This is a genomic window from Novosphingobium sediminicola, assembly GCF_014196525.1.
Taxonomy (GTDB): domain Bacteria; phylum Pseudomonadota; class Alphaproteobacteria; order Sphingomonadales; family Sphingomonadaceae; genus Novosphingobium; species Novosphingobium sediminicola.
In genome coordinates, this window is the sequence record NZ_JACIDX010000019.1 from 56977 (window position 1) to 104321 (window position 47345).

At 61.0% G+C, this 47345-nt stretch carries 41 protein-coding genes and 2 pseudogenes; 25 read left to right on the plus strand and 18 right to left on the minus strand.

Translation table 11 applies throughout. From position 1 onward, the window contains the following. Positions 1 to 108: 108 nt before the first annotated feature. The 3 genes from GGR38_RS20175 to GGR38_RS20185 all read left to right on the plus strand — a co-directional run bounded on the left by GGR38_RS20175 (position 109) and on the right by GGR38_RS20185 (position 1446). The gene (locus GGR38_RS20175) at positions 109 to 414 is read left to right on the plus strand and encodes a hypothetical protein (RefSeq protein ID WP_425497077.1); all 306 of its coding nucleotides are present in this window, start codon (positions 109 to 111) and stop codon (positions 412 to 414) included. Between the two features lie 118 nt (positions 415 to 532). Further along, positions 533 to 799, plus strand: a complete 267-nt coding sequence (locus tag GGR38_RS20180; RefSeq protein WP_168603471.1) for a type IV conjugative transfer system protein TraL — start codon at positions 533 to 535, stop codon at positions 797 to 799. 8 nt (positions 800 to 807) lie between these two features. Continuing rightward, on the plus strand, positions 808 to 1446 hold the full coding sequence (locus tag GGR38_RS20185; RefSeq protein WP_183628134.1) for a TraE/TraK family type IV conjugative transfer system protein: 639 nt from the start codon (positions 808 to 810) through the stop codon (positions 1444 to 1446). A gap of 58 nt (positions 1447 to 1504) precedes the next feature. Here GGR38_RS20185 and GGR38_RS24475 read toward each other — a convergent pair whose 3' ends face one another. After that, positions 1505 to 1633: a hypothetical protein gene (locus GGR38_RS24475; protein ID WP_281379474.1), complete on the minus strand. Its 129-nt coding sequence runs from the start codon at positions 1631 to 1633 to the stop codon at positions 1505 to 1507. Positions 1634 to 1645: 12 nt separating this feature from the next. Between GGR38_RS24475 and GGR38_RS20190 the strand changes: the two genes are divergently transcribed. The 13 genes from GGR38_RS20190 (at position 1646) to GGR38_RS20250 (ending at position 14947) form a co-directional block, all read left to right on the plus strand. Beyond that, positions 1646 to 2350, plus strand: a complete 705-nt coding sequence (locus GGR38_RS20190; protein ID WP_343059183.1) for a type-F conjugative transfer system secretin TraK — start codon at positions 1646 to 1648, stop codon at positions 2348 to 2350. Further along, positions 2347 to 3744 (plus strand): TraB/VirB10 family protein, encoded by a 1398-nt coding sequence (locus tag GGR38_RS20195; RefSeq protein ID WP_246405091.1) that lies wholly within the window; start codon positions 2347 to 2349, stop codon positions 3742 to 3744. Before GGR38_RS20190 ends, GGR38_RS20195 begins: the two co-directional genes overlap by 4 nt. A gap of 116 nt (positions 3745 to 3860) precedes the next feature. Then, positions 3861 to 4463: a TraV family lipoprotein gene (locus GGR38_RS20200; RefSeq protein WP_183628204.1), complete on the plus strand. Its 603-nt coding sequence runs from the start codon at positions 3861 to 3863 to the stop codon at positions 4461 to 4463. After that, positions 4460 to 6976 carry a TraC family protein gene (locus GGR38_RS20205; RefSeq protein WP_183628138.1) on the plus strand — a complete coding sequence of 839 codons (2517 nt, stop codon included), beginning with the start codon at positions 4460 to 4462 and terminating at the stop codon, positions 6974 to 6976. Before GGR38_RS20200 ends, GGR38_RS20205 begins: the two co-directional genes overlap by 4 nt. Further along, entirely contained in the window at positions 6973 to 7326 is a 354-nt protein-coding gene (locus GGR38_RS20210; RefSeq protein WP_183628140.1) for a hypothetical protein, read from the plus strand. The genes GGR38_RS20205 and GGR38_RS20210 overlap by 4 nt, the downstream gene beginning before the upstream one ends. Continuing rightward, on the plus strand, positions 7323 to 7610 hold the full coding sequence (locus GGR38_RS20215; RefSeq protein ID WP_183628142.1) for a hypothetical protein: 288 nt from the start codon (positions 7323 to 7325) through the stop codon (positions 7608 to 7610). Before GGR38_RS20210 ends, GGR38_RS20215 begins: the two co-directional genes overlap by 4 nt. Next, positions 7607 to 8266 carry a conjugal transfer protein TraW gene (locus GGR38_RS20220; protein ID WP_246405093.1) on the plus strand — a complete coding sequence of 220 codons (660 nt, stop codon included), beginning with the start codon at positions 7607 to 7609 and terminating at the stop codon, positions 8264 to 8266. The genes GGR38_RS20215 and GGR38_RS20220 overlap by 4 nt, the downstream gene beginning before the upstream one ends. Further along, a complete protein-coding gene (locus tag GGR38_RS20225; protein WP_183628144.1) occupies positions 8263 to 9273 on the plus strand; it encodes a TraU family protein in 1011 nt (336 codons plus the stop codon). Before GGR38_RS20220 ends, GGR38_RS20225 begins: the two co-directional genes overlap by 4 nt. 316 nt (positions 9274 to 9589) lie before the next feature. After that, complete coding sequence (locus GGR38_RS20230; protein ID WP_246405094.1) at positions 9590 to 11527, plus strand: hypothetical protein; 1938 nt, start codon at positions 9590 to 9592, stop codon at positions 11525 to 11527. Beyond that, positions 11527 to 12648, plus strand: coding sequence for a conjugal transfer protein TraN (traN, locus tag GGR38_RS20235; protein WP_425497075.1), 1122 nt, complete (start codon positions 11527 to 11529; stop codon positions 12646 to 12648). Before GGR38_RS20230 ends, traN begins: the two co-directional genes overlap by 1 nt. Before the next feature lie 313 nt (positions 12649 to 12961). Continuing rightward, on the plus strand, positions 12962 to 13492 hold the full coding sequence (locus GGR38_RS24580; protein ID WP_343059184.1) for a type-F conjugative transfer system pilin assembly protein TrbC: 531 nt from the start codon (positions 12962 to 12964) through the stop codon (positions 13490 to 13492). Further along, positions 13464 to 14063, plus strand: a complete 600-nt coding sequence (locus GGR38_RS20245) for a S26 family signal peptidase (protein WP_183628148.1) — start codon at positions 13464 to 13466, stop codon at positions 14061 to 14063. Before GGR38_RS24580 ends, GGR38_RS20245 begins: the two co-directional genes overlap by 29 nt. Positions 14064 to 14113: 50 nt before the next feature. After that, the gene (locus GGR38_RS20250; RefSeq protein WP_183628211.1) at positions 14114 to 14947 is read left to right on the plus strand and encodes a conjugal transfer protein TraF; all 834 of its coding nucleotides are present in this window, start codon (positions 14114 to 14116) and stop codon (positions 14945 to 14947) included. A gap of 26 nt (positions 14948 to 14973) precedes the next feature. On the opposite strand, the gene GGR38_RS20255 is transcribed toward GGR38_RS20250, so the two are convergent. Together GGR38_RS20255 and GGR38_RS20260 are read right to left on the minus strand one after the other, a co-directional pair. Beyond that, complete coding sequence (locus GGR38_RS20255; RefSeq protein WP_183628150.1) at positions 14974 to 15372, minus strand: PIN domain-containing protein; 399 nt, start codon at positions 15370 to 15372, stop codon at positions 14974 to 14976. Continuing rightward, a complete protein-coding gene (locus GGR38_RS20260) occupies positions 15369 to 15620 on the minus strand; it encodes an AbrB/MazE/SpoVT family DNA-binding domain-containing protein (protein WP_183628152.1) in 252 nt (83 codons plus the stop codon). Before GGR38_RS20260 ends, GGR38_RS20255 begins: the two co-directional genes overlap by 4 nt. Positions 15621 to 15651: 31 nt before the next feature. On the opposite strand from GGR38_RS20260, the gene GGR38_RS20265 reads away from it, so the two are divergent. Beyond that, positions 15652 to 16239 carry a hypothetical protein gene (locus GGR38_RS20265; RefSeq protein ID WP_183628213.1) on the plus strand — a complete coding sequence of 196 codons (588 nt, stop codon included), beginning with the start codon at positions 15652 to 15654 and terminating at the stop codon, positions 16237 to 16239. Between the two features lie 27 nt (positions 16240 to 16266). Here GGR38_RS20265 and GGR38_RS20270 read toward each other — a convergent pair whose 3' ends face one another. Continuing rightward, positions 16267 to 17436, minus strand: coding sequence for an ATP-binding protein (locus tag GGR38_RS20270; RefSeq protein ID WP_183628154.1), 1170 nt, complete (start codon positions 17434 to 17436; stop codon positions 16267 to 16269). Between the two features lie 122 nt (positions 17437 to 17558). Between GGR38_RS20270 and GGR38_RS20275 the strand changes: the two genes are divergently transcribed. Both GGR38_RS20275 and GGR38_RS20280 read left to right on the plus strand, forming a co-directional pair. After that, a complete protein-coding gene (locus GGR38_RS20275) occupies positions 17559 to 18980 on the plus strand; it encodes a conjugal transfer protein TraH (RefSeq protein WP_183628156.1) in 1422 nt (473 codons plus the stop codon). A 17-nt stretch (positions 18981 to 18997) separates the two neighbouring features. Further along, positions 18998 to 22777, plus strand: a complete 3780-nt coding sequence (locus tag GGR38_RS20280) for a conjugal transfer protein TraG N-terminal domain-containing protein (protein ID WP_183628158.1) — start codon at positions 18998 to 19000, stop codon at positions 22775 to 22777. Positions 22778 to 22779: 2 nt separating this feature from the next. Here the strand turns inward: GGR38_RS20280 and GGR38_RS20285 are convergent, their stop codons facing one another. Continuing rightward, complete coding sequence (locus GGR38_RS20285) at positions 22780 to 23193, minus strand: hypothetical protein (RefSeq protein WP_183628160.1); 414 nt, start codon at positions 23191 to 23193, stop codon at positions 22780 to 22782. A 324-nt stretch (positions 23194 to 23517) separates the two neighbouring features. On the opposite strand from GGR38_RS20285, the gene GGR38_RS20290 reads away from it, so the two are divergent. Then, positions 23518 to 23844 (plus strand): helix-turn-helix domain-containing protein, encoded by a 327-nt coding sequence (locus GGR38_RS20290; protein WP_183628162.1) that lies wholly within the window; start codon positions 23518 to 23520, stop codon positions 23842 to 23844. After that, on the plus strand, positions 23819 to 25075 hold the full coding sequence (locus GGR38_RS20295; protein WP_183628164.1) for a type II toxin-antitoxin system HipA family toxin: 1257 nt from the start codon (positions 23819 to 23821) through the stop codon (positions 25073 to 25075). The genes GGR38_RS20290 and GGR38_RS20295 overlap by 26 nt, the downstream gene beginning before the upstream one ends. Positions 25076 to 25149: 74 nt before the next feature. Here the strand turns inward: GGR38_RS20295 and GGR38_RS24290 are convergent, their stop codons facing one another. The 10 genes and pseudogenes from GGR38_RS24290 to GGR38_RS20335 all read right to left on the minus strand — a co-directional run bounded on the left by GGR38_RS24290 (position 25150) and on the right by GGR38_RS20335 (position 40259). Next, complete coding sequence (locus tag GGR38_RS24290; RefSeq protein ID WP_246405096.1) at positions 25150 to 25524, minus strand: tyrosine-type recombinase/integrase; 375 nt, start codon at positions 25522 to 25524, stop codon at positions 25150 to 25152. Then, positions 25521 to 26015, minus strand: a complete 495-nt coding sequence (locus GGR38_RS24295; RefSeq protein ID WP_246405105.1) for a phage integrase central domain-containing protein — start codon at positions 26013 to 26015, stop codon at positions 25521 to 25523. The genes GGR38_RS24290 and GGR38_RS24295 overlap by 4 nt, the downstream gene beginning before the upstream one ends. A 49-nt stretch (positions 26016 to 26064) precedes the next feature. Then, positions 26065 to 26304, minus strand: a pseudogene (locus GGR38_RS24300) (Arm DNA-binding domain-containing protein); the annotation flags it as partial. Positions 26305 to 26590: 286 nt separating this feature from the next. Continuing rightward, the gene (locus GGR38_RS20305) at positions 26591 to 27697 is read right to left on the minus strand and encodes a Fic family protein (RefSeq protein WP_183628166.1); all 1107 of its coding nucleotides are present in this window, start codon (positions 27695 to 27697) and stop codon (positions 26591 to 26593) included. A gap of 576 nt (positions 27698 to 28273) precedes the next feature. After that, positions 28274 to 33841: an autotransporter outer membrane beta-barrel domain-containing protein gene (locus tag GGR38_RS20310; protein WP_183628169.1), complete on the minus strand. Its 5568-nt coding sequence runs from the start codon at positions 33839 to 33841 to the stop codon at positions 28274 to 28276. 585 nt (positions 33842 to 34426) lie between these two features. Further along, a pseudogene (locus GGR38_RS24675) lies at positions 34427 to 34777 on the minus strand (IS5 family transposase); the annotation flags it as partial. A gap of 68 nt (positions 34778 to 34845) precedes the next feature. Further along, positions 34846 to 35475: a PilZ domain-containing protein gene (locus tag GGR38_RS20320; RefSeq protein ID WP_183628173.1), complete on the minus strand. Its 630-nt coding sequence runs from the start codon at positions 35473 to 35475 to the stop codon at positions 34846 to 34848. Positions 35476 to 36004: 529 nt separating this feature from the next. Then, positions 36005 to 36208 carry a hypothetical protein gene (locus tag GGR38_RS20325; protein ID WP_183628175.1) on the minus strand — a complete coding sequence of 68 codons (204 nt, stop codon included), beginning with the start codon at positions 36206 to 36208 and terminating at the stop codon, positions 36005 to 36007. A gap of 1270 nt (positions 36209 to 37478) precedes the next feature. Further along, a complete protein-coding gene (locus GGR38_RS20330; RefSeq protein ID WP_183628177.1) occupies positions 37479 to 39698 on the minus strand; it encodes an EAL domain-containing protein in 2220 nt (739 codons plus the stop codon). A 255-nt stretch (positions 39699 to 39953) separates the two neighbouring features. Further along, entirely contained in the window at positions 39954 to 40259 is a 306-nt protein-coding gene (locus GGR38_RS20335) for a cytochrome c oxidase subunit 3 family protein (RefSeq protein ID WP_183628179.1), read from the minus strand. Positions 40260 to 40390: 131 nt separating this feature from the next. Here GGR38_RS20335 and GGR38_RS20340 point away from each other — a divergent pair, with 131 nt between their 5' ends. Together GGR38_RS20340 and hisC are read left to right on the plus strand one after the other, a co-directional pair. Beyond that, positions 40391 to 40600 carry a hypothetical protein gene (locus tag GGR38_RS20340; protein ID WP_183628181.1) on the plus strand — a complete coding sequence of 70 codons (210 nt, stop codon included), beginning with the start codon at positions 40391 to 40393 and terminating at the stop codon, positions 40598 to 40600. Positions 40601 to 40606: 6 nt separating this feature from the next. Continuing rightward, positions 40607 to 41680, plus strand: a complete 1074-nt coding sequence (hisC, locus tag GGR38_RS20345; RefSeq protein ID WP_183628183.1) for a histidinol-phosphate transaminase — start codon at positions 40607 to 40609, stop codon at positions 41678 to 41680. Here hisC and GGR38_RS20350 read toward each other — a convergent pair. Beyond that, on the minus strand, positions 41677 to 42597 hold the full coding sequence (locus GGR38_RS20350; protein WP_183628185.1) for a LysR substrate-binding domain-containing protein: 921 nt from the start codon (positions 42595 to 42597) through the stop codon (positions 41677 to 41679). The genes hisC and GGR38_RS20350 overlap by 4 nt on opposite strands. Before the next feature lie 68 nt (positions 42598 to 42665). On the opposite strand from GGR38_RS20350, the gene GGR38_RS20355 reads away from it, so the two are divergent. Further along, the gene (locus tag GGR38_RS20355) at positions 42666 to 43589 is read left to right on the plus strand and encodes a carbon-nitrogen hydrolase family protein (RefSeq protein ID WP_183628187.1); all 924 of its coding nucleotides are present in this window, start codon (positions 42666 to 42668) and stop codon (positions 43587 to 43589) included. Between the two features lie 298 nt (positions 43590 to 43887). On the opposite strand, the gene GGR38_RS20365 is transcribed toward GGR38_RS20355, so the two are convergent. Continuing rightward, the gene (locus tag GGR38_RS20365) at positions 43888 to 44136 is read right to left on the minus strand and encodes an antitoxin (protein ID WP_183628189.1); all 249 of its coding nucleotides are present in this window, start codon (positions 44134 to 44136) and stop codon (positions 43888 to 43890) included. Between the two features lie 785 nt (positions 44137 to 44921). Then, positions 44922 to 45065, minus strand: coding sequence for a hypothetical protein (locus tag GGR38_RS20370; RefSeq protein WP_183628191.1), 144 nt, complete (start codon positions 45063 to 45065; stop codon positions 44922 to 44924). Positions 45066 to 45692: 627 nt separating this feature from the next. Here GGR38_RS20370 and GGR38_RS20375 point away from each other — a divergent pair. Further along, the gene (locus GGR38_RS20375) at positions 45693 to 46796 is read left to right on the plus strand and encodes an acyltransferase family protein (RefSeq protein WP_183628193.1); all 1104 of its coding nucleotides are present in this window, start codon (positions 45693 to 45695) and stop codon (positions 46794 to 46796) included. The last annotated feature ends 549 nt before the right edge of the window (positions 46797 to 47345 follow it).

Here is a 47345-nt window from a genome sequence, read left to right on the forward strand (position 1 = left end):
ACGGAATTCCCGGCGGCACAGGTTCACGGACGGCTTCCTTGCAGAGGAAATACCACCATGATCAGACTGTTTAACAAATACCCATTCGGCGGCCGGACGATGACACAGATGCTGGCCCAAACCCTGTCACGCTCCGATGTCGCGCTGACCGCCCTTATCGCTCTGGCTGCCACGACCGGCGTGGCCCATGCCTTTGCAGCGCCTGCACAAGGCGATCTGGGTTACGACATTTACGACATCGTCGTGAACAAGGGCGTCAAGGGACCGCTGGGCTTTGTCGGCGGGGTCGCCGCCTTCCTGTTCGGCGTCTCGCGCCTGTTTTCCAACATCATGATCGGCATCCCCACGATCGTGGCGGCGGTCTGTCTGATCAAGTCGGATTCGATCCTCCAGACCTTCGGCATGCTGATCTGAACCATCGGTCCGGCCGGCATGGCGTCGCATGGGCACGAACCTCAACCGCCCCTGCAAACACAGGGTCGGAAAAGCCCCCAGGCCTTTGCCTGAGGTGTAAGCGGGAAGGAGAAGAGACGTGGACGAACGCCTGCCCCAATACCTCCATCGCCCGGTGCAGATCCTGTGGTTTGCCGCGGACGAGTTCGTGCTGGCGCTCTCGGGCATCTTTGTCGCCACCATCGTCGGCGGACTGCCCGGCTGGGGTCTGGTCGCGGCTCTTCTCCTTTTCATCCCATGGAAGCGCTCCAAGCCGCGCGGCTTCCTGCCGCATCTGGCCTGGCGCTGGGGCCTCGTCTCCTTCCCCCACTATCCGGGCCCGACCCAGACCCGCTTTTTCGAGTGAGGTGCACGATGATCTTCCCCAAGCGCCATCGACAGGACGACGTGGATCCCCTGCTCGGCAAGCCTGCCAGCTTTGGCATCCATCGCTACCTGCAGGGCTCGGCCAATCTGTTTGAAGAGAACCGCCTGCTCAAATTCGCCATTGTCGGCCTTTTCGCGATCACCGCCGTGCTGGGCGCCGAGATCTATTCCTCCGACCGGAACCGGCGCACGGTGATCGTGCCCTTCGGCGCGGGCGGCGATCTCTATGTCACCGGCAGCGTGCCTTCGAGCGACTATCTGCGCGCGATGACCCGCAATGTCGTGGCACTGGCCGGGACCTATTCGGCCTATTCGGCGAGCCAACAGTTTCAGGCGCTGCTCGGCATCGCGCACCCTTCGGCCTACAATGCGATGCGCGACAGTCTCAACGCCATTCTCGACGAATTGTCGGGCAATCCGACGCTCTCGATCGCCACCTATATCCGCGCCGATCAGCCTGTCACCTGGACCTCCAACGAAATCACCGTGCCGGTCGAGAAGGTGAGGGTGATCGGCGGCACGATCCGCAAATTCCGGGGCAACCTGCGCATTGGCTACGCCATCGAGAACGGTCGCTTCTGGCTCACCCATCTCATCGAGGACAAGTTCGATGCCGAAACCCGCTGATCATGCACGGGTCACGCACCCGCTCGCGCTCGCCCTTGCCGTCCCGCTCCTCTCCCTTTCAGGCGTCACGGGTGGCGGTGCCCTGCACGCCCAGAATGCCGTGGTCCAGCATTTTGCGGTGCAGAATGTCGGGAATGGGAATCTCCAGCAGCCAAATGCAGCGCCGCACAACATCGAACCGCAGCATATAGCCGATCCGGTGACCTCAGGCCGCACCATTGCCGCGCTGCCCGATCAGACCAGCACCATCCGTCTGTCCAACCGCGATGTGAACCATGTCGTGTGCCTTGGCGGCGAGATCGAGGACGTCAAATTCTCAGCCGAGAAAGCGATCGCCGTTGAGAAGGCCGGGTCGGATGCCTGGATCAAGTTTCTGGTCAAGGAAATCGACGATGCAGGCCAGGTTACCCGCAGCTATGTCACCCAGCCTTCGGAATTCTTCGTCTCGTGCAACGGGGCGATCTATGCCCTCTATGCCGAGCCTTCGCAGATCCCTGCTCAGACCGTGACTCTCGCGCCGGGCAAGGCACAGCGCGCGCGGGCCAATGACGATCTGCTCGGCCCGCTGGTCGAGGAAGAACGCGCGGTCTCGATCACGCTTGCCATGCTCCAGGACCGCATCCCCGCCAGCTTTTCGAGCGTGGCGCCGCGCGCAGGCGCGCTTGCCCTTGCCGCCCTGCCCGGTGCGCGCATCATCGAGAGCCGCCGTGTCGAGATCGAGGGCGCAGGTCTTTCGGCTTCGGAATACCGGGTCGAGGTTGCGGCAGACACTACGCTCGATGAACGCGCCTTCCTCGACCACATTTTTGGCGCGCGGATTTTCGCGGTGAGCGCCGATCATCTGGCGCTCAAGGCTGGAGAGCCGGGGCGCGTGATCGTCGTGCGCCGGGAGGCAGGCCAATGAGTAACCCTCCCCCTCCCGATCCGATGAGCGATAACGGACAGACCGAGGCGCAAACGCCTAGCGATGCGAGCTCCTATCAGGCCCAGCTCAATCGCGCCGCGCACGAAGATGGGCAAGGCACGTCACCTGACAGGGCTTCATCGGCAAATCCGTTTCCCGATTTCAGAGGACGCTGGCAGGCGCTGTCGGCCCGGCAACAGCTGCGCCTCAAGCAGGGCCTTGTCGGCCTTGCGACATTGATGCTGGCTTACGGCCTCTACACCGCCTCCTCACCCTCAAAGAACGAGGCTGCCACCAAGGTCAGCGCAACCAAGCTGGAAATGGGAACAGGCCTGCGCGGCGACAGTCTGGAAACCAAGCTGCACGGCGACTTTCAGCAGATCCGGGAAGGCCAGCAGCAGCTTGCCGAGCGCATCACCGCCATCGAGGAAGGCAAGATCAGTCCTGCCGCCAAACCCGTCAGCGGCGCCCATGATACCGGCGAGTTGCCCCCCGCGCTTCCCGATCTCGACATTCCCGCCAGCCCGCCTGTCGCCGGGCGCAGCCGGCCAGGGGAGCGCAGCGAACTCGACAGCCTGCCTCCGCCGCCCACGAACCTGTCGGTGCAGAACACACCGCCCGCTCCTCCTGCGCCCCCGCAGGAAAAGAGCGTCGGTGCCATCGGTTCTGCCACCAGCAGCCTTCTGCCCGCCGCCGCCGATGGTTCGAGCGCGAAGGATCGGTCCCCGAATGGCGCTAAAAAAAAGACCAGGACGATCTTTTTACCGCCTGGTTTCATGAAGGCGCGGCTGCTCACCGGGATCGACGCGATGGCGAGCCGTGATGCGACGCAAAACCCCGAACCGTTGATTGCAAGGGTTCAGGCCCCTGCCGTGCTGCCCAATGACGTCAAGGCGAACCTCTCGGGCTGCTTTGTCATCGGCAATGCCACCGGCAGCCTCGCCAAGGAGAGGGTCGAGGTCCAGCTCGTCTCGCTTTCCTGTATTGATTTTGACGAGCATTCGGTGGTCGATCAGCCGGTCAAAGGCTTCTTCGTCGATACCGACGGCAAGAAGGGCCTGTCGGGCAAGGTCATCACCCGCGCGGGCGCCGCCCTCGCCCGCACTTTCCTCGCCGGCGCCGCCTCGGGCTTTGCGAGTGCCGTCGAAGGCAGTTTCGGCTCGACCTCGACCTCGGCGCTGGGTTCGATCCGCACGCTCAATGCAGGCGATGCTGCCAAGAGCAGCCTTGCGGGGGGCATTTCCAAATCCTCGGACAAACTCAGTGATTTCTACCTCGATCTCGCCCGTCAGGCCGGTCCCATCGTCGAGGTCGGCGCCGCCAAGGAAGTCGTGGTTGTGATCCAGGAGGGTGTGACCCTCGAGATCAAGCCTGCCGCCGGGGAGAAATTCTGATGCCCCGCCCCCTTTCAGGAGATCAACCCATGCCCACGTCGATGTCCCGTGCAGACGTGCGCCGCAGAAACCGTGGCGCCGCCCGGTTCGCCGCCCGCCGTTTTCCATGCCCGGCTATGGCGATCGCCGCGCTGTCCTTGCTGAACGGCTGCGCGTCCATCGGCTCGATGATGTCGCCCTATAGCGAGAAGTTCTCCTGCAGGAACCGCGATCATGGGCAGTGCATTCATCCCGACCGGGCCTATGCCGATGCGGTCGCAGGCATTCCCTCGCATTCCGATCCCGCCGTCACCCATGACAAGGCGATGCTCAGGGATCGTGCCGGCACCGGCGATGCCACCGCGCCCGCTGCGCCGCAGGCAAAGACGCAGGGCAAAAAACCCGCGCCCTACCTGTCCTATCGCGACAGTCTCTACCGCGAGATGCAGGGCCTGATCGAGGCGCCGGAAACGCCGATGCTGCGCGCCGGACGCACCGTGCGCACACTCATCATGCCCTATTCTGATCGCGAGAGGCCCGACCGGCTCTATATGCCGCGCTACGTCTATTCGATCCTTGAGCGCCCGCAATGGGTGGTCGGCGACTATCTGGCAGGCTCGGCCGCGCCCGCCGCGCGCCTGCCCGTGCTGGGACAGGTGAAGGAAAAGCCTGCGGGCGATCCTGCCGCGCAGGGCGATCCCGCCCCCGTTCCTGCGCCGCCCGAAGGACAGGGCCAATGAGCGCGCCTGCTCATGAGGGCGCGGGCGGCCTGACCTTCGCCCGGCTCCGGCGCTCGGTCGCGCGCGAAGCCTATAGCGACTTCCTGCCGCTCGTCGCCTGGGACAACGAAGAGCAGGCGTTCATCTGCATCGACGATGGCTGGGCCTATGGCTGGGAGCTGACTCCCTCGGCCTATATGTTCGCCCATGTCCAGCAGGCGCTTACCGGCCTCTTCAACATCCATTTCCCCGAAGGCACGGTGCTGCAGCTCCACAGCCTGGCCGATCCGGTGATCGATGACGCGCTCGACGCTTTCCTCGATCTCAAGACCAGGCCCGATCCGCTGATCCAGGCCTCGGCGCGGCGGATGGCCGACTATCTGCGCGCAGGAACCGATGGGCTTGATGCGCTCCACGGCATTCCCCTGCGCGACTTCCGCCTGTTTCTCTCGGTCAAGACAAGGCAGAAGCTGGGACAGGATCTGCGCCGGCAGGTGGAGGAACAGCTCGCCAAACTCGCGATCCGTGCGATGGAGCCGCAGGAGACGGTCAGTCTCTATCGCCGCATTTTCAATGGCCTCACTGCCCATGCTCCGGGCCATTTTGATGATGGCGGGGGTGGAGCGCTCCGCCGCCCGATCCGCAAGCAGATCATCGATGCCGGACCCGACCTTGTCTTTGATGGGCCCGAAGTCTTTCTCGGCAACCAGGTCGCGCGCTGTCTCACCCCGCGCAGCCCGGCCCGCCGCATCACCGCCGAACGCGCCAATCGGCTGCTGGGCGGCATGCGCGGCGCGGCCGAAGACAGCGACCAGATCGGCGGTCCCTTCCTCTTCACTCTCAACGTGCTTTTCGACCATTCGCAATTCGAGATCCACAAGCGCGCCCAGGTCCTTTCCGCGCAAAAGGCCGCCGGCTCCTTTGCCGTCGAGGTCGGCAAGCAGATCGAGGAGATCGGCTGGGTGCTCGACGAGGCCGGAAGCAGCCGCTTCCTTACCATTATCCCCGTCGTCTGGGTCTTTGGCAAAACCCGCGCTGAAGCCCGCGAGCTGGCCGCGCGCGCCAAGCGCCTGTGGGAGGCTGAACCCCTGCCCTGGATGATGCAGGAGGAAAGCTACCTCAATCCCGTGCTGCTGCCGATGAGCCTGCCCTTCGGGCTCTATCCGGAAAAGCGTACGATGCGCCTGCTCGAACGGGATTTTAAGATGCCGGTGAAGGCTGCTGTCCTGCTCAGCCCGGTCCAGAGTGATTTTCGCGGCGGGGGCCGTCCGGCCCTGCTCTATGCCGGACGCAAGGGCCAGCTCGTCACGCTCGACCTCTTCGATCCGCGCATCAACAATTACAATTTCATCGTCTCGGCCGAAAGCGGCGCGGGCAAAAGCTTCCTGCTCAACAATCTGTGCCAGCAATATTTTGCGCAAGGCGCGCTCATCCGCATCATCGATATCGGCGGATCCTATCGCAAGCTCTGCACGCTCTGCTCGGGCCGCTATATCGACATTGGCGAGGAACGCCTCGTGCTCAACCCGTTCGACATGGGCTTTGCCCTCGATGGCGAGGACAAGCAGTCGGCCATCTCGATGGCGGTTGCCATCGTTGCCGAGATGGCCAATGCCGCCACCCGCAAAGGCGTGTCGACCTCGCAGTGGAACCTTTTGAAATCCGCTGTGCAATGGACGATCGAAAGCGGGCGAGCGCAGGACGGTATCGATGCGGTGCGCCAGTGGCTCGGCGCCTATCCCGCTGAAGCGGCCAGCGACCTCGACCGGGTCGAGCATCTCATCCCGACCGCGCGCGAACTGGCCTTCAACCTGCGCGATTTTGCTTCCGACGGGGCTTACGGCCATTTCTTCAACGGCCCCTCGAGCTTCGACATTTCCCGCGACGAATTTGTCGTGCTTGAACTCGAACGGCTCAAAGCCATGCCCGATCTCTTCAATGTGATCGTCATGGTCGTGGTCAATGCGGTGACGCAGGAGCTCTATCTCTCGGCCCGCGACCGGCCCCGCTTCGTGCTCTGCGACGAGGCCGCGCAATTCCTCACCCGCTCGGAAGGGCAGGATCTCTCGCGCCTCGCCGAGGCCTTCGGCCAGGGCTATCGCCGCGCCCGCAAATATCAGGGCAGTTTCGGCGTGGTTCTGCAAAGCCTCAACGATCTGCTGCTCTTTGGCGGCACCGGCCAGGTGATCCTCGAGAACGCCGCAACGCGCTTTCTGCTGCAAGGCTCGACCTATGCGCAGGCAGCCGAGAACAGGATCATCGACTATTCACCCTTCCTGCTCGATCTCCTCAAATCGGTGCGCAACGCCAAGCCCCATTACAGCGAGATCTTCATCGACAGCCCGCTGGGTGTCGGCATCGCGCGCCTCGTCGTTGATCCTTTCTCCTACTGGATCAACACCTCGGCCCCGCGCGAGGTCGCCGCTTTCGAGAGCCTGATCCGGCAAGGCGCCAGCCCGCTTGAAGCGATCTGCCATCTGGCCGGGGTCGATCCGGCCGAGATCCTCCCCAACGAGAAGGATATGCAACCATGAACGGACGCAAGCCTCATCCCGACCAGCTGCCGATCCTCTATGGCCAAAGCGAGTCCCCCCAACCCTTGCCCCCGCCGCTCACCGCCCTCGAAGGCGAACGCGAGGCGATCCGCTGGCGAGCGCGCCTCGTCTTTATCGAGAGCGTGATGATGGCGGCGCTGATGCTGGGCGCCGGCCTTGCCATGAACCATGGTTTCCGCAGCGCTCTGCAGAACGCCGTGCTGGTCGGCATCGCCTGCCTGCTGACCGGCATGCTGCTCATTGGCCTCTCGGCGCTGGCAAGCCGGTTGCTCATGCGTTTGTCGCGCCGGCGGCAGGCGCTCCGCAAGGATCGGAGCGACAAGCTGTGAGCGGCGGCAAGACAACGGTGCCCCGCAGCTTTGCCCGTCTGGCGCCGAACCCTGACGATGCCGAGGATCGCCTGATCGAGGATCTGTTCGATGTCTCGGGCGGGGACGGGGCAGATGGCCAGGATCGGCTGGATATGGCTGACGAGGCCCTGGCGCTGACAGCAGGCCTTGCCATCGCCTGCCTCGCCCTGGCCTCCGGCCTGCCGCCGATGGCATCGGGCGTGGCCGGCCTCCTCGCCACCTGCATCACCGGCTTTACCGCCATGCCTGCCTGGCGGCCATGACCACCCCGGCCTCCACAGCCACCCACGGCAAGGGCGGTCGCATCAGGCCCCGCGCCTTCCTGCCCCTCTGGCTGCTGGCGCTGGCCCTGCCCGGCTTCGCCCATGGCGAGGTTTCCAAGATCGGACGGACCTTTCCGATCGCCGAAGCCGATGCGCTGAGCGAGATTGAAGGCAAGGTTGCCGCCCAGCCCGCGGGCATGGCCAGCCGTTTCGGCCCGATGCGCCAGTGGCAGGCGCTGCGCTCAGCCCCGCTCGCGCCCGCCACCATCAACCGGACTAGGTTTTCCGTGCCCTTCCATACGCTCGAGGAAGACATCCGCCTGCCAGACGGCAAGCTGCTCTATGCCAAAGGTTACACGTTCAACCCCTTGAGCTATGTGACACTGTCCCAGCGCCTCATCATTGTGGCGCCGCGCGATCTCGACTGGGCATTTGCCCGCGCGAAACAGAGCGATTTCATCCTGCTGACGGCGGGTGGGCCGAAGGATGGCGATGCTATCACATTAAGCAGGAAGAAGGCCCGCGCCCTTTTCATCCTCGAGCCACGGGTGAAGGAACGCCTTGGCCTGACCTTTGCCCCGGTCATCGTCCATCAGGTCGGTCAGCGCCTCCAGCTCGACGAATATCACCTGCCGCCCCGGAGGGCAGGCTCATGAAGCACCACTCCCTCGCCCTCGTCGCAAGCGGCGCGCTGCTTGCCTCGCTCGTCGCAGTCACCAGCCCCGCACACGCCTCCAAGTGCGAGGCAGGCACCGTCTTCAACCCGATCACCAAGGTCCGCTGGTCCTGTATCTTCCCGATCACCATCGGCGGCGTGCGCATCGGCGGCGACAGACTCGACAAATCGCTCGACGCGCAAAGTGCCTCCAAGCCGCTCTGCGCCTGCCGCAAGGGCGCCGGCTTCTGGTTCGGGCTCAAGGTCAGCTTCTGGTCGCCCAGCCGCATGGTCGATGTCGTGACCGAGCCGGGCTGCATGATGGGTCTGGGCGCGGATCTGATGGCCACCCGCGGAAGACTTCAGGGCAGCCAATCCTCGATTGCCGACGGCACCAACACGCAAAAGCTCTTTGCCCAGATGCATTATTACATCGCGCCGGTCTGGAAGATGCTCGACATGTTCACCGACCTGCCCTGCTTTGCCGACGAGGGCTTCGATGTAGCACTCATCACCGAGGTCATGCCGACCTGGCAATCAGGGACACTGGGCGCGATCATCCAGCCCGAGAGCATCCTGTTCGGCAATCCCGCCGCCGGCCTTGCCTGCATGGCCGACAGCGCAGCCGCCGCCGCAGGCACCACGCTCGACCCCTTGTTCTGGTGCATGGGCAGCTGGGGCAACACTTACCCCATCGCGGGCGACATCCATTTCAGCGACAGTGTCGAGGCCTGGGCGGGCCTTGCCGCGCGCGGCATTTTCATGATGGGCCGGCTCGGGCTCTCGACCATCTCTTCAGCTGACGGCTGCTCGTTCAAGGCCCAGCCGATCTGGAGCAAGAGCCGCTACAAGCTCCAGATCATGGAGCCGGTCAAAGGCGGCAAATGCGTCAATATCGGCCGCCCCGGTTCGCTGTGGACCTCGGGCAAGCGCGCGCCGGGCAAGGACAATGCCCAGTTCATGGTCTTTGAGAAGACCATCTGCTGCGCCGGGATTGCCACGCCATGAGCCCCCCTCTTCCCCCATTCTGCGAAGCCGAGCCGGACCTGGATCGGTCTGCCCGCCACAGCCCCCCTGGCAGTCCGGCTTACTGCGCAGAAGGAGCGACGCCGCCGCCTCTCAGCGGCGTCGCTCCACCCCCACTGCCTAGCGTTGACGCAGAGCTAGCCGCAACCGAAATGCGGCCAGTGGTTCCGGTCGCGGTTCTGACCTGTTTTGAAGGGCAGGCCGTCTTCCGAATCGTGGCGGGCGAGGAACCCGCGCTCCCGCACGGCATGCTGTTTCGCCTGCGCAAGGGGCAACGCCTGGTGACAGGAGGCACGCAATGACCAGTTTGCGCCACATCCTGATCGCACTGCTCCTGAGCGCCATCAGCCTCACGCTCACCGATGCGGCCCACGCCCAGACCGTAGAAGACCGCGCCCGTACCGCCGCATCAGCAGCCCAGGCGAAAAGCGGCACCAGCGAAACGCTCCGCCGGAATTACCTCACCCCCGCTCTGGCAGGCAACGGTGTCAGCACCGTCGATGGCAGCCAGAGTTTTACCCCCACCATCGCCTGCCGGAAGAGCGCGACCATGCTCGAACTGCTCGCCCAGCCCGCCGCCGGCGGTGATATCGGTACTTTCACCATCTCGCGCGACAGCAATCTCGACGGATCCTTCGATGAGGCGCTTAGCGTACCGAGACCCGTCTCAGGCGTCTGCGCCAATGGCATCATCGCCTGCGATCCCGGCAGCTGGAACAATTGCCGGAATTTTCAATGGGCAACCGGAACGACTGGAAATCTGAAACTCACCGAGGTCGATCTAAGCCAATTGGCGGGCTGCTATTGCATCAACAATGCCTGCGGCAGCAATCTGGTCTGGGGCAATATGGCCTCGATCCTCAAAGATCTGGGCGGCGGCGTGGTGGGCGCGCTCACTTCGGCCGACCCGCGCATCGGCGTGCTCGAAGCCAGCGTCGATGGCCCGCTCATCCGCTATAGCGGCACGCAGACCACGGCCTGCGCATCAAGCCCTTCGCTGGCCGTCAGCAGCTATGCGACCAATCCATCAGCGCTCTCCGGCGACGCCTATGCCGCCGCGCAGAGCAGCAGCGTCTTTCAAACTCTCGCCGGATCACCCGTCGGAACCGGCAGAACCTCCTCCTCACGCGATTGCACCATCACCCGAAATCTGACGCTGACGGCCATCTCGCTCGATGATGTGATCCAGCGCGCCTCGGGCGGCTATGCGACCTCCAATCCGACGCCCGGCAGCGCCGATTTCCTGACGGGCTCGCCCGGCGACAACTCGCTCCATGGCGGCTCCTGCACCCTCTTCGACTATCATATAACGCTTCATGTCGAGAAACCCGAGCGGCTGAAGTCTGTCACCATCCCCGCATGGTTCGCCGATGACTGGGGACAGGTCCGCATCGATGGTGCGCTGATTTCCTACGGGCCGGGCGCCTGGACCGGTTCCGGCAATCCGCCCGGATCCTGCGATCGCGGCCGCACCAGCTATTTCTATCCCGACATCGACCTGATGCCCTGGATGACCAAAGGCGACCATACCATCGTCTTGCGCCTCGCGGTAGGCGACCGCGGCGAGGGTAATCTGCAGGTCCATGCCGAGGTCGATACGTCCTGCGAGCTTGCCGAAACACTCACCGATGCCTGCATGGGCAATGCCGCCGATCCGACCTGCACGCTCAAGAGCGAGAGCGTCGATGGTGTCGAGACTTTCCGCAATGGCGTCGCCACCGGCCTGCGACCGCTGGCCCAGACCAGGATTGTGAGTTCAGCCAGTTGCTCGCAAAGCGTGACGCGCAGCTTTTTCGAGAAGGAGCGGCGCTATCAATGCGTGGCTACTTCCACCACGCCGGACCTTTCACGCGCGACCTATATCATCGACCATTCGAGCCCAAACCTGCTCGCCGACCGCATCACTGCAAGTGACGGCACGGTCTCCGCCACGACCCGCGCCTTTGCCCTCCCGGGCCAGGCTTCGGTGGCCAGTTGCGAGGCCATCTGCAAAACCCGCGCGCCCAAAGCCAACAATGATGCCGCGGTGGATGGCGTGGTGGGCGCAAAACAGAATGCGCCGACCGGCTATGACACATTCTACCATAGCTGCGGCAGCGACAATGTCTGTCCGCTTGGCGCTGGCGAGGAACTCGTCAGTGCCTGCGGCTGCCTCGATGATTTTCCCGAAGCGGCAGTGATGATGCAGAGCCTGCGCCTTGGCGGGGCCGATCTGGTCTGCACGGCGAGCCGGTGATGAACCGCGCGCCTTCCCCCGCCCGGCACATCCTCCGGCACCTGATCCTGCCCGCGCTGCTTGGTGCAGGCAGTCTGCTCTTCACCATGCCCGCACGGGCACAGTCTCAGGCCGAACAGCTCTGCGCCGCCGATCTCAACGGCAATGGCGATGCCGCCGATCCGGGCGAGATCGCGACCTGCACCGCGATGACGGGCAGCACTTTTCTCTGCCCGCTCGGGCAAGTCACCTGCACCGCCGATGCGCAGGGCGACTATAGTTGTCCCCTCGGCAGCCTGTATCCATGCCTGACGCCTGACAGTGGCGGGACGCCAGCCTGTTCGCCCAATGCCTGCACCCCCAGCGCCGGCGCCATCACCACCAGCCCGGTGGTCGACGATCTCGGCGCTGCCAATGACGGCACGCTCGATGAGGCGGGCAATTGCAATGGCGCGATCGAGATCTTTTCCGGGCGCGCTCTGCGCTGCCGACCGGCGGGTCTGCTCACCACATTTTCCAACTGCTGCCGCAATCGCGGATCGATCATCAAGGACGGGACCGGTTCGGCGCTGACCTCGCTCTCGACCAAGATCGCGGTGGCCAAAGGCGTGTTCTCGGGGATGCGGGCAGCCTATGCCGCGTTTCAAGCCGGAGCCTCGGCCAGTCAGGCGGCAAGTGCAGGGGCCGGCGCCATCATCGGCATCGATCCCACCTCGCTCGCGATCAGTCTGGCGATCAATCTCGTCCTCGAATTCCTGCTCTCGGGCTGCGACCAGCAGGACATGGAAGCAGGCATCCTGCGCGGCTCGGGCATGTGCCACGAGGTCGGCGCCTATTGTTCTTCGAGCATCCTTGGCATCTGCATACAGAAGTCGGTCGGCAATTGCTGCTTCAACACCAGGCTCGGTCGCATCATTCAGGAACAGGGCCGCCCGCAGCTCAAATCCTTCAACAGCATCGGCTGGGGCAGTCCCAAGAGCCCCTATTGCCGGGGCTTTACCCCCGAAGAGTTCCAGGCGCTCGATTTCAGCAGGATGGATCTCTCCGAATATTATTCGGACCTGACCGCCAAAACCCAGAGCAACATCCAGATCGACATGAAGGAGCGGATCGATGCCTATATGCAGACGGTCATACCCTAGATTGTGCCTCGCCCTTGCGCCGGTCATGCTGTCCGCAACCGCGCTGGCGCAGGACAGGGCTGCGCCAGGTAGCGCGGACGAAAAGGCGCAGGGCGATGCTGCAATGGAACGCCTGAAAACCGCCATCGCCGCGCGGCAAAAGCACGAACCTGCAGGAGGAGCGACACAGCCCGTTCTGCCTGCAATACAAGATAACAAGGCCCGCCGAGCCTTTGAGGGATTGCGTAAACACGCCCCCTCTCCCGCCATGGAAGCCCGCGCCCACGCGGCGCTGGATGCCGGCCGCGCGGGGCTTGCCGCAAGCCGCGAAGCCATGGCGAAACGTGTAGCCCAAGCGCTGGGCCTGGAAGCCCCTGACCGCGCGGCGCTTGAAGGTGCTATCGCGCCCACCGGCCCCAGGGCCTATGTGCCGGTTCTGTTTGCCTCCTCCTCGATGCCGCTTTCCCAGCTTCGCGCCTATGCTGTGCAGCTTGAACCGGTCGGCGGAGTGATCGCCTTTCGGGGGATGGTGGGCGGGATGGGCCGCGTTGGCCCGATGGCGAAACTGATCGCTCAGGCTCTGCGGCTCGATCCCGGCTGCGAAGGGCCTGCCTGCGCGATGCGCAAGGTGCAGGTGATCGTCGATCCGCTGATCTTTCGTCAGCATGATGTGCGCCAGGTCCCTGCCCTCACCCTGATCCCGGGCGATCCGACCCGGCCCTACTGCGAACGCGAGGAGGACAGCGAGCGCGGCGCCCATCTCGTCTATGGCGATGCCTCGCTTTCCGCGCTGCTCGATGAATATGCCCGCCTCGGCGGCAAAGAGGGGGTGCGCGATGTTACAACGCGTCTGCAACGCCGGTAAGCGCCTCTGGCCCGAGGTGAAACTGCTCCCTCTGCGCGCTGCCGTGACATTGGGCAGCGCCGGGCTTGGCGAGCCACCGCGCCCGCGGCAGCTCTGGAAAGCCTATGGCATTGTTCTGCCGATCGGCCTCCTCACCTGGTATGCTCTTCCCAGCGTAACGCTGGTCGCCAGCCCCTCTATCGATGCCTATCTGGTCCATGCCGCGCCCGGCCCAATCCGGCGCGGGGATCTGGTGTCTTTCAAGCTCTCCCATCCGCTCGCCGGTCCCGCGCCGGTTGATGTCACCAAATATGCCCTGTGCCTGCCCGGCGACCGGATTGCGATGGTCGAGAAGCCTTCGCCGATGCACCCCGGATCTCAAGACGGCTGGTATTATTGCAATGGCAGGCTGCTCGGTTCGAGCCTGCCTGCCCGGCGCGAAGGACAAAAGCTGGCGCACTGGCAGCCGGCCTACCCGGTCATCCCGGCAGGCTATATCTATGTGGGCTCGGCCCATCCCCGTGGTTTCGACAGCCGCTATTACGGGCCCATCGCCATCTCCCGCCTGCGCCGCATGGAGAAAGTGCTGTGATCCCGCTTATCCGCGCCGGGCTGCTCGCAGTAACTCTTGTCCATGCTCCAATGGCACTCGCACAAAGTGCACCGTCCACCCAGCCCGGCACGCAAGGCTATTGGTGGTACCAGCCGCCACCCAGGCCCGCACCGGATGAACCTGCAAGCGAACCGGATGAACTGGTAAAGCCCGCCATCCCGCCGATGGCCGAACTTGCGCGCCTGCCCCCGGCAAGGATCCGCAAGCTGATCGAGGACCAGCGCGATTATGCCGCCACGGTCCTGAGTGTCGAGGCGGTCACCGATTTCTGGAAGCTGGAGGATTTTGCCCGCCGCAAGGCCCGCGCCTTTGCCGGGGTCACCCAGATCGCCATGCTCGCCCATCCTGAACTCAATTCAAAATCGGCCAATCCGATGGTGGGCGATGCCCGCGACCGGATGACGGCGCAAAAGGACGCGCTGCGCCGTCAGTATCTGCGCGCCCATGGCAGCGAATTCGCGCTTGTCATGTTTTCGCGCGCATCCTGCGCCTATTGCCGCGTGCAATGGCCGATCCTTCAGCGGTTTCAGGAAGAGACAGGCTGGCAGGTCTCGCGGGTGGATCTCGACCAGCGCGCCGACCTTGCCGCCCGTTTCGGGGTTGAGGTTACGCCCACCACCATGGTCATCCGTCGCAATTCATCCCAGCGCATGGTGATCGCCAATGGCGTCGAGGCCTATCCCAATCTTGTCCAGACCGCCTATAATGCCGTGCGCCTGCTCTCGGGAGATATCAGGCCCGAGCAGTTCCTGACCGGAGCCGGTGAAGAAGACGGGTTCTTCGATGCTCTGGCCAACGGGCCGGTATCGGCTTCCGACCCTCGGGTGATCGGCGGCGATATGGTGAGCGGGAGGAGGCCGTGACAGAAGGGGCCATCAGGCAGTCGGCCTCACTGAGGCAGCAAGACCTTCACGCCCTGCGCCCGCAGCAGGGAAACGGCTTTACGGTCGAAGGAGGCGAATGTCTCGCCATCAAGCCATTGTCCGCCATGCGCGATCACGCCATCGGCAAAATCACCTCCCGCATCCAGCATGGCAAGTCCCGCTTCAACAGCAGGCCCATCGACGGAAACATTGTCACCGCCGGTCAGCAGTCGAAGAGCGTGGGCAATCTCTGCGGACGCGAACCCATAGGCCCGCCCCATAACCCAGCAAAACTCGCACAGGACCATAACCGGCATCGCCACAACATCGGCACGTTCAAGAAGGTTCTGGGCAATTCGGGTCTGTTCAGGCTCATCTGCGGCAACGGCACGCACCAGAACATTGGTATCAGCGGTAATCTTCACAGTTCACCCGCCCAACCCCTGGCTATCACCTCATTCATTTCGTCAATCGAGATGACCCGCTGGCCTTCTCTTTTCAGCAAGCCGAAGGCATCGGAAATCTTGCCCTTGGGCCGCTCGGCCGCCACCTCAATCCGGCCATTGGGCAGCTTCTGCACAGTAATCTTCGATCCGGGGCGGATTCCCAAGTGCTGGAGCAGATCCCTCCTGAGAGTGATCTGGCCCTTGGTCGTGACGGTCAGAGTGGTCATGGCTTGTATCCTTGGTGACATTGTCAAAGTAATGCAAAATACCCTTACCATCAAGATTCTTATTGTACTTTTTGTGGTTCAATGGGTAGCCCCCTTGTCAGCCCGCCTCACCACCCATGCCGATGCCGCCCGCGCCGCGGTCCATCCGGTCGGTGACACGCTGCACATGCAGGCATGGCTCGCTCGCGTGCCCGTAACGCGGGATTTTCCGCCTGACTTTGCAGAGACCCTTTCCAGCGCAGCCTCGCTCAATGTGATCGAAATGACCACTGCGCCCGGCTGTCTCCCCTGCGCCGACCTCTGGGCAAGGCTGGGTGAGTTTCGCGCCCGCTATCGCTGGCAGGTGCGGATCATAGGCCGCGATGAAGCCATGCTCCGCTCGGGTCGGCTTGGCCTGCCATGGGTAGGACACCCGGTCGCCTGGGTCAGGCCGATAGGTGACGAACGGCGGGCCATCCCGATTGCCATCGGCACCGATCACCTCGTCAATCTGGCGCGCAATGCCTATCTCGCGACCAAGATGCTCTCGGGCGTCAGGCCCGATGTCGGTCTTCGCGCGATGGCCAAATATACCGGCATTGTTGCAGTGGTGGCGCGATCTCCGCAAGGGAGGCCATGATCTATGGCCAGCCTGCCGCGTCTCCTTTCAAAGTGCGAGAGCCTGCAACGCTTCGGCAGCCTGCCGGAGCGGCATCACCTCAATCCCATGGCCCAGTGGGAAGGCCTCCTTGCCGGGATAGACGACAATCTTGCGCGCAGGCTGAAGATCCTCGCAGGCGTGGTGAAAGCCGCGCTCAACTTTAGGCGAAAGGCTGCGCTTGACCTCGAATACCCAAAGACCCTTCCCCGGCAAATCCAGCACCAGATCGATTTCCGCGCCGGCTGCGCTGCGATAAAAGCAAGCCGCCGTGCCCTCGGGCGATGCCGCGATCAGGTTCTCGATGACAAAACCTTCCCAACTCGCACCCGCCACCGGATGGCCCAGCACATCGTCCCTGCCCGTAAGGCCAAGCAACGTATGCACAAGGCCGCTGTCACGCACATAGACGCGCGGCGATTTGACGAGCCGTTTGAGGCCATTGCCATGCCAAGGCTCAAGCCGCCGGACCAGCAGCAGATCCACCAGGAGATCAAGGTAAGATGCCACCGTCTTGCTGTCGACGCCGAGACTGCGGGCAAATTCCGAGGCATTGAGCAGACCGGACTGGTGATGCGCCAGCATGGTCCAGAAGCGACGCAGAGTTTCTGCAGGAATGCGGGGTCCCAGCATCGGAATGTCCCGCTCGAGATAGGTCCGGATGAAATCCCGGCGCCATCGCTGGCTAAGCTGGTCCGAAGCGGCGAGAAAGCTCTCGGGGAAGCCGCCCCTGATCCACAGTTGCTCACTGTCCGCTTCGACGGTTTCGAGCGCATCGAAAGGGCGCATTTCCAGAAAACTGATCCGCCCCGCGAGACTTTCGCCCGATTGAGCCATCAGGTCGATCGAAGCCGATCCCAGCAGCAGGAAGCGACCGGACTTCCTGCCCTTGCGCCTTCCCCGATCGATCAGGCCACGCAGGATCTGAAACAGATCCGGCATGCGGTGGACCTCATCGAGAATGATGAGCCGGTCGGCCTGGCTTTCCAGGTAAAGCTCCGGCTCGCTCAGTTTTGCGCGATCCGCATCCGATTCCAGATCAAGATAAAGCGCGGACCGTTCATCACCGATCTCCTGAGCGAGCGTCGTCTTGCCGACCTGCCTGGGCCCAAGCAGGGCAACCGAAGGCGCGTGATCGATCCTTACGATCAGTTCGGGCTTGATCCTTCTTTCAATCATGCATGCATTATTGGATCTCTATTCCGAATTTGCAAGGTTATCTTCCATCACCTCCACAACCTCAAGGGAGGCCCGAATGGCGGCGGGCTTTCCGATTGCTCCCCGGAACAAGGAAAACCGCCATGCCCAGAACCCACCCGTTCCTGAACCTGCCCCTCACTGCGCTGCTGGCAAGTTGCGCGGCCAGTGAACCCGCCTTCGCGCAGAGCTGGACCGAAAGCTGGTTCGACAATGCGACCTATAGCTCCCCCGGCAGCTTCAGCGACCAGACGCGCGGCTATGTCACCGCAGGCGGCATGTCGGGGCGCTTCGATGTCCATGACGATTATCTGATGTCGCTCTCGCTGCCCAAGGTCAAAGCGGGCTGCGGCGGCATCGACATGTTTCTGGGCGGCATGTCTTTCCTCGATCCCGATTACCTTGTCCAGAAACTCGAGAGCATATTGCAGGCTGCCCCAGCCGTTGCCTTCCAGTATCTCCTCGAAACGCTCGACGAGAAAATGGGCAACATCATCTCAAAGATGGAGGCAGCCACCAATTACCTCAACTCGATCCAGGTCAATGATTGCCGCCTTGCCAATCGCATGGTCCAGATGGCGCGGGGCGATGAGAATATGAGCGGGATCATTGAGGAGATGACCGGCTCCAAATCGGTCTCGGCGGGCTTTGCCAAGAGCTATCAGCAGAGCCGGGAGAAGCTCAAAGCCAACAATGGCAATCCGACCGAGGACTTAAAGGAGGCTCTGGAAAACTGCCCTGCCGAAGTCACCGACATCTTCCGCACCGGTTCACTGCTCGCTCATGCGGCCCAGCGCGTCGGCGCGGGCGACTGGGCGGGCGTGATGCGCGCCCGCGTGGGCGATGTCTATATGCGCTGGGATGCGGGTGACAAAGTGCCGGTCTTTTCGGCGATCCCGGCCTGCCCGCATCAGGACAGTGACACGCCAGAGGACTTTCTGACCGGCAAAGTGCAGACCCGCAGCCTCAATGTGCCGGCCACTGCCTCCGACTGTTCGGCGCAGACCGGCAAGGGCGCCCTCGAACTGGCCCGCGAGCGCATGGTCTCGATCAGCGCCAAGATCCGCACCCGCGCCGGGCTTACATCGGAGGAAAAGCAGTTCGTCGCCAATGTAAAGACCTTGCCCGTCTATCGACTGCTCGAATGGGGCGTGCGGCAGGGCGTGCCCGATTCCGTGATTTCCGACACCGATCAGCTGGTGGCCCTGAGCCTTGCCTATCAGATGCTCAATGATCTCACCCGCTCGATCGACTTTACGCTGACCAATGCGGAACGCGGAGCCACGGTGGCCGGAGCCGCCAGTTCCGAGAGCAGCAAGATCTGCCAGACCAGGATTCTTTCGAAGGGGATCGAGCAATTGCGCGACCTGCGCGAGGATGTGCTGCGGCAGCGCGCGCAGATGCGCCAGTCCTATCTGGCGGCTCTCAGCCAGGCCAATCTCTCGGCCAGCTACGCCGGGCTGCTGCGCCAGCGCGACCGCGATGCCCGCGATGCCGCAGGCGCCGTAGCCTATCGCAACCGCTGATGGAAAGGCCCCTGCCCATGCGTCTGGCCCTTTCGTGTTTTCCCTTCCGGACAGCGCGCCGCCAGATCGTTGCCGGATTGCTGGCAGTCCCGCCGGCTCTGATCGCCAGTCCGGCTCGCGCGCTGGACGCCAGCTTCTACAGCTACGACGGCTTTGCCGAGACGGTCGACGCGTTCCATCTCGTCTCGCTGATCTTCGCAGACGCGCGTTATGAAACGCTGGTGGTAATCTGCGCGGTGGCCGGGATCGCACTAGGGGCGCTGCTGGCCGGCATCCGCAGACAGGGCATGGGCATCGTCACTTTCGGCTTTCAGATGCTGTTCGGCATCGGTCTTTTCGTCGGGCTCGTTTCGACCACCGGCACGGTCCATGTCTATGACAAGGTGCGCAATGCCTATCAGGGTGTCGGCGGGGTTCCCAATCTCATCGTGATGGTCGCAGGCACCACCAATTTAATGGAACGCGCATTGTCCGAGGTGATCGACGACAATACCACTGAGCCCAACGCCAAACTGGAATTTGGCGCAGGCGGCCATGCCTTCGACCTGTTCCTCAACGCGGTTTCACCGCGCGGGCCGATGAGCGACGCCTTCCTTGAGGCCACGGTCAGGGACTATGTTCGCCAATGCTATCCGGTCGCCCGAACGTCGAGTGCCTATCAGGTCGATGACGACCAGCTCTTGCGCACATCCACTGATCTGCCCGCCAGTTTCGCCGCCATGGCCGGGCCCGCCACCTATAGCACTGTCTATTCCGCCAGTGATAAGGCCGGCACCACGGTCACATGCGCCGAGGCCTGGGACGCGATCCAGACGCGCCTGTCTGACCCGGCCCTGTTCGACGATTACGCAAAACGGGTCTGCGCACGCACCGGCTATGATGTGAGCGATGCAGGTCAGCTTTCGCGTTGCCGCAGCAATTTGGGTCAGATGGGCGACATGATGATGGGCGCCTCGCTCACCATGCAGGCGCTGATGAGCGATATCATGCTGGGCAATGCGGTAGGCGATGTTCTCTTTGAGGATAGCCCGGCGACCGCTTCGCGCGTCATGGCCAATCGCGCGGTGATCTCGGGCGGGCTGGCCTCGATGTCGGTCGCCAATGAATGGATGCCGACCATCCGCGCGACGGTCTTTGGCATCATGCTGTTCATGACGCCGATCGCACTGATGTTCATCCTCACCCCGATCAATCTGCGGGTCGCCAGCTTTGCCTTCGGGCTTTTCGTTTTCGTGGCGCTCTGGGGCGTGATCGATGCTGGCATCTATCAGCTGACCCTCGGACGGGCGGTGGCGGTGCTGGCCGAGATGCGCTCGAACCATGTCGGCGCCAATGCCTGGCTGCTCGCCCCCTCCTCGGCGATGAAGGCGCTGGCGATCTTCGGCTCCTTCCGCACGGCCGCCGCAGGCGTCGCGGGCGCCTTTACCTTCACCGTCTTCCGTTTCTCGGGCAATGTGTTCTCCTCCTTCACCGGCGAGGCTCTGCAGGCGCAGGGCATGGCCAGCACCGCCGCCGCGCCGTTGATGACCAGGGAAGGCTATGCCTCCGCGATGGAAGGTCAGGCTTCGGCGTCGGGAACCATGGCGAGGAGCAGTGCTTCAGCAAATTTCGGCGACTTTGGCGAGCGCAGCAATTTTGGCGCCAATCGAAGTTTTGGCATGGCCGGGACTGTGGTCGGTGAACATGGAAGTGCTCTGGCGGGCGGCTCCGCCTTTGCGCTTGGCGGGATCGATGCGTCGCGCGAGCTGGGCGGCCTTGCCCCTGCCCTTGCCGGCCGCGATCTGGCCGATCCGGCCAGCGCCCAGGCCGTGCGTGCCAATGCCGCCACCGGGGCGATCCATAATTTTGCCGAGAAGGATGCGCTGCGCCGTCTGGGAACAGGCTATTTCGGGGGCGGGCAGGCAGGCGAACGCGCCTTTGCCGCCTTCAGCCAGAATATGGTGCAATGGAAGGCCTTTGGCGACACCAATGCCTATGACATGATGATGTCGGGCGCGCAGCGGCATTTCGAGCGCGGCGGTTATGTACCCAGGGATGCCGCGCTCAAGGCCTCCACTCTCATCGCGCAGGCCTCGGCAGATCCGACCTTTGCCAAGCTCTCGGCCAATGCTTTCGATCAGGAGCAGATGCTGCGCAACGATCTCACCGGCGCGCAGATCAGTGCCGGGGCGATGGAAGGACGTCGCGACTTTGCGGGAAACCGGGTGGCGGCCGGCGAGCGCAGCAATGTGGCGACCGAACAGGCATGGAGGACCGGCTCCAATGCGGGGCAAAGGCAAGCCGCCGCCATGCTTGGCCTGCCGCTTGACGAGGCCAGCCGCAAGATCGGCTTCATCAACACACTGGCCGGCGAAGCACGCTCCTCGGCGGTCAGCCAGTTGGCGCGCAGCACCGGGCATAATGAAGCGCAGGTCGAGCGCGCGCTAGCGACCTATCATACCGCCAGCCAGCTTGGCACGGCCGATGGCGCGAATGCCGAGGCGGCGCGCGAGCATACCAGCATCTATGGCCGCAGCCGGGAGGCCTCCCGCTATGATTTTGCCGAAAGGTCGGGCAGGCTCGATGCTCAGCGCGAGGTGGGGCCTGCAGGCACCCGCTCGGCGGCGCGCATTGGCGAAGCAAGGCGGCAGGCCGACAACGCCGGATTTGCGCAAGGGGCCGCTGCTGCCGGCGCATCGGTGCGCGAAGCCGCGCGGCTCGACAGTTTCATTCAGGCGCTGGGACGCACATCGGGCAATCAGACCGATATGGCGGAAGGCGGTGCTGCTGGCATCGCGGATCGCACACGCAACGAAAGGCTCGGCCGGATTGTCGAGCAGGAACGCCTTACCCGTATGCAAAAGCTGCTGGGCGAGCATGGCGTCAACCTGTCGCGACGCCAGATCGCGATGGATCAGAATGGCGATCTCAATCTCAATCTGTCACCCCAAGGCGCGGCCGCGATGTGGAAAGGCGGACTGATCAATGAAAGTCAGCTCGGCGCCATCGCCAATGGCGGTCGGGCGCGCTTCAGCTTTGCGCATAACGATCTGCTGGTATCGAGCAGCACCGGCTTCAGCCAGTCGGCGCGTTCGGACACCAGCACCCGCTTCGAGGCGGGCAAGCAAGCCGGGCCCGATACGATCGAGCATTTCCTCGGCGACGGGCAGCAGGGGCAGGCGATGATGGAAGGATGGCTCAAAGGCGGGTTCGAGATGGACCGCAAGGGGCAATGGCGTTTGAAACCTCAAGTCGCCGACACGCTCCAGCGCGATGTTCAGGCGATCATCGCGCAAACCGGCTGGACCCGTTCGCTCTCGCGCTCGGCGCAGGATCAGACCTCAATGGGCACGGATATCAATGCCGGGATTTCCGGGTCGGCGGGGCGACAGCTTGCGGGCGGGACTGGCAAGACGGGAGGTTGGGCGACAGGCGGTTCGGTTGGGGCGAATGTCAGCGGGAGCGTCGGGTTTCAGAGTTCGGATCGTGGGATTACCGTAGAAAATGCCCAATCAACCATGGACATTGTAAATTATGATGTTCGCCATGCAATTGCCGCTGCCGAACGCAAGGCCTCCCAATCCCAAGCACCGGCAAAAACTTTCACCCAAGAACTGCACAATCAAATCCTCGGCAAAGAGGGAATGCGCAACCGCTATCTGGGTCAAGCCAATGCCGGTCGCGGAACGTTTGATATCACCGCCCCTCTTACCTCTCTGGAGCAAGAATCAACGCTAAGAACCGGACGTTTCTCGACCGACCTTCCGCATGGCCTTGGCGATGGCGACACCAAATCTAAAGGCCGCCGTGAGAACTGAAATCATTGGCTGTCGTTGAAACGCTGCCAATGCAGCCCCGACCTCGGATCCAGCGGGTCGGACGCAGGATCGCGCATGCCGCCGACCGAGCGAGACAGAAAAGGCTGATCTTGCGGTAATGGCTCTGGTGAAATCACCCAATCGCCACGATCGAGCTTTGCCCAGACGAAAGGAACGCCCAGCGCCATGAAGATCGTCATCGGGAAAAACAACACATTGAGATAACCGGCTAAGGCAGTCTCGTAATAATCCAGCAGCCAGCCGTTCTCCTGTGCCTGCACAAAGCCGGCCCACCAGACGAGGGATACGCTCCACCATGCTTTAGCGATGCGGAGACGCCAGATGTAATCGCGCAGGCGCAGTTCGGGAGCTACCTCATGCGCAGATCTGTCTTCTGGCGTGCCGATGGGGACCATATGTGGATCCTTTCCCGACAGAGGACAGTATTTCCTGGACGAAAGCGGAACTCAATTCGTTCTGGAAAGGTTGGGAGTGGGCTATCAACGAAATGCTCAGTTTTGTCCAAAGCGCTCTACCCTCCTCATAGCCGTGGCAAAGGACAGCCTGAGCCAAAGGCAGAGTCCTGACAGCCGCCAGTGCCGACCAAGACGAAATGATATGTTTGCGTACCTTATAATGAGGCATGATCCTCAAAAGGATCACACCACCTTGCCACACCAATTCCAAAATGATATCTTTGCATCTCATTTCTTAAAAAAACGATCTGCAAAGAGATCACCATGCCCTCGGACAATGAAACGCTGCAAGCTATCGGAAATGCTTTCGCCACGGCCAGACTGACCGCCGGCCTGACGCAGGAGCAACTCGCCGAACTCGCCGGAATATCGCGCCCTCGCTACCGGGATATAGAGAAAGGCACCGTTGCGGCTCGCGCCACCACGCTCACCAACATCGCGCGGGCGCTGGGTCTTGAAATGGTGCTCATTCCGCAAGCCCTGCTCCCCGCTTTGCAGGCTTTGATGCGACCCGACGAGGAGGATGACCTGCCCGCCTTTTCCGCACTTCCGGATGATGATTACCATGAAACAAAATTCTCGCGCTCCTAACGCCATCACCTCCCTTGATGTTTATCTCAATTCGCTAAAGGTGGGCGTGATTGTCCGCACCCCCGGCGACTTCAGTGCCTTCAGCCTCAATGAGAGCTACCGCCAGACCGGCGGCCACCCGGTTCTGAGCCTGTCGCTGCGGGCAGCTAGCGGAGGTCTGCGAAAAGACCCCAAGCCGGTCAGCAAGACGGTGCCCGCATTTTTTGCCAATCTGCTGCCGGAAGACAAGCTGCGCGAAGCGATGGAAAAGCATCATGCCGAAGCGGTGCGTCCCGGCAATGATTTCGATTTGCTGGCAGCCCTTGGGGCCGACCTGCCTGGAGCAATTCGGGTTGTGCCGAGCGAAGGGTCGCTTGCCGTTCAGCCTGTGCGCGAGGAGGGAAAAGGCAAAGCACGTTTCTCGCTGGCTGGTGTTCAGATGAAGCTGTCTGTCATGAAAAATACCGGCAAAGGCGGAGGCCTGACGCTCCCATTGGACGACAATGACGGCCAGTATATCGCCAAATTTCCTTCGACCGCTTTTCCGGGCGTTTCCGAGAATGAGTTCGCAAACCTTGCTCTGGCTGAGGCGATCAGCATGGAAGTCCCGGAGCGTGAGCTTGTCGAGAAATCGGATTTTGCAGGAATTCCGGAAGACTTCGACACGATGTCGGACGGCAAGGTTCTGCTGATCCGGCGTTTTGATCGCGATGAAGGACATAGCCGCATTCACATCGAAGACATGGCACAGGTCTTCGGCATTTACCCCGCCCGTAAATACGACGGTGCCGCCTATCACGATATCGCCTCTGCACTGAATGTGGCAATTTCGCCATCAGCCGCACTGGAATTTGTCCGCCGTCTGACACTCGCAGTCATCACCGGCAACGGAGACATGCATCTCAAAAACTGGTCACTCATCTATCGCGGGGATGGCAACACCCCAGCCTTATCGCCGGTCTATGACCTCTTGTCGACCGTTCCCTATATTCCCGCTGATGGAATGGCACTGTCGCTGGGAGGTGAGCGATCATTCAAGGCCCTGACTGCGGACCGATGGAAGGCTTTTGCCCATCGCGCCAGAATGCCCGAGCCAGCCGTTCTGCGAGCCGTTACGGATACAGTTGCTCTCGTCAACGAAAACTGGTGGCAATTGCCCGAACGTGCTCATGTTCCCGATAGAGTCCTGGACCGTATCGACGCGCATATAAAAACGCTCACTCCAATCCTGACCTCCTGCGCGAACAGTTGAACCGCGAGCGATAATCCCTGCACCCGGCCGAAGAAGTGGCCCCGGCGATAGAACCGCCGGGGCCGATCCTGCATTTAGCCCTTACCTTCTTTGCATCCGCAATATTCCGCCCATGCCTCCATCAGCTTGCGGCGCTTATTAAAGAGGTCGCCGCGCCGATAGGCAGCCTCGGCTTTGCCGGGAATGGTATGCGCCAGAGCCATTTCACACACCTCGTTTGGAAAGTTGGTCGTCTCGGCCGCCCAATCGCGGAAAGTCGATCGAAAGCCATGAACGGTAACCTCCAGGTCCATTCTCCTTAACAGTATTGGCATAGCCATGTTCGTCAGAGGCCTGCCTCCTGCCCCCGGCGTGAAGACCAAGCCATGGCGTTCGCTTTCAGGCGTCGCCTTTAAAATTTCCATTGCCCGATCGCTGAGCGGCACACGATGTTCCCGGCCAGCCTTCATGCGCTCCGCCGGAACCACCCACAGGCGCTGCTCAAGACGGATTTCTCTCCAATTCGCCGGTGCGCGCCGCTGTCAGGATGACAAATTCCAGTGCACGGGCGGCGAGGGCGGGCCGCCCGCGCAATTGCGAGATAAAATCCGGAATGTCTTCGAACGGCAAGGCCGCATGATGCCCCTGCTGCACCTTCCTGCGACGCGGGAGAAGTTGATCGAGATGGCCTCGCCACCGGGCAGTTTTCTCCTTTGCGCAAACCTTTGGCCTTGGCCGCATCAAGAACATTCTCGATCCGCCCGCGCAGCCTGTCGACTGTTTCGGGAATCTTGTTCCAGATCGGCTTGAGCACCCCGAGCACATCGTCCGTGTCGATCTCATGAAGAAACAGCCCCCTTAGAGGAGCCGCATAGACCGTCAGCGTCATCCGCCATGCGGACATCGTATCGATAAAAGCATCGGCAAAACCACCGAAGGCAGGAGCCTCTGTCTCGCTCAAGCCTGCGATTTTTCCCCTCAGCCAGCATTGCGCGATACTCGGCTGCTTGTTCCCGCACCTTGGCAAGGGAAAGCGAACGGGCACTGCCGAGGCCCAGTTCCTTTCTGCCGCCGCGCCAGGTGTAGCAGAATATCCAGTTTCGACGCGTGGCATCGACATAGAGAAAAAGCCCTCCATCGTCGGAGTAACGACCCGCTTCGCGGATCGCCTGTACCTTTGCTGCGGAAAGGATATTGAGAGTACGGCTGGTCATGATCTTGAACTCTCGTTCAAGACCCCTTCCCGCCATGGGTCATGGTCTGACGTGGCAAAAAGGAATCGGATCGCCCCCCTCTTAGGACTCCTCTTTCGCGGCGCGATCAAAGGAGACGGGACAATAATGCCTGAGACGGAAAATCCGCTCAAGTGGCTGTTTCATGCGAATTTTTTACACATCTTGAGACAGCTTGAGCGAAGATGGGCATACAACTCCTCGACCCACGCGCCTTTGTCATATGGCCAGGCTGGCTCCACACGGGATCCTGCAATTATCCACCGGAGCCGAGTTGCCAACAGGGCGCCCCGATCCCCCGGGCTCAAGCCCCGAGGGAAAGGTAGTACCGCGTGTACCGCAGTTCCCCCTCCTTGCGCAGCGCGGAAAGGGCAACCAATTCCGCAAGATCGCGCGTAGCTGTAGCCGACGCGGCCTCTGTGATCGTACGATAATTGGCCGCGCTAAGGCCACCCTTGAAGCCGTCCGGTCCTTCGGCAAACATGCGCAGCAAGACCTTTTCCTGCCTCGGATTGATCTTCCCCCGCAAGCGGTCAAGCAATCGGGCTTTGGCGATCAGAAACTGGACGCGCTCAATGGTCCGCTGCTGGGCCGCGACCGCACTATCGGCAAACCAACTCAGCCACACGTCGACCTGGTTGGACAGGCTCGCGCGATGCAATTGCTCATAATAGGCCTTGCGATTGCGCTGAATAATTTCTGCCAAGGCGGTGATGGCCGGCGCATCGAGACATTGCGCCAGCGCCTTCTCGGCCAAGGCCCTCCCAAGGCGGCCATTACCATCCTCAAACGGATGGATGCTTTCAAACCACAGGTGAGCGATGCCCGCACGCACCAGCACACTGACGGGTGCCGCCCCATCGGGCGCGCTGGCGTTGAACCATGCAATGAAGGCAGCCATTTCCTCCGCGACGCTTGAGGACGACGGTGCCTCAAAATAAACCTTGGGGGCGTGAAGCGCGCCCGACACGATCTGCATCGGGTCATCATGGGTGCGATAGCGCCCGATATCGGCCAGATCCCGCCTGCCATTCATCAGCATCGCGTGCCACTGGAACAGCATCGCATTGGAGAGCGGCGCACGGTAATCCTGATAGAGGCTGGCCATCAGCTCTGCCGCGCCCGCTTCGGCGGCATTGGCGCGCCGCTGATCGTTTTTGAGACCGAGATGGCGGGCCACCGAAGACTGCACACTGGCACGATCAAGAATTTCGCCTTCAATGGCTGAACTATCGACCGCCTCCTGCGCGATAAGCGAGAGGGTTAAACCCTGCCGCTCCTCGTCATCCAAATGAGCCAGAGAGCCAACCGCCACCCCTGCCCCTTTGAGGAAGCGATCCTCGATAGGGCGCAAAGCGGCGGCATCGTAGCGAAATGCGGGCCAATCGGGTTGTTGCCAGTTCCAGCGCATGATGGATGGAGGTTAACTCTATCCATCATATAATTGCAAGATATGATCGATAGAGAAAGCACCTACAAATCACTTTCACTTCGGAAAGAGAATGCATGATCCTTTATGACAATTGATACCGCAGCCCGATCCGCGGCTTCGCTCCCGCCCTGCGCCTGACAGCCCAATGCACAGGTAGGTAATTACCGTTCGGGGCTCACTTGCGGATGACCTATGCTATCAATTTGGGATCGGATGGGCACTTGCCCCGCCATATCCGCCAGCGCGCCTTCGCGCACCTAGAGAAATGTATCTTTCAATGACACGTCGAGGCCGATAAAATGCTTCCATGGCGGCCCTCTGTTTAATGCTGGGTTCGGTCTCAATCGTGAGCCCTACTACATCCTAACGGGGGGAAACCACCCTTCCAACGCATGTAAACCGCGCCGGTGTCCCACCCCCGCGATTACTCGATGTAATTACGCCCAATTTTTCATCCGCATCCCCGCAGGGCGACCTGAACTGCAGCGTAACCATTATTCCGGCAGCGAGCGCCTATTTCCACAGAGGGAAACAGGCGCTCGCTGCCAAAGGGCATCAAAGCAGCCAGCGGATGCCGCCACTCACACTTTCACGCTTGGCGGTCTCACCAAGTTCACCTGCCGCGTTGAAGAACAGCACAGCGCCACCCTTCAGGCGATATTCCGCGCCGACCGCAGCGGTGGCACTGACCCGGTCACGCTCGACGCCATAAGCCACCAGTCCGGTGCCGCTGCCCGCAAAAGTCGCGGTGGCGGCAATGGGATCATTCTTGGGCCGATAACGCAGCCCCAGCGTGAGGAAGCGACGCCACGGCCCCGCAGCCTCGGCCGCAGTTTCAAAGCCCACGCCCGCATCGACGAAGCGCTGCTTCCGTTTGGCCGCGTCCACGCTCAACGCGAAAGGATGCCCACTGCCCTCAACGATTGCACCGTGGCGGGTCGTCACCCAGGTCACCCCCATATGGGGGCGCAGCAGCCAGCTCTGCGAAAGAGAAAAAGCATGGCTGATCGAGCCGTCGAAGGACACCGTAGGCAGGTCATAGCTGGCCGTGACCTGACCGGCATCGGGGACATTGCGCCGCGAAACCGCCCGCGCCGCGTCGAAGTTTGCCGCCAGAGTGACCGTGGTTGCCCGGTCGCTAAAGCGCAGCGCAAAACCAGCCACGGCACCGTGCGCGTTGGTCGAGGCACCGATTGCCGCGACCGACTGGCTTTGATCCACCCAACCGACATAAGTTGAAAGGGCATAACCTTCACCCGCCAGCCCAACACCGCCCAGAACGCCGTAGCCGTTGATCGTGGCACGGTTGATGCCCTGATAGTCATTGCCTGCGAACTGACGCAGGCTGCCCAGTGTCTGACCAAAGCTAAAGAAGTGATGAGGACCGCGATCCTCGCCCAATCCGAGAGTACGGCTGGTGGCAGCCAGCGACAGCGCGGTTTCAGCGCCGATCTGCAGCGCATCAGCATAGGGTTCGGGCGTGACGCGCGCAAAGGCAGAGGTAATCGGCGCACCATTGCCGTCCTGCAGGGCCGCCAGGGCCGGGAACAGGGCAGCAGGAGCGCTGTTGGCAGCCATCGCATTGTTCACATAGGTGATCGCGCGCTGCACCTGCGGGGTGAAGCTGCCCGAATTGGCAAATTGCACCAGCAGGCCCAAATCGCCATTAGCCTGGGTCCTGACCACGCCGGGAAGGCCCGTTACCGCATCAAAGCTGCCCGTAACCCCGCCTGAAGCGCTGATCAGATTGAGAGTGCTGCCGACCTTTACCGGAGTGGAAGCCGCGATTTGCAAGGTGCTTCCCGAAGCGATGACCAGTTTGCCGTTGATGACCAGCTTGTCCTGCGCCGTCGGGGCGATTTCAAACAATGAGGTCGAACCGGAATTGAGCGTCACATTGCCGTTGACCGTCATTGTGCCCGGCGAAGCGCCGGGGCTCAGGATGCCGCTGACGGCGATGTTCCCGTTTACGATACCCGCAGACCCGAAAGTAGCCCCGCTGCCCACGGTAATCGAGGAAGCACTGATGGTCGAGCCCGCAAGCCCCACCAGCCGTCCGCCGGTAAGCGCTGCCGAGCCGAGAATGGCAGTGCCCGAGACCGTGGCGAACCCGCCGCCCTGCGTCAGGGCGGCAATATTGCTGATCGAGGAAAAGGCCACCGGCGCGCTTTGGCTGCCCGCATTGATCGAAAGCGTGTTGGTGCCGGTCCCGCCATTGACGGCGCCGGCAAAGGCGCCGTTCAGCGCGATGCGGTCATTGCCGCTGCCCGTGGCGATATTGCCGATGATCGACCCGGTGTTTACCAGCGAGACATCGCTGCCGGACAGCGTAATATCGCCTTTCATCGTGCCGCTGTTATTCAGATTCAAGCTCTTGGCACCATTGGCGAAGGCCAGCAGCGAGTAGGTCGTGCTTGTCGATATGTAGTAAGGCGGCTGTGGGATGTAGTAATAGCCCGTCTGGGTGAAGCCGTTGATGGTTCCGGAATTGGCAATGCTTACGCTGGCGTCGGCGGCGGCGGTCATGCTGAGGCTCATGCCGCCGGTGATGGTACCGCTGTTGCTGATCGTGCTGCCGGTGGCTGCGGTGCCGGAAAGATAGATCGCCGGTGACGCGCTGTTATTGATGATCGTGCCGCTGTTGCTGAAAGAAAAGCCCTTGGCAGTGCTCAAAGCCACGGCCGGGCCGCCCAGGCCGGTCGAACCGATGGTGGACGCATTGTCGAACCCTCCGGTGTTGAGCGCTACTGCACCAATCGCGGCGCGATTGACGAAACCAGCCATTTCCGTGCCGGCATAGGGCGTGTAGCTGCCCGCATAGCTCAGCCCGTAAACGTTCCCGGTCGTAGCCAGTTGATTGACAATCGTACCATCGCCGCCGACAAAGATATTTCCGGCGAAGTTGGCAGGGCCGCTGAGCGTAACGCGCGAGGTCAGACCCGATGCCACGGTAAATTCACTGGAGAAAGTCGTCGGCAGGAGGCCCCCCAGCGTGACCGCGGCAGTACCGCTGCGCTGATGACCGAGCCAGTTCGTTCCCTGGCCGCCATCGATGGTTCCGGTAACGCCAAAGCCCGATCCGGTTTCAACCAGGTAATCGTCACCGCCGCCGAAGGTCAGGTTGCCGTTCAGTGTGCCGCCGCCGGCGATATAAGTGCCCGAGGCATAGCTGGTATAGCCGTAAGGCGAGTAGCCCAGATCCACACTGCCATTGATCGTTCCGGCATTTGAAACGGTTCCGCCGATCAATTGAATGGCAGTGCCGACCCCGGTAATCGTGCCGCCGGCCAGGTTCGTCACATTATCGCTGCTGCCGTAATAGCCCTGGGTAACGATTGCAGCCCTGCTGGCACTGACGATGGTTCCGCTGTTGGTGATTTTGCTGCTGTTTGCCAGGACAGCGTAGCCTGCCGCGGTGATCCTTCCGGTGTTGGTCAATGTCGTGGCGGCTACACCATATCCTCCCACCGCGCTGATCGTGCCATTGTTCACCACAGTCTGGGCCGAAACAGCGGCATACGCGCCGGCAGAGGACGATGAGTCGGTAAAGCTGACTGTACCGTTGTTGATGAAGCCGGAACCGGTAAACCCGCTGCTGCCATACACGGCGGGAAGCAGCACAGTGCCGCCTGCATTACTGTATGAAGTGCGCGAGGCAGCCAATGTTCCGTTATTGGTGATCGTCAGCGCCGTAGGGGTGTAATCGCCCGCAGTGATGATGGCCGAGCCGGTCGTCAGCGCCGGACTGTCGATTGTGCTCACCGATCCGTTGAACACCACGCTGCCCTGCCCCGCCAGGGTGAGCGTCGAACCGTAGGTGCTGCTGGTCCCCAGCGTCAGCGTAGCGCCTCCGGCGACCTGATAGCCGATGGTGCTGAAGCCCGCGCGCGAAGTCAGCGTCGAGCTGGAATCAGAGGTTACATCATAGCGCAGCACCGAATTATTGGCATAGACGGCGCCATTGATGCCGGCATAGCCGCTGGTCCCGCTGCCCGAAACAGTCGTTACCAGCGTATCGCCATAGCCCAGGGTCAGATTGCCGTTGAGGATGCCGCCGGCCGATGCGACATAAGTATTTCCGCTACCGAATGAATAATTCAATCCATTCGAAAGATTGACATTGCCGTTAATCACACCGGCATTATAAACATTGGCAAGAAATGTTGCATAATATGCCGTTGAAATCGCAGAAGATCCTCCCGAAATCACGCCCCCCGCCCGGTTATCGATCGTGCCGTAGCTGTTGAGCAGAACACCGGTCCCCGAGGAACTGATCGTGCCGCTATTGATCAATTTACCGTCATTCAGAAAAATTCCGGTCGATCCGCCGCTGATCGTACCGCTATTGGTACCGGAATTGCACGTACATGAGAACATGAGCGAAAGCCCTGTACCCGATGTAGAGCGGATAGTACCGCTGTTGCTGAAATTATTTCCGTTCAGATAGACGGAAGCGGCCGTGTTGCCTGCAGTAATCGAACCGCTGTTTGCAAATCCGTTGCCGTTGCTCAGCACCACACCAAGGCCGCTGGCCGTGATATTCCCGCTGTTGCTGATCGATGCACTGGCCAGATTGATGACTGCATCGCTGCTCGAATTGACAGTCGTGATGCTGCCGCTGTTCCTGAAAGTGCCTCCCGAATTGTAGCCCTGTCCGACAATCTGGCCGGTCCCTGTAATGTCGGCCTTATTGTACAGTGTGCCTGCGCCGCCAAAGGTGAAGCCCGAGGCCGGTGCCGCAGTCAGGGTCAGCGTGGTACCTGCACCGGGAGCAAATTCGATCTGACTGAAATTGGTGGGCAATGTCAGCGCCGATGTCAGCGTGGCATCGCCGGCTGTCCTGAGCGTCAGCGTATTGATGCCTGCGCCGCCGTCGACAGTCCCGGAAATGCCGGTGTAAAGGCTGCCGTTCCGCAGCGTGGCCACCAGCGTGTCATTGCCGTAGCCCAGTGTCAGATTGCCGTTGAGAATGCCCGAGGTTGAATCGACATAGCTGTTGTAAAAATATGTGGAAGATGCCGAACCGCCCACCACATTGCCCGTTATCGTGCCCGCGTTGACCAGACTGAGCTGCCCCGAGACGCTCAACGCATTGCTTCCCGCCCCAGCGGAAATCGTGGCGCCGGCATTGTTCGTGACGAACAGCGAGCCGGCGGACAGCGCGACAGCCGCGCCGGTCCCCGTGTTGGTGATATTGCCCGAATTGGTCAGGTTCACCGAGGCAGCACTGCCGCCGATGACACTGGCTCCGCCCGAACTGATCGAGCCGCCCGCCAGATTGTTGACCGAAAGCGATGCTCCATCAACGGCAGCCCCGCCGCCGGTGTTGGTGATTACACCGCTGTTGGTGATGGTGCCGCTGTAATTCAAAATTGTACCGGCAGCGCCGGCTGAAGTAATTTTGCCGCTGTTGGTGATCGAACCGTAATTCAATGCCGAACCCAGCCCCGGGGCGATGGCGCTCAGCGAACCGCCGTCGATAATACCTGCATTATTGATATAGGCAGTGGCCTTAATCGCGCCGATCGTCCCGGTTGCCCGATTGATGATCGAGGGGAACGAAGAATAACCGTCCAGGGTCAGCAATGCCACGCCGCCGGTCCCGCTGATCGTGCCGGCATTATCGAGCGAAACCGTGACGGAACTATAGGGATTACCAGCGCTTTGGCCCAAAGTAATACCGTTGGCGCCGCTGATGGATGCACCCTCGGTCACGGTGACCAAAGCGTTGGTGCCGTAAAAGTCATAGCTGCTCGAGCCCAGTGAGCCCGACTGAATGGCAATGCCAGCACCTCCGACGGCGGCCACCGAGCCATTGACCTTGATATTGGCAGAGCGCTGATAATAACTGGTCGAGGCCGGAATATTGACCGTGATCGCATCTCCACCTGAACCGGAAACCGTCGCCCCGGCATTGACGGTCAGCGGGGAAAAGGAGGTGGTGATCGTGATGCCGTTGGCATCCGTTCCCGAACAGGTAACAGCAGTATTGGCCAGCGTCGGATCGGGGCTGCATTGCGCGAATGCATGCGACGGGATGGAAGCTGCCAGAGCCAGCGTACTGGCCTGCACGACAAAGCGCGTCACCAGTGACCGGTGACGGTTCAATTTCTTTTCGACCACCTAAGATGCCCCGCTTTTCTTAGAAAACGGAGGTAATTAACCCATATTTATGCATGAGTCACGAAAAATCACAGATATCACAGCACCGCGCAACATCCCATATTGGTTATACCTCCGGAAAATGACCACGGTATTACCGGATGGCAGCAGGTCTTTTCGGCAAATGACGTATCGCTTCTCTTACGCGAAGAATGAGCTGGTACAATCCAGGCCGGCAATTGCCCTTCAGACTTCCCGGCACTTCTGTCTTCAAAACACGCCGCCGCACGAACCCCGGCGGGATTGGGCCTGGCGGGATTGAGCCCGGCAGGACAGGGGCCGTGGGATCGGCGCGCCGGCTCCAGTTCCGGCAGACTCCACACAAATGGAATAGCATCCGCCCCTGCCGAGCCAGGCATGCCGCGATTTTGCCCACCACCATGCGGATCAACAGGTCGGAGCGGGGGGACGCCATGAGCCTGCCCGGCATCAAAACGACCCAGAACAGCCAATCCTGGGCGCGTTGGGAGGTCTGGAACCTGAACGGGCAGACGCTGCGCAACCGGTCGAGCGCCCCGACCTGATGAGCGCCCATTTTATGCCGGCTGCACAATGATGCGCCCGCGCCACCGTACTGTCGACCACATCAATGGCCGCGCCTTGTTCCACCCTTTCAGCCAGCTCATCGATTACAGCATCGAACGTGCCAGCCTCCGCCCAGCGCCGATATCGGCGAAAAACACTGTTCCACTTGCCGTATTCGCCAGGGAGTTGCCGCCATCGAGAACCCGTTCGAGCGATCCACATCATGCCCTCAAAATACAGCCGGTTATCCCGCGACGGTCGACAGCAACGCCCTCGCTCAGGGGGAAGCAATTCACTGATGATCTCCCATTCCGCGTCTGACAATCCAATCCGCTCTTCCAACGTCGCCCCCAAAAGAAAGCTTTGAATCAAGCTGTAAGCAGCCTGTCAATCTCCGTCCTCAAATTGAAAGGCGACAGGAACGCCTCGCAACCTGACAGCTAAGAGGATGGAGAAAAAGAGAACTGACCCGCAGTGGTACAATGGAGGTGCCCCAGCAGACCCGCCAGTTCCGTCAGCCCGAAACCCCGTTCAAAAACCACGCCGTGGCGGGATGAGCGGCGCCAGCACACCTTGCCGTAGATCAAGGGAAAGCCCTCAATTTCGATACTGACAGGCTCGAGCACCCGCAGAACGTGGGAACACTCGATGCAGGCACCCTGCTGCGATATGTTGCGCAACAGCACCTCAAATGAGCGACCTTGCGCCGTCACCAGTGCAGGGCGATCAAATTTCATGCGGATCTGCCGCTTGGGATATTGACCGTAATTGTCGCTGAGCAGCCTGCCCACATCGATTTCACTCTTGAACCTCAAACCAGCGTAGTCATCGCTGTGCCACATGACATCGGCCGGATAGCGCCCGCCATTGCCCAACTCGAGCGCAAATTCCGCACCTGTCGGCAAGGCATGGAATAGCCGGATCTTGCAGCCCGTGGCAGATGCGTCACGCAGAACACACAGATATTCCTTCTGGTCGACCACCACTTTGGCCGTACGAAACAGCAGGGCGAAGCGAGGAGCGCCGCGCCGCTCCTCGCTCGGCGGCAATTCGGGTGTCGCCTGAGTCATGAAGACCTCACCGTAATTATGCGGGCGGTCAACGGCAAAGCGCTCGCTCTCATCCGCCTCTCAAGTGAATACGCATCAAAAATTGCCGCACGCTCATATTAGGGACTAAAAATAATAATTTATATTGAATTATTGAAAGATCAACCAGAAAGAATCTCGATCATCCCTGCCCGCACAAACCCCTTATCAAAAGCCCACCTGTAATGTTGATTACGTCAGGCCCGACGTAGTGAGTCAACAGCGGATTTTGGGACCGTGAAGAGGTGGGTTTGGCTGTTTCGCTTCCCTGGCTTCCGATCATTTTTCAGACAGAAAGCGCTCGTTTCTTCGAACTCTTTGCCGAATTGGCATGCAAACAGCGGCGACAACCGGCCGCCGCCGCATCCGATTTAGACTGTATGACAAAGCAGCTCATCGCAAAGCGATCAGTTGGGACGCCGTGCGGATTGCAGGCTTAATATTTCGCACCGGACTTGTTATCCGCTCGGCCGAAATCGGTCGGCTGGCTCACCGGGAGCCCACCCGCGGATTAGACCTCACGCCGCGAAACAACAGCGGGGCGCACGCGAGAAAGAGCATAATGCAGGTCAGCGTCAATGACATGCCGATAGCCGGTCGGCATGCTGTCGCGCGCTACCACAAACAGCAGCTCCCACAGTGCCATCGATAACGGCAGGGCAAAAGTTATGGCGCGGGCGAGCTTCATGGGTCGGCCGAGTATGGCTGCAGCCATGAATGGCGCCTGAAAGGCTCTCACGGACGAGCGCAACAGCTGCCGGAAATCCCGCAAATCTGTCATTGCTTGTTTTAAATGGCACGATTTCTTACCTATACACTTCAAGTGCTTAGATCGAAAAATGAAGCATTCCCGGCATCTCCGCGCTATTCCGCGCGTCATGAAAAAACCTGTCCTCTCAGGAATTCAGGCCTCCGGCAATCCCTGGGGCGCATCAATGCTGGGCACCGCCGGGCAACAAGGAGAAGCCATCTCCCGGAGAACTAGCTGCCGCAATCAAGGCCTGCCTGCGCCAGCCAGCTGGCCCAGGCGCGCTCTACGGCACGTTTTGCTGAGGCCTTACCCTGCACAAGACCGCGCCCTCTTCCTATCCATTTCATGGAAACCCCATCAACCGAATAGGCCCATGTCCCCGGATCCGAACTGATTGGAGTGATTGAGGCAATTACTATGTCGCCGAGCATCGCATGCTCGCCGTCATCGGTGAAGGGCGTCCAGACCAATTTGAGCTTAGCCGTCAACAAAATTGAATCTCCAGATTGCGGATATTGCCGTGCTTTCAACGGCTGTCATTGAAGCTCCGTAACCAGGCCGGGAGCAGTGCTATCGGCTGCGGCTTCATCTCAGGCAGTTATGCCGTTTTTCAAGCCCTTTTGGCGCCCCGGCCTGACTCGCAATTCGCTCGAACTGACCGGTCTTGATCTCCACATACCGTAATCTCCATCTGCTTCAAATTGGCTCGTCTCCTTGGCCATGCACTCGTGATGAAGGGGCCGGGCTCCTGAAAGCTTCCGCAGCTGGCATGTCGCATCATGCCCAGATGAAGCGCGCTCCCGCGATTATCTCGGGCCATAGACCGGCCTTGCGATGCCGATCTCGACAGCAGCGCGGGCAGCCATAGCCCCTTCCACAAACGGAAACCTCCAAAAAAGCGCGGCGATTCAATTTGCAATCCAATCGGACATGATTTGCTTTGCGGACTTCGCCTTGTCTTCCATCATTTTTCCTGAAGGCCCGAGAACCGCAGTCAGCACGGTCGCGGACCATGGTTGACTTGCCTGATCCTTTGGGCTTTTCGGAATTAGCACCTTTCACCAGGGACGTTTTCAGTCAGTGGCCTTGCCCCCTTCCGACTGGAAGGGCCGCCGCTTGCAAAGATCGCACCGCGGATGATGAGCGCAGAGGCGCTGTTGTTTGGCGACCATGGCATAGACGCCCACATCACGGCGATGTTGATCCGGCTGTGCAAAGGGTCTGGAGCAACAGGTTAGAGGTTTCGATCAGGACCTTGGGGATCAATCGAGAAGCGATACTGTCTTCCGGATGCAGCCTGCGGCAGCAAAGTTCCCAACGGCCGCGCCGCAGCGGCCCTCTCCGCCGCCTCCGGTTTACCAAACATGTAGCCCTGGCCTGCGCCGCACCCTAGCTGAACGAGCATGTCCCGCTGTTCGGGTGTCTCGATGCCCTCGGCAATGACCTCAAGATTCAGGCTGACGGCAAGTGACGTGACAGCGCTTACGATCGCGGCACTGTGCGGCTCACTGCAGATATCATCCACGAAACTCCTGTCGATCTTCAGTCTTGTGACCGGAATCTGTTTGAGCGTGCTGAGTGAGGCAAAACCGGTGCCGAAATCATCGAGGGCAATACCCACCCCGGCCATGCGTAATTGATTGAGGCTCGCGAGGATATGTTCGTCTGCCCGAAGTGCAATCGTTTCAGTGATCTCCAGTTCAAGATCAGCCGGTTGAAGTGCATGTCGTTCCAGCGCTTCGCTCACGGTCTGCGCCAGATTGCCGGAAGTAAGCTGCGCTGCGAACAGGTTAACACTGATCCGCGGCATGTGCCGACCAGCAGCACGCCACCGGACCAGCTGCGCGCAAGCCTCGTTGATGATCCAGCTTCCCACCGTGAAGGCGGTTCTGTGCGTCTCAAGCACCGGCATGAAGACCCCGGGAAGAAGCAAGCCACGCGTGGGATGGCGCCAGCGAAGCAACGCCTCCGCACCGATCGGTTCGCAGTCATTCAGCCGAACCTGCGGCTGGTAGAACAGTTCCCATTCGCCACGTTCCGTTGCCTGCCGCAATTCGGCCCTAAACGCGCGCTGCGCGGTGAGCTGATTTGCCATTCCGGCGTCAAACAGCCGGACTCTGCGCCCACTATCTTTTTTTGCGGCGAGTAGCGCAAGGTCGGCACGAAGAAGCAGTTCATCCGCATCGGCAGCGTGGAGCGGAGCCAATGAAAGCCCAATGCTGGTCCCGACATACAAGAGATGTCCTGCTATCTGGAACGGCTGCGAAAACGCATCCAGGATGTGCTCGGCCTGCGTGCGTGCGCCGAGCGGGTCATCACTGCCCGGAAGAAGCAGTGCAAATTCATCGCCTCCGATGCGGGCCAATGCAGCGTCGGCGCCAATGGTTGACGTCAGCCTGAGCGCGACGGCCTGAAGAAGGGCATCACCGGTTGAATGACCGAAGCTGTCGTTGATCGACTTGAACCCGTCCAGATCCAGCGCAAGCAGGGCTGCGGCACCTTGCTCTTTCAGGCAGTCGGCGACACTCTGGGTAAAACACGAGCGGTTCAGCAAGCCTGTCAATGCGTCATGGTTTGCAAGATGCTGGAGACGGGCTTCCCGCTCGCGGCGAACAGTGATGTCCTGAATCTGGGCGGCGACCTCCATTCCGCGCAACCCGAGCCAGGAGGAAATCGTCATCTCGATTGGAAACTCGGTCCCGTCTGCTTTGATCGCCACCACTTCTACGGTCTTGCCCGACAGGGTGACGGGACCGCCGGCAACAATGCGCTTCAAGCCGTGGTTGTGCTGATCGCGGAATCTTGGCGGGATGATGATATCGAGCGAGCGGCCGATCATGTCCGCAGCCGCATGACCAAATATATTCTCGGCAGCCTTGTTCCAGAATGTGACTCTGCCTTCCACAGTAGCTGTGATCAGCGCCATGGACGTGGAATTGGCGAAGCCGCCCAACGCCATCCCTCCGCGCATGGCTCTGTTTTTCCGCATGCTCGCAACAACCATTTTTGCCAGGTGTCCCAGAAGGTCCCGCTCTTCAGGGCTGAAATTTTCACGAGGCTTGGTGTCAATGATGCAGAACGCGCCGAGATGGATGCCTTCATCGTCTATCAGCGGAGCGCCAGCATAGAACCGGATACGAGGTTCGTCCTTCACGAGAGGATTGTCGCAAAACCGTACGTCGACCGCGGCGTCAAGAACGATCAGAGGCTCATATTTCGTAAGAGTGTGCGCGCAGAATGAAACCGCGCGTGGTGTGCTGGAAACAGCTAATCCGTGATGTGATTTCAGCCACTGCTCATGCTCGCCGATTAGCGACACAAGGCATATCGGCACACTGAATAAGCGGGCTCCGAGCTCGGTAAAATAGTCATAGTCAAGTTCGGGTGGGCTGCCGAACAATTCGTAGGAATGCATTGCCTCAAGGCGGTGTTCTTCGGAGACTGGCGATGTCACTTTATGTCTCCGCTAAATTCGGAAAGCCCCTACAGCATCTCGCACCCCCGGGTTAAATCAAAATGAATCATCGTAGATCCGGTAGAAGCGCAAATTTTATAGCACGCGGATTACGGCCGCAGGGCGGGGGCGGCCAGTTTTTGCCCCGCGCCGCGCGCGCCATTACCGCGCGAAAGGACGGAGCCGTCAGCGCCGACGAGAGCGGGAAGCCCCAGGGAAACGAGGCGGCGCTGCCATGAGAAGAAGAATGGGCCATCAGACGGCTCCATTGCGATAAAGACCGCGCCCAGCAGCCATTTGCGCAAGGCGGGACGGTCCTCGCGCTCCATCGCCGGCATGGGTCGCGCTCGACGCCAGCAGCAGCAGCGCTTCCCCGCCGACATAGGGCAGATCGAAAAGCTCCGCTTCGGCCCGCCCGCCGGCCACATTGCCCGCCAGAACGGCGAATGTGGCGAACAGGCTGGCAAAGGGGCGGCAATCGCTCATCAGATAGATCCAGAAACCCGGCGTGGCTCTCGATCCATCCTGCTGGCGTGCGTAATGGTCTTGATGCGCGCTCATCGGCGCGCCTCCTGCAACAGGGCGTATCGGGCCTTTTCGATCCGCTCGGCTTCGGCGGCGGGTGCCCAGTAACCGGTGTCGCGGTCACAACTGCGCGCGATGAAGGTGCGGATCATACCGAACAGGCCGGCGTGGCCAAGAGCCTCATCGCCGCCCGTTCCCCCGCCGCCCGTTATCTGCACGCGCAGAGCTATGGCGCGGATGCCGATTATGTCGAAACGGGCCAGTCCGACGACACGCGCGAGGTGCAGATCGCGCTTGCCATGCACAAGATCCTCTATGTTGCCCCCACCCCGCCCACCAAATACAAGGGCCGCCGCCTTGTCGGCGAGGAGTGTTGAAATCGCATGAGCCAGTTCTGGAGTCCATTGGTCCACCGCCTGTCGCCTTATGTTCCGGGCGAGCAGCCGCGCGTTGAGGGCCTCATCAAACTCAACACCAATGAATTGCCCTTTGGCCCCTCGCCCGCCGTGGCCGGGGCGATCGAGGCGGCGGCGCGGGAGGGTTTGCAGCTCTATCCCGATCCGCAGTCGGGCGCGTTGTGCGAGGCTTTGGCCGCCTATCACGGGATGCCGCGCGATCATGTGTTCGTGGGCAATGGTTCGGATGAGGTGCTGGCCCATGCCTTTGCCGGCTTGCTCAAGCATGACGGCCAGCTGCTGTTTCCCGACATCACCTACAGTTTCTATCCCACCTATTGCCGATTGTTCGGCATTGCCTATGAAACCGTGCCGCTGGATGGCGCGATGCAGGTCAATATCGAGGACTATCGCCGCGCAACCGGGGCCATAGTCGGAGCGGTGATCCTGCCCAATCCCAATGCGCCCACCGGGGTCGGGCTGGGGCTGGACGCAGTCGAGCGGCTGCTGGCGATGCACGCGCACGCGCCGGTGGTAATCGACGAGGCCTATGTCGATTTCGGCGCGCAGAGCGCCCTGCCCCTGATCGCACGCTATCCCAATCTGCTGATCGTGCGCACCCTATCGAAATCGCGCGGACTGGCGGGGCTGCGGGTCGGCTATGCACTGGGCCAGCCTCATCTGATCGAGGCGCTGGTGCGGGTGAAGGACAGTTTCAATTCTTATCCGCTCGACCGTCTGGCTCAGGCCGGGGCGCTGGCCTCGCTGGGCGACGAGGATTATTTTCAGCAAGGGTGCGCGGCGATCATCGAAAACCGCGCGCAGCTGGTGACAGGGCTGGAGCGCCTTGGCTTTGCGGTCCTGCCCTCTCAGGCCAATTTCGTCTTTGCCCGCCATAGCGCGCGCGGCGGGGCGGAACTGGCGCAGGCGCTGCGGGCGAAAAAGATCCTCGTGCGCCATTTCAACGCGCCCCGGATCGATCCATTCCTGCGCATCACCGTGGGCAATGGGGATCAGGTTTCCGTACTGTTGCAGGCGCTGGAGGACATCCTGAGCTGTTAAAGCGCCTGCCACACATCCGCCATCAGGCCCCGCAGCCATTGCGACACCTGATCGGCATCGCCATCGCGCCGCCAGCACAGCATCACCTCGTAGGGTTCAAGCGCCAGCGGCGGCGCAAATGTGGCCAGCCCCGTTGAACGCGCCAGCGCCAGCGCCGCATGGGTGGGCAAAGTGGCGATCCAGCCCGCCCCCTGCAGAAAGGGCGGCAGAGCGGCAAATTGTGTCAGCGCGGTGATCACCCGCCGTTTGCGGCCCAGCGCCTGCAAGGCCTCGTCAATGAGGCCGCTGCGCCCGGAATAGGACACCAGCACATGAGGCAGCGCAATATAGTCCTCCAGCGTTGGCGGGGCCGCATGGGCGATCGGATCGGCAAGGCATAGGTAGGAGGACTGGCCAATCGCCTGATAGCGGATGGCTTGTCCCCTCCCCTTGCCCCCGGCGATCATCGCCACGTCGATCTCTCGCGCTTCCAGCATCGCGGCGGCGGTCCGGCTGTTGCATTGGCGAAAGATCACCGAGGCTTGCGGCGCCTCGGCCAGCAGGCGGCGGACCAGCGCGGGGCCGCAGGCCAGCATGAAATCATCCGACATGCCCACCACCAGCGCCCGCGCCACGCCCTCGGGCACAAAGGGTGAGAGCGGCGCCAGCGCCTCGCTCATCCGATCCAGCGCGGCGCTCAGCACCGGGGCCATGGCTGTGGCGCGCGGCGTCGGCTCCATGCCGATGCGGCTGCGCACAAACAACGGGTCATCGGTGATCACCCGCAGCCGCGCCAACGCCCCGCTCACCGCCGACTGGCTCAGGTTCAGGCGAATGGCCGCGCGCGACACGCTGCGCTCCTCCCAGATCGCCAGAAAGCTGGTGGCGAGGTTGAGATCGAGGCGAGCAATATCGTTCAAACCGATAATTTTCTTCATAATATGCGGTTTGCCCGATGATAGGCCTTTACGTCAAACTGTACCGATCAATTCGCAAAGGACATTTCATGCGCCAGCATCGCGTCGCCGTCGTTCAGGCCGGCAGCCAGTTGTTCAACACAACCCTCACCCTGGAACGCATGGCCGCCCATTGCGAGGCGGTGAAGCGGGAGGGCGCCGAACTGGCCGTGTTTCCCGAAGCCTATATCGGCGGCTATCCCAAGGGGCTGGATTTCGGCGCAAGGATCGGCACGCGCACGCCCGAGGGGCGCGAGGACTATCTGCGCTACTGGCACGCGGCCATCGAGGTGGATGGGCCGGAATGCCGCATCATGGGCGGCTTTGCCGCCGAGATGAAAGCGCATCTGGTGGTCGGCGTGATCGAGCGCGAGGGCACAACGCTTTATTGCTCGGCGATGTTTTTCGGGCCTGACGGCGCATTTCTCGGCAAGCATCGCAAACTGATGCCCACCGCCAGCGAACGTCTTGTCTGGGCGCAGGGCGATGCCTCCACCCTGCCCGCCATCGCGACGCCGATAGGGCGGTTGGGTTCGGCAATCTGCTGGGAAAATTACATGCCGCTGCTGCGCCAGACGATGTATGCCAAGGGCGTCGATCTGTGGTGCGCCCCGACCGTCGACGAGCGCGAGATCTGGCAATCCTCGATGCGCCATATCGCCTATGAAGGGCGGCTCTTTGTCCTGAGCGCCTGCCAATACATGACCCGCGCCGATGCGCCCGAGGATTATGCTGCCTTTGCCGATATGGCCCCCGACACCGAATTGATCAAAGGCGGCAGCGTGATCGTCAGCCCGCTGGGCGAGATTCTGGCCGGGCCTCTGCGCGGGCGCGAGGGCGTGTTGGCCGCGACCATTGATTTGGATGATGTGGTACGCGCGCGCTATGATCTCGATGTGGCGGGCCATTATGCGCGGCCAGACGTTTTTTCACTGCATCTTGAAGCTGCGGTAAAACCGCAGCTTCTGGACTAAGCGGTCGCTGAGCTGCGCGATCAGATCCATTTTTCATGCAGGATGGCCGGAATCGGCGCGGGGCCATTCTCGCGGCTCAGACAGAAGAGATGGTAATGGCGGCATCGCGCCATGCGCAGACCTTTGGGCATGGCGCCCATGTAGCAATCGTCCCCTGCCCAGTTGCCAGTCGCGCGATGCCCCGTTCAAGGCCGTTCATATAGGCGCGCACCAACGCCTCACCCCGCTACCGGCGCCCATAGCCAAGGATCGAGCAGACATCCTGTTCCGCCGCGCCGGCCAGACTACAGCGCTGGGCTCAAGAAAGATTACCTGCACCCAGTTCCTCATCGACTATCGCGCCGATGCTCCTGGTGGAAAGCTGCCCGCTCAGCCCCTGCTTAATCCGCTCGCTCAGCAGGTCCTGCAATTCGTCCCATGCGGCGATGCTGTCCTGAGAAAACAGGCGTCCGAGTGCATATTGACCGATCGTTTTGCCCTGCATGACCGCCAGCACCTTGAGGCTCTGCTGCTGCCGGCTGGTCATGTCGATGGTCTGGCGGCTCATGAAAACCTCGAGAGGGGAGCGATGGGCCAGAATAGTGCCGGAATCGGTTTTTGACCATAGATCTGATGCTCAGGCTCTTTTCTCCCTCTTTGAATCTATCATCACATCTCCCGCCGCGGGCAGCGGGTCAGGGGAGTTACATGTTAGATTAAGAAGATAAAGAGGCCACTGAAGAGAAAAGACGAGGATCTGGAACGTGTCGCAGCCTGTGGACAGAATCTGAAAGCACGAGGGATGCGACCTGAAAACACGTTGACCCGTTTCCAAAAGCACGTTGATTTCGACCTGAAAACTCGCCGCTGATTTTGAGCCTGCGGATAAGCGCGGGAAGGGGAATTTCGCGCCGTTGGCCCACCCGCGCACGGTTTTCGAGTCGCGGAAGAGGGGGGCGAAGCGGCGATGCACGAGCATTTCCCTGTTGCACGAGAATCGAACGTGTTTTTGGGAATGCCTCATACCGGCGGCTGACGTGTTTTCAGGAATGCGGGTTTGAGGGTGCGGAGCGATCGGGGCATGGCGCAATGAAAATGGCCTGAGGACAGGGAGTTTCGAACCGAGTCATCGGCAGATCTATGCAAATAGGGAGTTTTTTGGGGTTAGGAAGCGCGTTTTTGCGACTCCAAATGGCCCGATGACCGGCCCGCCCATGCCTTTTTTGCCCAGGCTGGATCGCCGAGACAGGCCTGGCCCGCCGCCTCAATCGACCTGATTTCCGAAAACACGTTTGAGTGCCGAACCCGCCGCCTAAAGGCCATCATTGCACGGGTGGCCTATAGGCCAGGGACCTAATGGCTGAGAAGCTGGAACTTGTTGCGCGGCAATGCGTCAGGATTGGCGTTCAAAAAGGCGTCGAACTGCTGCATCAGCGTGTCCAGATCCTGACGCGGACATTCCTCCCGGATCGCCTGTTCGATTTCGTCGTCCAGCACCTTTGCGCCCGCCCTGGACGGATGGTTACCGGAAACGGCTGCGCCTGGCTGGCATTTCACAAAAAATGATCGGATTTATCCGACCTATTCCATGTCCAGGATGGGGCCAATTGCCCGTGATCCGTCATCGAGTCATTATGAGAGCGGAGCGGAGGGGAAATGCGTGGTCCGCGACATGCGCAACCCACGCCCTGATCTGGTTGCCGACGCTCGATTGTATCCAGCCTGTCAGACGGCAAGAGGCAGCAAGTTTTCTCAAGAAGGGAATGCCCGCGCAAGCCGACTCTTGCCCCTGAAGAGCAGGCTTGGGACGGATGGCCGATCCCTGGCGGGGTTGAATTGAAACCCGGTAAAACTGGAGGGTTTTGACCGAACGTATCTTGCCGGCGAGGTACCCGCATCCAAAATGCGGCAGCCTGGCCAATTCCGCCTATGGGGAGCTCGTATCATCAGAGAAGCCGCCAGCCTCGCATAAGAAATTAAATGTCCCGTTCCGTCCACGCTGTCCCTGTGTCAGATCGGCCGCCGGCGCTGCATTCAACGACCCGGCAACCTCCCCTGCATCACAGATGCTCTTTATGAGATTTTGTCTTTTATCCGAATAATTTCGATCTATTGCACGAGGTAATGGCTAATCAAAAATCTCTGCGGCTGGATTGGATCGACGTTGCCAAAGGAGCCTGCATCGGACTGGTCGTGCTGGGCCATAGTGTCGAATGGTACATGCGGCATCTGACCGGAGGCGCGCCGATTTACCTCGCGACTTTCACGCAGTGGCTGCATCCGCTCAGAATGCCGCTTTTCTTTGCTGTATCTGGCCTTCTGGCAGCGGGAAAAATTAAACAGCCTATAGGTAATTTGTGGAGCAAGACCGCCGGTCTCTATATACTTTACTTGCTATGGACAGCGCTCTACTGTGTGAAGTTGATTATGCCTTCCGCGCGCGGCCCGTTTCCCTATCCCGACTTGGATCAGTTGATTCTTGCGCTCGTGCTACCAGTTTATCTTTGGTATATTTGGGCTCTTCCGGTATTCTATCTGATCGCGTGGGGTCTGGAACGGTTGTTGGGCGCCCGAAGTATTTACGCGCTTGTCCCAATGGCGCTTCTGTCAGTTGCCGCTCCGGCCATCGGGCAAGCCTGCGGGCCTATTACCGGCCCGCCATTTGATCCGGTGCATGTCCAAACCGTCTCCTTCAACCTGTTCTGGTTTTATCTGGGTCTCAAGGGCAAGGATGTCTGGATCGTGATGGTCGCCAAGGGTAGCTGGATAATGCTTTGGTTAGCAGGCCTGCTTTATGGCCTTGTTGTCGCTGTGTCAGAGTATTTTGATCTCGAAGACTACCTCGCCGTCATTTCCTCCGCCCTTGCACTGCGCTTTGCGATAGAGGTTCTGGGACGCGTTGATATTCAGACGCACGCTGGCAAGTGTCTCGCATTTGTTGGTAGGAACACATTGCCGGTCTATGTGATGCACACAACCGTACTGACGGGGTTTACCCTAGCCACGCGACTGCTGCCTGCCCATGCTGAGCAACAATATATGATGCTCTCCATTCAGTTGCTCGTTCCGATCCTTATTGCGACCCTTGCTACTTTGCTATGCATCGGCATCGCAAAAGCAGCAGCCAAAACACCATTCAGATTTCTTTTTGAGCCGTTGCCCTCGCCTTTGGTTCGAGACAAAAATCAGCTTAAGCTGAAAAGGCCCCCTGCTGCATCAGCGCGCTAAAGTGGCGGTGCAGCGCGGCAAACATGATGAGAGAGCGTGTTGCCTCACGAATGAATGTTCCCGAGCGGCATGGTCATTGCCTCACGTAAATGCTTCCTACCATGACCTCACCTGACGGGATACCGTGCAACGGAGCCGAAGGCGAAGTGGAACGGTATCCCGTCAGGCGGCGCTTGTCAGATCCTCGTCGTTTGGCTTGGCGATCATGGCACGGCCGGTCGGATCCTGCTTGTCGCCGAATACCAGAGACCATGCATTTTCACTCCGCCACCCTTTGAGGCGACGCTGCACCGTTCTAAGCAGCCCGCTGGAGTAATCGCCGGGTTGTTCCCGTTGTAATCGTTCGAGCAGTTCTCGGCCTGTTTTCCCCGGGTCATCTTCGAACCAGACACGTAACTGGTCGGTGACCTCGACGAGAGGATCGGGTCGGCGGCGCCCGCGCTTCTGGGGTTGCGGGAGTGTCAGGAATTCCGTGTACGGGGCGGCGGTTGAACATCAGGCCGCCATGGCCCGAACGAAACGATCGCCGAAGAGAACAGCGAACTGAGC

What these genes read in the sequence shown, in the direction of transcription:
- GGR38_RS20365 (WP_183628189.1), bottom strand. Translation starts at nt 44,136, where the DNA reads ATGAGCCGCCAGACCATCGACATGACCAGCCGGCAGCAGCAGAGCCTC.
- GGR38_RS24290 (WP_246405096.1), bottom strand. Translation starts at nt 25,524, where the DNA reads ATGAAGGCTGGCCGGGAACATCGTGTGCCGCTCAGCGATCGGGCAATG.
- traN (WP_425497075.1), top strand. Translation starts at nt 11,527, where the DNA reads ATGAACCGCGCGCCTTCCCCCGCCCGGCACATCCTCCGGCACCTGATC.
- GGR38_RS20350 (WP_183628185.1), bottom strand. Translation starts at nt 42,597, where the DNA reads ATGAAGAAAATTATCGGTTTGAACGATATTGCTCGCCTCGATCTCAAC.
- GGR38_RS20250 (WP_183628211.1), top strand. Translation starts at nt 14,114, where the DNA reads ATGGCACTCGCACAAAGTGCACCGTCCACCCAGCCCGGCACGCAAGGC.
- GGR38_RS20280 (WP_183628158.1), top strand. Translation starts at nt 18,998, where the DNA reads ATGCGTCTGGCCCTTTCGTGTTTTCCCTTCCGGACAGCGCGCCGCCAG.
- GGR38_RS20260 (WP_183628152.1), bottom strand. Translation starts at nt 15,620, where the DNA reads ATGACCACTCTGACCGTCACGACCAAGGGCCAGATCACTCTCAGGAGG.
- hisC (WP_183628183.1), top strand. Translation starts at nt 40,607, where the DNA reads ATGAGCCAGTTCTGGAGTCCATTGGTCCACCGCCTGTCGCCTTATGTT.
- GGR38_RS20200 (WP_183628204.1), top strand. Translation starts at nt 3,861, where the DNA reads ATGGCGATCGCCGCGCTGTCCTTGCTGAACGGCTGCGCGTCCATCGGC.
- GGR38_RS20275 (WP_183628156.1), top strand. Translation starts at nt 17,559, where the DNA reads ATGCCCAGAACCCACCCGTTCCTGAACCTGCCCCTCACTGCGCTGCTG.
- GGR38_RS20265 (WP_183628213.1), top strand. Translation starts at nt 15,652, where the DNA reads ATGCAAAATACCCTTACCATCAAGATTCTTATTGTACTTTTTGTGGTT.
- GGR38_RS20320 (WP_183628173.1), bottom strand. Translation starts at nt 35,475, where the DNA reads ATGACTCAGGCGACACCCGAATTGCCGCCGAGCGAGGAGCGGCGCGGC.
- GGR38_RS20290 (WP_183628162.1), top strand. Translation starts at nt 23,518, where the DNA reads ATGCCCTCGGACAATGAAACGCTGCAAGCTATCGGAAATGCTTTCGCC.
- GGR38_RS20375 (WP_183628193.1), top strand. Translation starts at nt 45,693, where the DNA reads ATGGCTAATCAAAAATCTCTGCGGCTGGATTGGATCGACGTTGCCAAA.
- GGR38_RS20225 (WP_183628144.1), top strand. Translation starts at nt 8,263, where the DNA reads ATGAAGCACCACTCCCTCGCCCTCGTCGCAAGCGGCGCGCTGCTTGCC.
- GGR38_RS20210 (WP_183628140.1), top strand. Translation starts at nt 6,973, where the DNA reads ATGAACGGACGCAAGCCTCATCCCGACCAGCTGCCGATCCTCTATGGC.
- GGR38_RS20195 (WP_246405091.1), top strand. Translation starts at nt 2,347, where the DNA reads ATGAGTAACCCTCCCCCTCCCGATCCGATGAGCGATAACGGACAGACC.
- GGR38_RS20305 (WP_183628166.1), bottom strand. Translation starts at nt 27,697, where the DNA reads ATGCGCTGGAACTGGCAACAACCCGATTGGCCCGCATTTCGCTACGAT.
- GGR38_RS20230 (WP_246405094.1), top strand. Translation starts at nt 9,590, where the DNA reads ATGACCAGTTTGCGCCACATCCTGATCGCACTGCTCCTGAGCGCCATC.
- GGR38_RS20335 (WP_183628179.1), bottom strand. Translation starts at nt 40,259, where the DNA reads ATGAGCGCGCATCAAGACCATTACGCACGCCAGCAGGATGGATCGAGA.
- GGR38_RS20325 (WP_183628175.1), bottom strand. Translation starts at nt 36,208, where the DNA reads ATGGCTGCAGCCATACTCGGCCGACCCATGAAGCTCGCCCGCGCCATA.
- GGR38_RS20270 (WP_183628154.1), bottom strand. Translation starts at nt 17,436, where the DNA reads ATGATTGAAAGAAGGATCAAGCCCGAACTGATCGTAAGGATCGATCAC.
- GGR38_RS20245 (WP_183628148.1), top strand. Translation starts at nt 13,464, where the DNA reads ATGTTACAACGCGTCTGCAACGCCGGTAAGCGCCTCTGGCCCGAGGTG.
- GGR38_RS20355 (WP_183628187.1), top strand. Translation starts at nt 42,666, where the DNA reads ATGCGCCAGCATCGCGTCGCCGTCGTTCAGGCCGGCAGCCAGTTGTTC.
- GGR38_RS20205 (WP_183628138.1), top strand. Translation starts at nt 4,460, where the DNA reads ATGAGCGCGCCTGCTCATGAGGGCGCGGGCGGCCTGACCTTCGCCCGG.
- GGR38_RS24475 (WP_281379474.1), bottom strand. Translation starts at nt 1,633, where the DNA reads ATGCTGCGGTTCGATGTTGTGCGGCGCTGCATTTGGCTGCTGGAGATT.
- GGR38_RS24580 (WP_343059184.1), top strand. Translation starts at nt 12,962, where the DNA reads ATGGCGAAACGTGTAGCCCAAGCGCTGGGCCTGGAAGCCCCTGACCGC.
- GGR38_RS20175 (WP_425497077.1), top strand. Translation starts at nt 109, where the DNA reads ATGCTGGCCCAAACCCTGTCACGCTCCGATGTCGCGCTGACCGCCCTT.
- GGR38_RS20185 (WP_183628134.1), top strand. Translation starts at nt 808, where the DNA reads ATGATCTTCCCCAAGCGCCATCGACAGGACGACGTGGATCCCCTGCTC.
- GGR38_RS20285 (WP_183628160.1), bottom strand. Translation starts at nt 23,193, where the DNA reads ATGGTCCCCATCGGCACGCCAGAAGACAGATCTGCGCATGAGGTAGCT.
- GGR38_RS20220 (WP_246405093.1), top strand. Translation starts at nt 7,607, where the DNA reads ATGACCACCCCGGCCTCCACAGCCACCCACGGCAAGGGCGGTCGCATC.
- GGR38_RS20295 (WP_183628164.1), top strand. Translation starts at nt 23,819, where the DNA reads ATGAAACAAAATTCTCGCGCTCCTAACGCCATCACCTCCCTTGATGTT.